The following is a 57,280-nucleotide window of genomic DNA, read 5'->3' on the forward strand; positions in this document are numbered from 1 at the left end:
GGCTCGACCGGCATCGGACACGGAACCCCCGACGCGGTGGTCGCCGGGCTCTCGGGGCTCGCCCCCGAGACCTGCGATCCCGACGCGGTGCGCGGAGCCTGGCGGCGGCTCGACGAGCTCGGCGAGATCCTGCTCGCGGGCGAGCAGCGCCTCCCGATGACGCGCGACGACGTCGCCTTCGAGCCGCGGACGCGGCTGCCCGAGCACCCCAACGCCCTGACCTTCAGCGTCTGGATCGGCGACGACGCCCTGCCGGAGCGCGAGGAGACGTACTACTCCATCGGAGGCGGGTTCATCCGCCGGGCCGGCGAGCGTGCCGATCTCGCGGCGCTGGCGCCGCATCCCTACCCCTTCGTCTCGGCGCTCGACCTGCTCGCGACCTGCGACCGGACCCGCTCGAGCATCGACGAGATCGCGGCGGCGAACGAGCGCGCGCTGCACCCCGACCAGGATGTCGACGCGCGCCTCGACGGGATCTGGGACGCGATGGCGGCCTGCGTCGAGCACGGCCTCGAGACCGAGGGAGTCCTCCCCGGCGGCCTCGAGGTGCGCCGGCGCGCCTCCCTGATGCGCGAGCGGCTCGAGGCCTTCGAGGTCGATCCGCTCGACCGCGCCCGCGCCACCTCGGTCGAGTGGCTGCACGCCTTCGCCCTCGCCGTGAACGAGGAGAACGCCGCGGGCGGGCGCGTCGTGACCGCTCCGACGAACGGCGCGGCGGGGATCATCCCGGCCGTCGCGCACTACTACCTCCGCTTCGTGCCGGGCGCCGACCGCGCAGGGATCCGGCGGTTCCTCCTCACGGCGACGGCGATCGGCTCGCTCTGCAAGACGAACGCGTCGATCTCGGGCGCGGAGGCGGGCTGCCAGGGCGAGGTCGGCTCGGCGTGCGCGATGGCCGCAGGAGCGCTCTGCGCCGTCCTCGGAGGCACCCCTCGGCAGGTCGAGAACGCCGCCGAGATCGCGATGGAGCACCATCTCGGCCTCACCTGCGACCCGGTCGGCGGGCTGGTGCAGATCCCGTGCATCGAGCGCAACGCCATCGCGGCCTCGACGGCCGTCAGCGCCGCCCGTCTCGCGCTGCACGGAGACGGCGTCCACCGGGTCTCGCTCGACACGGTCATCGAGACGATGCGGCAGACCGGCATCGACATGTCCTCGAAGTACAAGGAGACCAGCGAGGGCGGCCTCGCGGTCAACGTCATCGAGTGCTGAAGGTGGATCGCCGCGACTGGTGAGCCTCGGTTCGGCGCTTCTCGCCCACACCGGCGACGCAGAGCGGCAGATCTCGTCGAAGCCGCACGTCCCGTTGGACCCGCACATCGCGTCGAGCCCGAGACGACCTCCTCCGCATGGTCCCCTCCTCGCTGATCGATCAGCCCGCGCAGCGGGCGTATCGAGATCCACCAGCGTCAGAAGGCGAGGGCAGAAGCCTGATCTGCTGACGGACGTGGGTCTCGATACGCCCCTGCGGGGCTACTCGACCAGCAGGGAGGCGGCCGCGTGAAGCAGAGTTACGCGCCCAGGTGCGGGTGTCGGGGGTGCGGCCTAGCGTGACGTCATGACCAGCTCGCCCTACCTCACCCGGCCGATCGTCTCGACGCAGTGGCTCGCCGACCACCTCGGTCGCGAGAACCTGGTCGTGATCGACGCGAGCGTGCTCTTCGTGCCCGGATTCGACGGCCGCTACCGCTACCTCAGCGGAGAGGACCAGTACCTCGTCGAGGGCCACGTGCCCGGAGCCGTCTTCGCCGACCTGATCGAGCACCTCTCCGACGCCGAGGGCGCATATCCGTTCGGCCGGCTCGATCCCGAGCGCTTCGCCGCCGCGGTCGGCGCCCTGGGCATCGGCGACGACTCGGTCGTCGTGGTCTACGACTCCGCGGTGGGGCAGTGGGCCTCCCGTCTCTGGTGGCTGCTGCGCGCGGCGGGTCACGCCGCCGTCGCCGTCCTCGACGGCGGGCTCACCGCCTGGCGGCAGGAGTCGCGCCCGCTCGAGACCGGGCACGTCGCTCCGGTGTCCGGGGCGGGCATCACCGTCCGCGCCGAGCGCCCGCTCTGGATCGACAAGGCGGGGGTCGAGAGCATCCTCCGGGGCGAGGCTCCCGGCACGCTCGTCTGCGCGGCGCCGCCGAAGGAGTTCACCGGCGAGGCGGGCCAGCGTCCCCGACGCGGGCACCTGCCCGGCTCGGTGAGCGTCCCGGCCGCGCGCCTCGTCGACCGCGAGACCCACGTGCTCCTGCCGCAGGCGCGCCTGCGCGAGCTGTTCGCCGACGTCCTCGGTGCCGAACGCCTCGTGCTGTACTGCGGAGGCGGCATCGCTGCCGCCGCCGACGCGCTGGCGCTGACACTGCTCGGGAGGGACGACGTCGTGATCTACGACGGCTCGCTGAACGAGTGGGCGGCCGACCCCGAGGCGCCGCTCGTGGTCACGGCCGCCTGACGACGATCGACGGCAGGGTCGTCGTCGGCAGGGCGCAGACGAACGCCTCGCAGGAGTACGCGGTCGGCCGTCCGTCGCGCGAGACTCGACCCTCGAACAGCTCGAAGCCGGCCTCCGTCCAGTCGCGAGCGGCGTCGTCCGACACAGCGACGGCGATCCCCAGATCGGTCGTCCGCGCGCCCTCGAGCAGCGCGACGGCGCTGTCGGGAGCGACGAGCACCAGCTGGGTGACGGGCCGCGCCAGCCTCGTCGCCAGGGCGAGCACCGCACCGAAGCCCATCGGCTGCGACACCGCACCGGGAGCGACCGCGGCGACTACCGCCTCCGCCGCCTCGCGGTAGCGCAGCTCGCCCGTCAGGAGGTAGAGCTCGTGCGCCGCATCGGCCGTCGCCGACAGGCCCGACGGGTAGGCGCCCTCCGAGGGGTCCGCGGCGAGGAGCAGCCCTCGCGCGGCGAGCGCCGGGTCTCCGCCGCCCGGCAGCGCGAACGGCGGCCACGCCTCCGCCGCGTCGAGCGCCCCGTCGATCAGCGCCCGCGCGACGCGCGCGTAGCGGGGCGAGCCCTCGGCGACGGCGAGGCGCAGGAGTCCACCGGCGAGCATCCCGAGGTCTTCGAGCGCGGGGCGCGCGGCCGAGACCGCGTCGCCCAGGGAGGCCCGGACCACGAGCACGCCGTCGACCAGGTGCCGGTCGATCAGCAGGTCGGCGGCGCGTCGGGCCGCGTCGATCCAGTCCTCGCGGCCGAGCGCCCGGCCGGCCCGGGCGAGGGCCTGGATCGCCAGGCCGTTCCAGCCGGTGACCACCTTCTCGTCGAGCGCCGGGGGCTCGAGGCCGCCGCGGTCCTCCGCGAGGTAGTAGCCGCCCTCGGACCGCCGACCGTCGACGATGCTCTCCGAGTCCTGCGCGCTGGCGAACCCGCCGCTCGGACGCTGGAGCGTGCCGAGCAGGAAGGAGGCGATCCCCTCGGCGACCGCGGTCAGCGCCGCGGTGTCGGTGCCGTCGCGGCCGAGCAGGACGGCGGCGACGTCGAGGAGCAGCGCGTTGTCGTAGAGCATCCGCTCGTAGTGCGGGTCGCTCCAGTCGGCGCGGGTGGCGTAGCGGAAGAAGCCGCCGTCGCGGTCGCGCAGCGGCGAGCGGGCGAGGGTGAGGAGCGTGCGCTCGGCCAGCTCGGCGCCCGACGCCCGGGACGCGAGGAAGCCCAGCACCGGCGCGACCGGGAACTTCGGGGCGCCGCCGAAGCCGCCGTGCTCGCGGTCCTCCTCCTCGGCCAGCCACCGGACGGCGCCGTCGAGGGCCGCGTCATCCGGCAGGCCGGTCGACGTCGGGCGTTCGGCGGTCGCCTCGCGGAGCGCCGTCGCGAGCGAGCCGGCGGTGGCGTGCACCTCGTCGCGGCGCAGGCGCCACGCCTCCGACACGGCGTCGAGCACGTCCGAGAAGGCGGGCGTGCCGCCGACCGCGCGGGGCGGGAAGTAGGTGCCGGCGTAGAACGCCTCGCCGCCCGGGGTGGTGAAGACGGTGAGCGGCCAGCCGAGGTTCCGCGTGAAGGCGCTGGCGGCGGTGAGGTAGGCGGTGTCGACGTCGGGGTGCTCCTCGCGGTCGACCTTCACGGCGACGAAGCCGTCGTCGAGGCGCGCGGCGAGCACCGGATCCGAGAACGACTCCCGGGCCATGACGTGGCACCAGTGGCAGGTCGCGTAGCCGATGGAGACGAGCACGGGCACGTCGCGGCGCGCGGCCTCGGCGAACGCCTCCTCGCCCCAGGGGAACCAGTCGACGGCATTGTCCGCGTGCGAGCGGAGGTAGGGGCTGACACTCGAGCGCAGTCGTTCGGCCATCCCTCCACGCTAGCCCGGGGTGGCCGGGCCGTCAGGGGGTTGTCGGGCGCGCACAACGTCGGCGGAGAGCGCCTCTCGCGCACGATGGCGCGCGACGAGCACTCTCAGCCGACGTTCTGCAGCGACTCCTCGTGCCGGGGCGAGGGAACGAGCGGCAGCGCGACCACGGGCGCGAGGGCGACCACCGCGAAGGCGAGCGGATATCCCACCAGCCCGATCAGCGCCCCGATCGCCGGAGCAGCCACGGCCGCCGTCGCGAACTGCCCGGTGTTCTGCGCGCCGAGCGCCCGGCCCGACCACGAGGGGCCCGCGATCTCGGCGACGGAGGTGAAGGCGAGCCCGTTGTCGGCGACCGAGATCGTGGTGGCAGCGACGAAGAGGACGGCGGCCACCGCGACTCCGGCGTGCAGCGCGCTCGTGCCGGCGAGCAGGAGCAGGGCGACGACTCCGGCGACGGCCACCCAGCGCAGCGGAGCCAGGCGCGAGCCGACCCGGTCGCTGAGCACGCCCACCGCGATGCGACCGAACGCGCCCGCGAACTGGGCGACGGCGATGAGGACGCCCGCCGCGGCCGGATCCCAGCTCTGATCGACGATCAGCCAGACGAGGCCGAAGGTCGAGAGGGTGAACTGCGGCACGACCAGCAGCGCCGAGACGCCGTGGATGCGCCAGAGCGCGGCGTTCTCGCGGTAGGGATTGCGGGCGGGAGCCGCCGCGCTCCGGGGCGCCCGGGGCGGATCGATGATGCCGATCGCGCAGGCGACCGCCAGCACCGCGAGCAGCACGGCCGGCACGGCGAGGGCGGCCGGGATGCCGGCCGCGGCGGCGAGCGGCGGGATGCTCAGCGACGCGGCGGCGACTCCGAGCGGCTGGCTCATCTGCCGGACGCCCATCGCCAGACCCCGGCGGTGGCGCGGGAACCAGCCGATCACCACGCGTCCGCTCGCGGCGTTGACGCTCCCCGAGGCCATCCCGCCGAGGAGGAGGAAGACGGCGAGCGCGATCAGGTCGCCGCCCGTGAGCATCGCCGCGACCGCGCTGAGGGCCGTCGCGCCGACTCCGATCGCGATCACGATCCGCTCGCCGTAGCGGTCGGCGAGAGCGCCCCACGCGACGAGGGTCAGCACGAGTCCGACGTTGGGGGCGGAGGCGAGCAGGCCGGCCTCGGCGAGCGAGTAGCCGTACTCGGTGTGCAGCAGCGGGATCAGGAACGGCGGCACCGACACGAAGACGGTCGTGGCGGCCTGCGCCGCGACGCCGAGCGCGAGCATCAGCCACGGGCGTGGAGTGCGGGACACGATCCTCCTCGGGGAGCGCTCAGGAGCGGGGACTCCGGAACCCTAGCGCCGGTCAGCGCTCGAAGAACCAGCCGCTCGGGCGCTCGGGGCGCGCGACGTCGGTGCCGCCGGAGCCGCGACCGCGCCTGCCGAGCACGAGGTAGGCGATGCTGCCGAGGAACGGCGCGATGACGATGAAGGCGACCCAGCCGACCTTCGCGACCTTCGAGAGGCGGTGGTTCGAGAGCACGCCCTGGATCGCGAAGAGCAGCAGGACGATGTTGAGCACGACGAGCAGCGACTGCGGATTCACTCGGGCCCTCTCTGCTCGACGAGCCCGTCGGATTTCTCGAGGGGACAGGGCATTCTCGCACGCGGCCGTAGGATGGAGGGCTCATGTCAGACGCCCTCAGCATCCGCTACCCGCCCGAACTGCCCGTGTCGGCGCGTCGCGACGACATCGCGGCAGCGATCCGCGACAACCAGGTCGTGATCGTCGCGGGGGCGACGGGATCCGGCAAGACGACGCAGCTGCCGAAGATCCTGCTCGAGCTGGGGCTCGGGAGCATCGCGCACACGCAGCCCCGCCGCATCGCCGCGCGCACGATCGCCGAGCGCATCGCGGAGGAGCTCGACGACGAGGTCGGCGGGATCGTCGGCTACCAGGTCCGCTTCACCGACAAGGCGAGCGCCTCGACGCGGATCAAGCTGATGACCGACGGCATCCTGCTGAACGAGATGAACCACGACCGGATGCTCAGCCGGTACGACGCGATCATCATCGACGAGGCCCACGAGCGCAGCCTCAACATCGACTTCCTGCTCGGCTACCTGCACCGCCTGCTGCCGCAGCGACCGGAGCTGAAGCTCGTCATCACCTCCGCGACGATCGACCCCGCCAGCTTCGCGAAGCACTTCTCCGACGCCGAGGGGAAGCCCGCGCCGGTGATCGAGGTGTCGGGCCGCACCTTTCCCGTCGAGATCCGCTACCGCCCGCTGGTGGCCGAGGAGCCGGAGGAGGACGACGACACCGACACCCCCGACGCGACCGCGGGCAGCCGCGACCTGATGACAGGCATCGCCGACGCGCTCGCCGAGCTCGCCCGCGAGGATCCGGGCGACGTGCTGGTCTTCCTCTCGGGCGAGAACGAGATCCGCGACGCGGAGGACGCGATCCGCGGGCGGAACCTGCCGGGCACCGAGGTCCTCCCCCTCTACGGCCGTCTGTCGGCCGCCGACCAGCACCGCGTCTTCGAGCGCTCCCGCACCCCGGGCGTGCGCCGGCGCGTGATCCTCGCCACCAACGTCGCCGAGACGAGCCTCACCGTGCCCGGCATCCGCTACGTGATCGACGGAGGAACGGCGCGCATCTCGCGCTACAGCGCGCGCTCGAAGGTCCAGCGCCTGCCCATCGAGGCGGTCTCGCAGGCCTCGGCGAACCAGCGCTCCGGGCGCTCGGGCCGCACCAGCGCGGGCATCGCGATCCGGCTGTACTCGGAGGAGGACTACCTCCGCCGCCCCGAGTACACCGACCCCGAGATCCTGCGCACGGGGCTCGCGGCGGTCATCCTGCAGATGATCTCGCTCGGCCTCGGCGACATCGCCTCCTTCCCGTTCCTGACGCCTCCGGACTCGCGCGGCATCAAGGACGGTCTCGACCTGCTCACCGAGCTCGGCGCGATCCGCGCCCAGGGCGAGTCGAGCACACGCGCCACGCCGGCCGCGCCGCAGCTGACGCGCATCGGCCGAGACCTCGCGCGCCTCCCGATCGACCCGCGCTTCGGGCGGATGGTGATCGAGTCGCGCACGCACGGCGTGAGCCGCGAGGTGATGGCGATCGTCGCCGGACTCACCATCCAGGACGTCCGCGAGCGGCCCCTCGAGCGCCGCGCGCAGGCCGACCAGCAGCACGCCCGCTTCGTCGACCCGACCAGCGACTTCCTCACCCTGCTCAACCTCTGGAACTACCTCGAGGAGAAGCAGGCGGAGCTCTCGTCGAGCGCGTTCCGCCGGCTGTGCAAGGCCGAGTACCTCAACTACCTGCGGGTGCGCGAATGGCAGGACGTGTTCCGGCAGCTGCGCCAGCTCGCCCGCCCGCTGAAGCTCGAGATCGGCGACCCCAAGGTCGACCCCGACGGCATCCACCGCTCGCTGCTCGCGGGCCTGCTCTCGCACCTCGGCATCAAGGACACCACCTCGCAGCAGGCTCAGCGCGCGGCCAAGAGCCGCGAGCGCCAGAGCGTGCAGTACGTCGGCGCCCGCAACGCCAAGTTCTCGATCTTCCCGGGCAGCGCGCTCGCCAAGAAGCTCCCCGACGCCGTGATGAGCGCCGAGCTCGTCGAGACGAGCCGGCTCTTCGCGCGCTCGAACGCCGCGATCGATCCGGCCTGGGCGGAGGCGATCGCCGGCGACCTCGTGAAGCGCCAGTACAGCGAGCCGCACTGGGAGAAGGCGCAGGGCGCCGCCGTCGCGTACGAGAAGGTCACGCTCTACGGCGTGCCGATCATCGCCCGGCGCCGAGTGCAGTTCTCGCGCATCGACGCCTCCTACGCCCGCGAGCTGTTCATCCGGCACGCCCTGGTCGAGGGCGAGTGGGAGTCGCGGCACGCGTTCGACCGCAAGAACCGCGCCCTGCGCGCCGAACTCGAGCGGCTCGAGGAGCGCACTCGGCGCCGCGACCTGCTCGTGGACGACGAGGCGGTCTTCGACTTCTACGACCGCCGTCTCCCCCGCGACATCCACTCGGTCCGCTCGTTCGACTCCTGGTGGCGCACGGCGCAGCACGACGAGCCCGACCTGCTGACGATGACGCAGCAGACCCTGCTGCCCGAGGACGCGGAGGAGATCGACGAGACCGCGTTCCCGACCCAGTGGCGCCAGGCCGACCAGCGCTTCCGCCTCTCGTACCGGTTCGAGCCCGGCACGGAGGAGGACGGCGTGACCGTCCACGTGCCCCTGGCACTCCTGCCGCGCGTCTCGCCGCTCGGCTTCGACTGGCTGGTCCCTGGGCTCCGCGACGAGCTCGTCGCCGCGATGATCAAGGCGCTGCCCAAGCACCTGCGGCGCAACGTCGTCCCGGCGAACGACTGGGCCCGCCGGCTCACGTCCGCGCTCCCCCACGACGTGCCGAACCCGCCGACGGAGTCGTTCGCCGCGACCCTCGCGAGCGCCATCCAGCACGAGGCGGGCGTCGTGGTGAAGGCCTCCGACTTCGAGCTGGAGCGGATCCCCACGCATCTGCGGGTGACCTTCGCGATCGCGGATGAGCGCGGCCGCACGATCGCCGCCGGCAAGGAGCTCGCGCCTCTGTCCGAGCGGCTGCGCGGCCGGGTCCGCGACGAGGTCGCCCGCGTCGTCGAAGCGCGCGTGCCCGACGCGCTCGAGCGCCGGGGCCTGAAGACCTGGGACATGCCCGAGCTCCCCCGGGTGACCGACACCCGGCAGGGCGGCAACACCATCCGCGCCTACCCGGCTCTCATCGACGACGGCGACTCCGTGTCGATCCGCCTGCTCGCGACGCCGGAGGACCAGGCCCGCGAGCACCCGCGCGGAGTGCGGCGCCTCCTGCTGCTCGCGACCCCCAGCCCGGTCGCCTACGTGCAGCAGCACCTCACCTCGCACGAGAAGCTCGTGCTCGCGCAGAGCCCGTACCAGAACACGACCGCGCTGTTCACCGACTGCCTGCTCGCCTGCGTCGATGCGGTGCTCTGGCGGATGAAGCCCGACGGGATGCTGTTCCTCCGCGCCGAGTTCGACGCCGTGCGCGACCGGGTCTCGGCGAGCGTCATGGACTCGATGTTCGAGACCGTGAAGACGGTGACCACGATCCTGACCACGGCCCGCGGTGTCGAGAAGGCGCTGAAGACGTCCTCGAGCATGGCCCTGCTGCCGGCGCTGACCGATGCGCGCGAGCAGCTCTCGGGTCTCGTCTACCCGGGATTCGTCTCGGCGACCGGAGTGGAGCGCCTGCGCCACCTGCCCCGCTACCTCGCGGCGATCACCGAGCGCTTCGGCAAGATCGGCGAGAACGTCGGTCGCGACCGCGTGTGGCTGAACGAGGTTCAGGCGGCGCAGGAGCTGTACCGCACGGCAGGAGGGGTGCGGCCCCTCCCGCCGCACGCCCCCGAGAACCTCGCGCGCGCTCGCTGGATGATCGAGGAGCTGCGGGTGAGCTTCTTCGCGCAGGGCCTCGGCACGGCCGAGAGCGTCTCACTGCAGCGCATCCGGAAGGTGCTCGCCGGCTGATCGCCGAGTCGCCTCCGCGGGCCGCTAGTGTCGTCCGGTGGGCAGCTACACCGAACTCCTGAAGACCCCTGGCGTGGGTCGGATCATCGCGGCGCAGCTCACTGCGCGGTTCCCGTTCGGGATGCTCTCGCTGGCCTTCCTCCTGCACGTCGAGCGCGTGCACGACTCCTACGCCGCCGCCGGTCTGGTGCTCGGCTCGATGTCGATCGGCCAGGCGATCGCGGGCCCGCTGACGAGCCGCCTGATGGGCCGCCTCGGCATGCGCCGGGTGCTCACGCTGACCCTGATCGTCTGCGCCGCCGCCATCATCGCGATGGCGCTGCTCGAGCTCGAGATCTGGCAGTTCGTGGTGATCGCGATGATCGCCGGGCTGAGCATGCCTCCCGTGCAGCCGGCCGTGCGCACCATCTACCCCAAGATGGTCACCAGCTCGCAGCTCACTCCGCTGTTCTCGCTCGACGCCTCGGCGCAGGAGATCATCTGGGTGCTCGGCCCGGTGCTGACCACCTTCGTGTCGATCCAGATCTCGACGGTCGCGGGCATCCTCACGGCGGCGGCGTTCCTGATCGGAGGCGGCATCTGGTTCATCGCGTCGCCCGAGGTCGGCCGCGTGCGCATCCCGCGCTCCAAGCGCAAGCTCGGCGTCGTGCTCTCGAAGCCGCCGGTGCTGCTGGCGACCGTCGTGGGCTTCCTGCTGGTCGGCGCGTGCGCCGCGGTCGAGGCGGGGGTCGTCGCCGTGTTCGGCGAGGGCGGTGTCGAGTCGGGTGTGGTCCTCGCGATCTTCGCGGCCGGATCCCTGGTCGGCGGTCTGACGCTCGGGCACATCCCGATCAGCCGCTGGGCGACCGCGCGGCGCATGCTGATCGTGACCGTCGGCATGGGGCTCGCCGCCTTCTCGACCGACTTCTGGTGGCTGTCGGCGACCCTGTTCCTCGCGGGCGTCGGCATCGCTCCGGCTCTCGCCGCCCTGTTCACGATCACGGCCGCGAGCGTGCGCTTCTCGGACACGGCGGAGGCGTACGGCTGGGTCGGCACCGGCCAGCTCATCGGCGCCGCGCTCGGCTCGGCCATCGCCGGCGTGCAGATCGACCAGGCCGGCCCGACGGCCGCGATCGCCGTCGCGGCGGTCTTCGCGTTCGTCGGCTTCGTGGTCCCCGCGCTCGGCCGCCGCTACCACCCCGACCTGCGCGGGCGCGACGCGAGCCCCCTCCCCGACACCGAACCCGTGAACCTGCCCACCTGATCGGCCGCCCCGTTGCCCGGCCCGGGGTGCCGTCCTAGGGTTGGCCCCATGACGGGGGATCCGGAGGTGCGCATGACGGTACTGCGCGCCGAGGCGGAGGATCTCGTGCGGAAGCACCAGCGCGCGGCGGCGGACGCCCAGGTGCTCGAGCCCTGGGCCGACCCGGAGACGCCCGAGTGGTGCGCGGAGCTCGCCGCGGCCCTCTGGGAGGGTTCCTTCCGGCCCAGCCCCGTGTACTACCGGGCGGAGGACCAGTCGCACGCGTGGCGCGGTCCGCACCAGGTCCGGCTCCACCACCTCGGCTTCGGCTGGCAGCTCACGGCGAACCGCGAGACAGCCGGAGGCGGCTCGACGGCGACCACCGTGGTCGTGCTCGAGACGGGATCGCTCTGGTTCGGCGCGGGGCCGGGTCGTCGACCCGGACGCGGGCTCCTCGGTCTCGGCGACCACGGACCGGTCGAGGGACTGCAGCCGGGGCACGACTCCTACTTCGCGGTGCAGAACCTCACGGAGCGCGACGCCGCATCTCGCGCCGAGCGCCGCCTCCTGTTCGGAGTCGCCGGGCTCGCCGCCCTGATCGAGGACTCGGTGGGCGTCGGCCCGCACGGCGAGCTCGACTGGACTCTCTGACGTCGGTGGTGCGTGTCAGCATGGAGGCATGAGCCTCCCGCTGATCCCCCTCAACGACGGCGGCGCGATCCCGCAGATCGGGCTCGGCGTCTACAAGATCGGCGACGACGAGGCCGCCCGCGCGGTCGCGACGGCCCTCGAGGCGGGCTACCGCCACGTCGACACGGCCACCCTCTACGGCAACGAGCGCGGCGTCGGCGAGGGCATCCGCGCGAGCGGCGTCCCGCGCGAGCAGGTCTTCGTGACCACGAAGGTCTGGAACGACGACCACGGCTTCGACGAGACCCTCGCGGCCTTCGACCGCAGCCTCGAGCTGCTCGGCACCGACTACGTCGACCTCTACCTCGTGCACTGGCCGATCCCCTCGCGCGACCGCTACGTCGACACCTACCGCGCCCTCGAGCGCATCCGGCAGGAGGGGCGGGCGCGCTCGATCGGAGTGTCGAACTTCGCCGTCGAGCACCTCGAGCGCCTCCTCGGCGAGACCGAGGTCGTGCCCGCGATCAACCAGGTCGAGCTGCACCCGCGACTGCCGCAGGAGGAGCTGCGAGCCTTCGACGCCGCGCACGGCATCGTCACCGAGGCGTGGTCGCCGCTCGCCCGCGGCCGGCTCCTCGACGAGCCGGTGCTCGACAGGATCGCGGCGAAGCACGGCGTCTCACCCGCGCAGGTCGTCCTGCGCTGGCATCTGCAGCTCGGTGTCGTCGTGATCCCCAAGTCGGTGACGCCCGCGCGGATCGTCGAGAACCTCGACGTGCTCGGCTTCGCCCTCGACGACGACGACCTCGCGACGATCCGCGCCCTCGAGACCGGCGAGCGCACGGGCCGCGACCCGCGGTTCGACTGAGCCGGCCCCGCGATGCGTCTCGGATCCATGCTGGTCGAGTAGCCCCGCAGGGGCGTATCGAGACCCACCAGCGTCAGCAGATGAGGCTTCTGCGCCGGACTTCTGACGGACGTGGATCTCGATACGCCCGCTGCGCGGGCTACTCGATCAGCAGAAGTGGGACCTCACGTAGGAAGTCACTCTACTCAGAGACCCCCGCAAGCCCGCTGGTCGAGTAGCCGCCATAGGCGGCGTATCGAGACCCACCAGCGTCAGCAGATGAGGCTTATGCGCCGGACTTCTGACGGACGTGGATCTCGATACGCCCGCTGCGCGGGCTACTCGATCAGCGAGAGACGGGGCCGCGCACACGACCTCACTTCTCGCCACGAACCCCGAAAGCCCGCTGGTCGAGCAGCCGCCGCAGGCGGCGTACCGAGACCCGCCTCCCTGCGAACACGCACGCTCAGGACCGGCGACGAACTGGCAGGAATCCGCGCCCTCGAGACCGGGCCGCGGCCCGCGGTTCGGCCGAGGCGGCCTAGCGTGGCGGGATGACGAACCGCGACGCTCTCCTCCTGCACGGCCTCGGTGGCGCCTCCGGAACCTGGTGGCGGCTCGCCGCCGACCTGCGCGCCGCGGGATGGACCGTGAGCACCCCGGATCTGCGCGGTCACGGCGCCGGGCCGCGCGGCGGCTCCTCCGGCCACGACGCCTACGCCGACGACGCGCTCGCCGAGCGGCCGGCCCAGGGGGCGTGGGGCCTCGTCGTCGGGCACTCCCTCGGCGGCGCGGTCGCCGTGCGGGCGGCGGCCCGCGACTCCCGCTGGGCCGAGCGCCTCGTGCTGCTCGACCCCGTCCTCCGCCTCGAGCAGACGGTGCGAGCGGAGGTGCGCGAGGGCGAGCTCGCCGACCTCGACGTCACTGCCGAGCAGCTCGCGACGAGCCACCCGCACTGGGACGAGCGCGACCGCGCCGAGAAGCTCGCCGCCGCCCGCGCTGCGGACCCGTCGGCCGTCACGGCGACGATCGACGAGAACGACCCGTGGGACGTGGTCGCCGACGTCGCCGCGCTGCGGGCTCCCGTGCTCGTGCTGGCCGGCGATCCTGAGATCTTCACATTCTTCCCGCCGCGCCTCGCCGCCGAGGTGCTGCGGGAGAACCCGCGCGTGCGCTACGCGGTGGTGTCCGGAGCCGGTCACAGCCCCCATCGCGACCGCCCCGCCGAGACCACGGCCATGCTGCGGGAGTGGGCGGAGAGCGACGCCACGGCCTGATGCGCAAGGCCGCCGGTGTTTCGTGCCCGTGAACTCTGAGAAGAGGGGGTGCGCTCGGCGTCGCCTGTGAATAGCCTCGTGAAAGGCGCCGGCTGCTCCCAGAAGGGGGACAGCCACCGCGCCGGTCGTCCCCGGACGACCCCCTGTCATCGACGAAAGGGACCACCATGGTGAACACCATCCACGGAGCGCAAGGCGCACGGCGCCGACGCTCGCTCCTCGGCACGAGCGCGATGATCGGGGTCGGCGCCGTCGTCGCCGGCTTCGCCTTCGCCCCTGCGGCGAGCGCCGTCGAGCCGGTCGACTTCGCTGAGACCGTCACGGTCGACGGCATCATGAACCACCTGGAGGCGTTCCAGGCGATCGCGGACGCCAATGACGGCAACCGCGCGATCGGCACGGAGGGCTACGAGCTCAGCGGCCAGTACGTCGAGGCCGTGCTGGCCGAGGCCGGCTACACGACCGAGCGCCAGGACTTCTCGACCGCCACCCAGGTCATCGACGCGTTCTCGCTCACGACGACGCCCGCCGTCGTCGGCACCCCGATGGAGTTCACCCCGTCGACGCCCGAGGGCGGAGTGACCGGCGAGCTCATCACTCCGGTCGACCCGCTGGGCTGCACCGCCGACGCCTGGACGGGCCTCGACGCGACCGGCAAGATCGCGCTGGTCAGCCGCGGCACGTGCGCCTTCCTCGAGAAGTCGATCGCCGCCGGCGCAGCGGGCGCCTCGGCGATCCTGATCTACGACAACGCGCCGAGCGACGCTCTGAACGGCACCTACGGTGCCCAGGACGAGGCCGCGATCCCCGGCGCCGGCCTGACCCAGGCCGAGGGCGAGTCGCTCCTCGCCGCGCTGCCCTCGACGGCGACGCTGTCGATCCAGCAGACCACCACCGTCGTGGACACCTTCAACATCATCACCGAGACCGCGGGCGGCGACCACGACAACGTCGTGATGCTCGGCGCGCACCTCGACGGCGTGCCCGAGGGCCCCGGCATCAACGACAACGGCTCCGGATCGGCGACGCTGCTCGAGACCGCCGTCCAGCTCGCCGAGGCGGGCGAGACCACCAACGCGGTGCGCTTCGCCTGGTGGGGCGCTGAAGAGGTCGGCCTCGTCGGCTCCTACAACTACGTCGACTCGCTGACGCAGGAGGACGCGGACAAGATCGCGACCTACATGAACTTCGACATGGTCGCCTCGCCGAACTACGTGATCTCGGTCTACGACGCGAACGAGTCCACCTACGAGGCGCCGGTCGAGGTCCCCGCGGGCTCGATCGCCACCGAGAAGGCGTTCACCGACTACTTCGACTCGATCGACCAGCCGTGGATCGACACCGCGTTCGACGGACGCAGCGACTACGACGGCTTCATCTCGGTCGGCATCCCGTCCTCCGGCGTGTTCACCGGCGCTGACGACATCAAGACCGAGGAGGAGGCGGCTCTGTTCGGCGGTACCGTCGGCATCCCCCACGACCCGAACTACCACTCGGCCGGTGACGACCTGGCGAACATCAACCAGGAGGCGCTCGGCATCACCTCGAAGGCGATCGCCTACGTGACCGCCTCGTTCGCGGAGGACACCTCGGCCATCGACGCCGAGAAGGACCCGACGACGCCGACGCCGACCCCCACGCCCGCTCCTCCCATCACGCTCCCCACTCGGGAGCAGGTGCTCGAGCTGATCGCCGCCGGTCTGTCGCCGCGCGAGATCGCCGCTGAGCTCGGCATCACGCAGGGCAACGCCTCGCAGTACGTCGATGCTGTCCTGGACCAGCTGGGCATCTCCGACCGGGCCGAGGCCGAGCGTCTCGTCCGCGAGTACCTGGCCGACCGGGGCCTGCTCACCGGCGCGACGCTCTGACCGGTCGCACCACCCGGGGAACCCCGGTCCGTCGAGGCAGCCGGCACCCGCTGGCCGCCTCGACGGGCCGGGGTTCCCTCGTGCAAGCATGTGCGACGGGTGCGGTGAGGTGCCCGGTGCGGTGAGCTGCAAGGCGGAGGAGGAAGCGATACCGGCGGTATCGCGCCCGACGACAACGCCGCAGATCGCCGTGCCGGGCACCTCACCGGCGGGCGCGGGCGAAGGCCTCCTCGACGTCCTCCTCGGGGTCGGCGAGGAGGCGGAGGGTCGCGAGGGCGTGGATCCGCCGGGCCTGCTCGCCCGACCGGGCAGCGGTCTCGAGGACGTCGGCGGCGACGTCGCCGAGTATGAGCAGCGCGCGGGTGAGGCTCCGCTGCTCCGGTCGGTCGCCCTCGCCGAGGTGCTCGGCGAGCTGCCGGGCGAGGGCGGGGCGCTCGCTCTCGGGCGCGAGTCGCGCGGCCGTCCGCCAGGCCGCCCGGGCGACCTCGGGATGCTCGTCGTGCAGCAGCGCGGGCGTGATCGCGGGCCACGCGCGCGGATCCCCCACCTTCGACAGCGTGTGCAGCGACTGGCTGCGGGCCTGCGGCGACTCCGACACCAGCTCGGGCAGGAGGAGGTCGACGGTGACAGCGGGATCGTGCCGGGTCAGCGCCCAGGTGAGCATCTCGCGGACCCCGAAGTCGGTCTCGACGGCGCACTGCGCGACGAGCACCGCGGCGTACTCGTCGGCGGGCCGGGTGCCGGCTGTCATCGCGGCCTGGAGCCTGGAGGACGCGTCGGGCGCGCGAAGGGCCGCGCGGAGCCTGTCGGCAGGTCGGGTCTCGTCGCTCATATGCCTCCTATTCGACACCCTCCCGCCGGGAGGACGTCGAGTGCGGGCGGGAGGGGTTCCCGCGGCCACGGCGCACGGTGTTCACTGGGCGCATGCGAGCCATCTGGAAGGGCGCGATCACCTTCGGCCTGGTCAACGTGCCGGTGAAGATCTACAGCGCGACCGAGGACCACGACATCGCCCTGCACCAGGTGCACGACGCCGACGGCGGACGGATCCGGTACCAGCGCAAGTGCGAGATCTGCGGCGAGGTCGTCAGCTTCGACCACATCGACAAGGCCTACGACGACGGGGAGCGCACCGTCGTGCTCTCGAAGGACGAGCTCAAGGCGCTGCCGGAGGAGCGCGACCGCGAGATCGACGTCGTGCAGTTCGTGCCGAGCGACCAGGTCGACCCGATCATGTTCGACCGCGCGTACATCCTCGAGCCCGACTCCTCCTCGCCCAAGGCCTACGTGCTGCTGCGGCGCACCCTCGAAGCGACGGATCGCACCGCGATCGTCGAGTTCGCGCTGCGGCAGAAGACGCGGCTCGCGGCGCTGCGGGTGCGCGGCAAGCTGCTGATGCTGCAGACGCTGCTCTGGGCCGACGAGGTCCGCGAGGTCGAGTTCCCCTCACTCGAGGGTACGACGCGGATCGCGGCGCGCGAGCTCGAGATGTCGTCGCACCTCGTCGACTCCTACTCGGAGGACTTCGACGCGACGAAGTTCACCGACGCCTACCAGGTGCAGCTGCGCACCCTCATCGACGCGAAGATCGAGCAGGGCGACGCGCTCGACACGTCGGCCACCTTCGGCTCGGCGCCCGAGGAGGAGGGCGGCGGCGAGGTGCTCGACCTGATGGAGGCGCTCAAGCGATCGGTGGAGCGCAGCCGCGGGGCGAAGGCGGAGGCGGGGGCGGCTCCGGAGAAGAAGGCTGCTGCGCCGAAGAAGGCCGCATCCGAGAAGAAGGCGCCGAAGAAGCCGACGGCGAAGAAGGCCGCGAAGAAGCCCACCGCGGAGTCGGACGCCGCGGACGAGAAGAAGGCCGCGTCCTGAGCCTCAGTCGAGGTCGTCGAGGTCGACCGCGACCGAGCTGACCAGCGCGAGCAGCGCCTCCGCATAGGCGTTCTCGGCGGCCTCGTCCTCGAAGACGCGCGGCTGCCCGCCGAGCTCGATCTCGACCGCGTACCGCGATGCGGCGGTGCGCCGGAGCGAGCGGAACGTGCCCCGGAGCAGCTCGCGGAGCTGGTCCTCCCGCGGCAGCCACAGCGAGTCGTCGACCGAGACGGAGTCGAGCGCCCACTCCGTCGTGCCGTTGAAGCCCAGGACCGTGCCGCCGGGGTACTCGTGCGCCTCGATGGTCATGTCGCTGACGGTGAAGACGTCGCCGTCGAAGCCCTCGCGCTCGATGCGGAAGCGGTCGCCGGTGACGGGCGCCCAGCGCACGCCCGCGGTCCGCAGGGCCCTGGCCAGCTCGGAGGAGATCATCCCGAGAGTCTGGCGCGCCTTCCCGGGTGTCGGCCGCGAGCCGGGGGCACTCCTCCCCGCCGCGACCGTTCGCGGTCCGGATCGCGCCGGATGTCGGTGGGTGAGTTTACGTTCATGAAACGCCCGGTTCACGAGCCGGGCACCCGCGGTGCTTAGCGTGGCTATTCTGTGCCTCCTTCGAGGTGCGGAGGAGCTGCGGACCACTGCGGCAGAGCACCAGCGCCCGCTCCCCGGAGCGGCGATCGAGAGGACCACCCATGCCAGACGTCCCCGCAACGACCGAGCGCCACCGGAGGCGCGGTCTCGGCCTGGCGCTCCTCGCCGGCCTGTCCCTCGCCGCCGCCCCGCTCGTCGCGGCACCGGCCTCCGCGGCGCCGAGCGGCGACGAGCTGGTGATCAGCGAGATCTTCGCCCGCGGCGGCTCGGCCGGCGCGACCTACGCCAACCGCTTCGTCGAGCTGTTCAACCCGACCGGGTCCGACATCGCGCTCTCGGGGCTGACGCTGCAGTACCGCTCGGCGACGGGCACCGCGAACCCGACCACGACCGTCGCCCTCACCGGCACCGTCCCCGCCGAGGGGCACTTCCTCGTCGCCGGCGCGAGCAACGGAGCGAACGGCGCACCCCTCCCCGCGGCCGATCAGACCGCCGGCAACCTCAACATCGCCGCGGCTGGCGGCACCCTCTTCCTCGTCGAGGGCACCACCACCCTGGTCGCCCCGCCGACCGGCACGGCGGCGCAGCCCGACGCGGTCGTCGACCTCCTCGGCTACGGCACCTCCAACACCTTCGAGACGACCCCGGCGACGGCGCCGACCCTCACGGAGTCGATCGCCCGCGCCGAGACGACCACCGGCGACACCGACGTCAACTCGGCCGACTTCGCGCTCGGCGCCATGACGCCCGAGGCGAGCGGGGGCACGAGCACGCCGGCGCCGACCGCGACGCCCACGCCCACCCCGACGCCGGTCCCGACCGGCTCCCCCGAGCCCGCACCCGTCGTCACGATCGCCGAGATCCAGGGCAGCGGAGCCGCCTCCCCGCTCGTCGGCAGCACCGTCACCACGACCGGCGTGGTCACCGCCCGCTACCCCTCCGGCGGCTACAACGGCTACGTGATCCAGACCCCGGGCACGGGCGCGCAGACCGGCGGGCGCACCGCCTCCGACGCGGTCTTCGTCTACTCCTCGGCCTCCGTCGGCTCGGTCGCGATCGGCGACCACCTCGAGATCACCGGCGCCGTCAGCGAGTTCAACGGACTCACCGAGCTCACGCCGACCTCCGCCGCGACCGTCGTCGAGCTCGACACCCCCGCCGCCGCTCCGGTTCCCGCCGCCGTCGGACTCCCCCGCACGACCGAGGAGCGCGAGACGCTCGAGAGCATGCTGATCGCCCCGCAGGGCGCCTTCACGGTCACCGATACCTACGACCTCAACAGCTACGGCTCGATCGGCCTCGCCGCCGGCGACTCCCCGCTGCTGACGCCGACCGAGGTCGCCCGCCCCGGGACCCCGGAGCTCGCCGCCGTCGTCGCCGACAACGCCGCCCGCGCGATCACGCTCGACGACGGAGCCTCGATCAACTTCCTCGGCTCCGCCGCCAATAAGGCGATCCCGCTGCCCTACCTCACCCCGACCGAGCCGATCCGCGTGGGGGCTCCCACGACCTTCACCCAGCCGGTCGTCCTCGACTTCCGCAACAGCGCCTGGGCCTTCCAGCCGACGACGCAGCTGAGCGTCGACAACGCCGACACGGTGCAGCCTGCGACGTTCGCGAACACCCGCGAGGCGCAGCCCGAGGCCGTCGGCGGCGATCTCTCGATCGCCTCCTTCAACGTCCTCAACTACTTCCCCACGACCGGTGACTCGATCACCGGCTGCACCTTCTACACCGACCGCGACGGCGACCCCGTCACGGTGAACTCCGGCTGCGACGCCCGCGGAGCCGCGAACGCGGACGACCTCGAGCGCCAGCAGGCCAAGATCGTCACCGCGATCAACACCCTGGGCGCCGGCGTCGTCTCGCTCGAGGAGATCGAGAACTCGGCCAAGTTCGGCAAGCCGCGCGACGAGGCCCTCGCCACGCTGACCGCCGCTCTCAACACGGCCGCGGGCTCGGAGGTCTGGGCCTACGTGCCCTCGCCAGCCGCCCTCCCGGCCCTCGCCGAGGAGGACGTCATCCGCACCGGGTTCATCTACAGGAAGGCCGGGATCGAGCCGGTCGGCGAGTCCGAGATCCTGCTCGACTCCACCGCCTTCTCGAACGCGCGGAAGCCCCTCGCCCAGGAGTTCCGCCTGATCGATGATGCCGAGAGCGAGTTCGTCGCGATCGTCAACCACTTCAAGTCCAAGGGCTCCGGAGAGGGCGCCGATGCCGACCAGGGCGACGGCCAGGGCGCATCGAACGCCTCGCGCGTGGCTCAGGCGACCGCGCTCGTCGCCTTCGCCGACCGGCTCGAGACCGAGAAGGCGACCGATCTCGTCTACCTGCTCGGCGACTTCAACGCCTACTCGAAGGAGGACCCGGTGAAGGTCATCACCGACGCCGGCTACATCGACCAGGGCTCGAAGGACGGGAAGTACTCCTACTCCTTCGATGGCGCAGTCGGCTCGCTCGACCACGTCTTCGCCTCCCCGGCCGCCGACGCGACGGTCACCGGAGTCGACACCTGGAACATCAACAGCGGCGAGTCCGTGGCGCTGGAGTACAGCCGCTACGACTACAACGCGACGATCTTCTACGACACGTCCGCCTTCCGCTCCAGTGACCACGACCCGGTCGTCGTCGGCCTCGACCTGCCGGAGACGGTGGTCTCGACCATCGACGTCGCCACGAGCGCGCAGACCAAGCGCCTGGGGCCGCTCCGCTCGCTCACCGTCACCGCGGTCAACAACGGGCCCGAGACGGTCGCCGTCGAGATCTCGACCCCGTACGGCACCCGCACCAAGAGCGCGGTGAAGCCGGGTCAGAAGTTCACCACCACGTTCGTCACGCTGCTGCGCCCGATCAAGGCCGGAGTCGCGACGATCGAGGTCACCGCGAAGGACGGCACCGAGCGGACCTACGAGCAGGCGTACCGGGCCCGGTAGCCTCCGCGCGACCCCTGGTCGGTCCCCGTCGCCGCACCTAGGGTTCGGACATGCCCGAGGGAGACAGCGTCCACCGTCTCGCCGCCCGCCTCAGGCGGGCGGCGGACGGGCGGACGATCGTCTCGGGAGAGCTCCGCTCCGGTGACGCCGCGGGGACCGACCTCGCCGGGGTGCGCGTGCTCGAGCACGACACCCACGGCAAGCACCTCCTCACCCGCCTCGACACCGGCGCGACCCTGCACACCCACCTGCGGATGCAGGGCTCCTGGACCGTGACCGCCCCCGGGCGCGCGGTCCCCCGCCACGTGCAGAAGGACGTGCGGGTGCGCCTCCGCCTCGACGACGGCTCGACCGTGTGGGGGCTGGACCTGCCCGTGGTCGAGCTGCTGCCGACCCGCGACGAGCATCGCGCGATCGGCCACCTCGGCCCCGACCCGCTCCGGGCCGACTGGGACGCCGAGGAGGCGATCCGCCGCCTCTCCCTCTCGCCCGACCGGCCGGTGATCGCCGCGCTGCTCGATCAGCGTCCGCTCGCGGGGCTCGGCAACCTCTGGGCCAACGAGGTGTGCTTCCTCCGCGGCGCCTGGCCCTGGCGGCCGATCGGCTCGCTCGACGTCCGCGCGCTCGTCGCCACCGCCTCCCGCGCCCTCCGCGCCTCCGTCACCGTGCCGGGGATGTTCCAGACCACGACGGGCGACACCCGCCAGGGCGAGCGCCACTGGGTGGTCGGCCGCGCGGGCCGTCCCTGCCGCCGGTGCGGCACGACCGTGCTCGTGCGGGCCGAGGTCCCGGACGACCCGGAGCGCCGGCGCACCTGGTGGTGCCCGCACTGCCAGCCCGAGCCGCGCGACGCCGGGGAGCCTGCGTAGTCTGGGCGCCACGACGAGTGGAGGGGCACGATGCCGGAGAACGAGTGGGGATCCCCGGATCCCGCGGCGCGACGAGACCAGCAGCCGGCGGCGGAGGTCGAACGGGCCGCCGGTGCGGCGTCGACTCCGGCCGCGGCAGAGCGCCTGGAGGACATCGAGCGCGCCCAGGCCGTCAAGGACCTCAAGCACCGACGCGACTTCGCCGGCTCGGTGGGCGGCTGGCTGAGCGTCTCGGCGATCACGACCGCGGTCTGGTTCGCCACCGGGGCCGACGGCTACTTCTGGCCGATCTGGCCGATGATCGGCTTCGGCATCGGAGTCGTCGGCCAGGCGGCCTCGATCTGGGGCCCCGCGAAGAAGGACATCACCGAGGCCGACATCGCCGCGCAGATGCGCCGCCGCGAGGAGCGCGGGCGCTAGCGCTGCACTCCCCTTCCCGGCAGTCTCCCCAGAGCCTGTCCCGAGGCGGCTGCTAGTCTCGCCAGGAGCGCTCCGGCGACCCGACGGCGGCGCTCACGGCACAGCGTGGCGCGCCGGATCCGGGGCGTGCCGCCTCCGGCACCGCCCTCTGACGGTTTGGACACCCTTGGCCGACTCCACCCAGCCCCCCTTCGACTTCGACGAAGCGCCGCCGCCGAAGCGGCCCAGTCGTCGCGCCGTGCTCCTCGGAGCGGTCGGCGCCGGTCTCGGCATCGCGGCCGTCGGCGGCGCCGGCTACGCCGCGTACCGCGTCTTCGGTCCCGAGGAGTCCCCCGGAGTCCCCGGGGACCCCGATGCGCTGGCGCCCGAGCTCGACAAGCTGGCCGGTGTCCCCGACACGCAGGCGTCCTTCGGACCCAACGGCACGCACTGGCCCTCGATCACCCCGTGGGTGACGGGCGACGTCGACGTCGAGGTCGAGGTCGACTGCTCGTGGTCGGCGATCAGCGAGGCGATCACCACGGCGATCGCGGAGGCGGGACCCTCCGACACCATCCGGATCCTGGTGGCCCCGGGCGAGCTCCCGGGCGGCGGCGCGGGCTCGAGCTCGTCGCCGATGATGCAGGACGTCGGGTCGCTCGACCGCGAGAACCGCGTCCTCGTCTACCCCCGCGACGGCTACGGCACCGTGACCACCGCGAACTCGTGGCGCATCCTCCGCGTCTACGGAGTCACGCTCGCCGGCATCGTCACGAACGGCGCGTTCCTCGCCAGCGGCTGCAGCGGCTCGGCCGTCGCCCGGATCAGGACGAACGCTTACAACGTCTACGGCGTCGACAACACCGACTTCACCGAGAACTTCGAACTCGTCGAGGTCGTCGTCCCCGACGCGCAGCTGCGCAACGAGGACGTCTCGAGCATGCGCACGCCGACCGACGGCGCGGGCGGGCTGCGCTACATCTACCGGATCGGCTGCTACACCGCTCCCGCCTACAAGGAGAAGGGCTCCGACGCGCACACGGACACCGTCCAGTTCTCGGGTCAGGGCGGCAACTACTACGGCGACATCACGAGCATCGACTGCATCGACTTCGCCTCGTCGAACACCGCGTTCCAGATCGGCTCGGCCGCCAACGTCGGCTACCAGCACTGCCTGGTCGTCGGCGGCGACGTCGTGAAGCGGGTCTTCCCGCTGCCCGACGGGGCCGACACCGGGGGCGGCTTCGGCGCCTCGAACGGCCCGGGCTCCGACTTCGGCTGCACGGCGGTCGACAGCGTCTTCGTCGGGCCGATGGGCGCCGCGACCTGGGCGTCGGTCATCGACTCCGTCGCCGGCTACGAGACCAGCGGAGCAGCGCCCCAGGAGGGCGAGTGGACGATCGACCCGTCGATCCTCGAGTGGAGCGCCGACGATGTGCACGAGCGCAGCCCGCAGGTCACCGACGAGTACCTGGCGACCATCTGGGCCTGAGCGATCCCTAGGCGTGCCGCCCGCGGCGGGTCGGCCGGGCGAGGGCGACGAGCACCGGCGGCACCGTGAACAGCGGATCGCCGGGGACGCGTGCGAGCAGGCCGCGGATCCCGAGCGACAGGGCGATGATCCCCGCGGTGACGAGCGGCGGGTAGGCCAGCTCGGCGAGCGGGTTCCTCAGCAGCGCGACGAGCCACTCCGCTTCGGGGTTCGCCACCAGCGACCACAGGCCGAGCAGCGGCACCTGCAGGAGGTAGATCGGCAGCGTGCGCCGTCCGATCGCCGACCCCAGTCGAGCGGCCGGCCCCCAGAGGCACAGCAGCGCGGCCGAGACGACGGCGAGCGGGATCGCTGCGGCGCTCGCGACGAAGCCGAGCACCTCGGCGGCGGGGCCGTCGACCAGGTGCCCGCCGAGGACCGCGAGGAGGAAGACGCCGAGCGGAGCAGCGAACGTCACGAGGCCCGGCCGCGAGAAGCGGCGCAGCTGCTCCGCCCCGAGCACGCCGAGGGCGAAGAAGACGAAGTTCTGCAGCAGCGCGTCGCCGAAGAGGATCACGCGGAGGTTCGCACCCACGAACCAGGCGGCGGCTCCGAGCAGCAGGACTCCCCACCACGGCACCCGCAGCGCGCGGAGCCCGACCAGGACGAGCGGGTACAGCCCCAGCGCGAAGATGAACCACAGCGTCGTCGTGGGGAAGACGAATTGCAGCGCGAACTGCGCGAGGGTGTCGATCGAGTGCGGGAAGTCGGGCCGCGCGAGCAGTGCGAAGACGCCGCCGTAGACGACGACCCAGACCACGTAGAGGTAGGCGTTCGACACCAGTCGCAGCCGGGCCGTCCCGACCCGCCAGCCGAGGAGGAGCCCGCGATGGGCGAGCAGCCCCGAGAGGGCGAACAGGATCGGCATCCGGATGCGGCCGAGCGAGCTGCCGACCTGCTCCCACGCCGCCGCGACGGCCGAGGTGCCGTCGACGAGGCCGGAGTAGTTCCAGATGAGGACGTGGAAGACGACGACCGCGAGGACGCCGAGGCCCCGGGTGGTGTCGACCCAGGCGAGCCGCTCGCGCACTGCACCGCCCTGCCCTGCTCCCCCGACCACGGTCCCCAGTATGCGGGCTCCGCCGTCGCGAGCGGATCCTGCTCGGCGGGGCTCGACGCCGCTCAGACCGTGCCGTCCAGACGCCCGACCGAGGTGATGCGGACGACGGCCGCACCGGCCTCGTCCGACTCGGCGAGGTCGACGACGGCCGAGATGCCCCAGTCGTGGTCGCCCGCCGGGTCGTCGAGGATCTGGCGGACGCGCCACTGCGTCGCCTCCTCCGTCACCAGCAGCATCGACGGACCGCGCGCGTCGGAGCCGGTGCCGATGCTGTCGTGCTCGTCGTAGTAGTCGTCGAGAGCCGCACCCCAGGCGTCGGCTCCGAAGCCTGCGTCGAGCTCGCCCAGCGCCTCATGGTCGTCGAGGGCCGCGAGCGTCACGCGGCGGAACAGCTCGTTGCGCACCAGCACCCGGAACGCGCGGTGGTTGGCCGTGAGGCGGCGCGGAGCCGGCGGCACGATCGACTGGTCGGCCGCGTGCAGGGTCGGGTTGATCAGCTCCTCCCACTCGTCGACCAGCGACGAGTCGACCTGGCGCACCAGCTCGCCGAGCCACTCGATCAGGTCGTGCAGCTCCTCGTTCTTGAGCTCGTCGGGGATCGTCTGCCGGGCCGCGCGGAAGGCGTCCGACAGGTAGCGCAGGACGAGGCCCTCCGAGCGGGAGAGCTTGTAGAAGGCGGTGTACTCGCCGAACGACATCGCCCGCTCGTACATGTCGCGGACGACCGACTTGGGCGAGAGCTCGAAGTCGCGCACCCACGGCTGCACGGACGTGTAGGTGGCGAACATCGCCTCGAGCAGCTCGTCGAGGGGCTTGGGATGCGTGACGCCCTCGAGCAGCTCCATCCGCTCCTCGTACTCGATCCCCTCGGCCTTCATCGCCGCGACCGCCTCGCCGCGCGCCTGGAACTGCTGGGCGCCGAGGATCGGCCGCGGGTCGTCCAGGGTCGCCTCGAGCACCGAGATCACGTCGAGCGCGAAGCTCGGCGACTCGGGGTCGAGCACGTCGAAGACGGCGAGCGCGAACGGCGACAGGGGCTGGTTGAGCGCGAAGTTGGGCTGCAGATCGACGGTGAGGCGGATCCGCACCACGCCGTCCTCGCCGACGCTCTGCTCGACCACTCCCGCCTCGCGGAGGGTGCGGTAGATGCCGAGCGCGCGGCGCGCGAGCGTGAGCTGCCTCCGCCACGGCTCGTGGTTGTCGAAGATCAGGGAGTGCACGTTCGCGTAGGCGTCGCCGCCGCGCGCGATCACGTTCAGCAGCATCGCCGAGGTGATCGTCATGTGCGAGGTGAGGGTCTCGGGCTCGGCGTCGACCAGCTTGCGGAAGCTCGGCTCGCCCCAGCTGATGAAGCCCTGCGGCGCGCGCTTCGCGACCCACTTGCGCCGCTTCTTGGGGTCGTCGCCCATCTTGTCGAGAGCCTTCCGGTTCTCGGACTCGTGCTCGGGCGCCTGCACCACCACGGTGCCCGCGGTGTCGTAGCCCGCGCGGCCGGCGCGCCCCGCGATCTGGTGGAACTCGCGGGCCGAGAGCTGGCGCATCCGGGTGCCGTCGTACTTCGTCAGCGCGGTGAGCAGCACGGTGCGGATGGGCACGTTGATGCCGACGCCCAGGGTGTCGGTGCCGCAGATGACCCGCAGCATGCCCTGCTGCGCGAGCTGCTCGACCAGGCGGCGGTACTTGGGCAGCATGCCGGCGTGGTGCACGCCGATGCCCAGCCGCAGCAGCCGCGAGAGCGTCTTGCCGAACGCGGTCGTGAAGCGGAAGCCTCCGATCACCTCCGCGATGCGGTCGCGGTGCTCGCGGCTGGCGATGTTCGCGCTCGTCAGCGCCTGGGCGCGCTCGAGCGCCGCCGCCTGCGAGAAGTGCACGACGTACACCGGCGACTGGTTCGTCGACAGCAGCTCCTCGATCGAGTCGTGGATCGGCGCGATCTCGTAGAAGTAGTGCAGCGGCACGGGTCGCTCGACACCGGTCACGCGGGCCGTCTCGCGCCCGGTGCGCCGGGTGAGGTCGGCGGCGAGCGCCGTCACGTCGCCCAGGGTCGCCGACATCAGCACGAACTGCACGTGCGGGAGGGTCAGCAGCGGTACCTGCCACGCCCAGCCGCGTGACGGGTCGGCGTAGAAGTGGAACTCGTCCATCACGACCTGGTCGACATCGGTCTCGGCGCCGTGCCGCAGCGCGAGGTTCGCCAGGATCTCGGCCGTGCAGCAGATGATCGGCGCATCGGGGTTCACGGAGGAGTCGCCCGTCACCATCCCGACGTTGGACGCCCCGAACACGTCGACCAGCGCGAAGAACTTCTCGGAGACCAGCGCCTTGATCGGCGCCGTGTAGTAGCTGCGCCGGCCGTTCGCGAGCGCCGCCGCGTGCGCCCCGATCGCCACGAGCGACTTGCCGGTGCCGGTCGGCGTCGACAGGATCAGGTTCGCCCCCGACGCGATCTCGATCATCGACTCGTCCTGCGCCGGATACAGCGGCAGCCCGCGCGCCTCGGCCCACTCCGTGAACGCCAGGTACACCGCGTCGTCGTCGACGCGCCCGTCGGCATCGGGCGTCGGCATGCGTTCGAGCAGCGTCGGGGTCATCCCCCCATCCTCGCGCGCTTTCCCCGGAGGGGCGTCCCCGCCGCCCCTCCCGCAGTCGGCTTCTCGGAGCGGCCGGGTCCCCAAGAGCGGGTTGCGTTCGCTGCGTCGAATCGCTTGGCACGCGATTCGACGAATCGCTCGCGGGGGGAGGTCATTGACGCCCGAGGCCCTGAACCTGCTTCTCGAGCGGGGAAGTCGGCGCACGTCGCCACCCATGCTGGTCGAGTAGCCCCGGAGGGGCGTATCGGGACCCACAGCGTCAGCAGATCAGGCTTCTGCCCTGCCCTTCTGACGGACGTGGATCTCGATACGCCGCGTTCCGCGGCTACTCGATCAGCGAAGGCTGGGCGGGAGCGCACGCCGAGGGAGCCGCGGACCGTCGAGGGAGCCCGCCGTCCCGGGCGGCCTCGACGGTTCGGGGTCCCCTGGCGACGGGCGCGACGAACCGGTGAGGTCGCGTCAGGCCAGGGCGCGCTGGAGGTACGGGCGGAGGGCCTCGGCGAGCTGCAGCTCACCCGCCGCGTCGGCGTCGAGGAGCGTCTGCGCGTCGTCGGCGCGGCGCTCGACGAACCAGCGGCGCAGCGGCACGCCGCGGCCGGGGCGCGACAGCACCTCGATGGGGTCGCCCGCCTCGACGGAGCCGCGGTGCAGCACCCGCAGGTAGGCGCCCGTACGACCCTCCTCGGCGAAGCGCTTCACCCACTGCGGCTCGTCGAGGTGCCGCTGGAAGGTGGCGCACGGAGTACGCGGCATCGTCACCTCGACCTCGACGCGCTCGCCGATCCGCCAGCGCTCGCCGATCACGGCGTCCGAGAGGTCGAGTCCCTCGGTGCGCAGGTTCTCGCCGAAGAACCCCGGAGGCGTCGCCCGGCCGAGCCGCTCGCCCCACCACTGGGCGTCCTGCTCCGAGTAGGCGTAGAGCGCCTTCGCCTCACCGCCGTGGTGAGCGCGGTCGGCCTGCACATCCGCGTAGAGACCGAGATCGCGGACGACGACGGGACCCTCGACGGGGCGCTTGTCGATCGCGGTCACCCCCACGCTCCCGGAGTCGGGCAGCAGGCGGTCGACACGGCACACGGCGAGGAGTCGGGGCATCCCCACATCGTGCCACCGCCCGGCCCCCCAGGGCGCGTAGGCTCCCCGGATGCGCGCCGCGATCCCCGCTCCCCGACTCGATCCGCTCGTCCTCGACGACCTCGCCGAGGGGTACGCCGGCGACCTCGGCGCCCGCGAGCACGCGGAGGGGCTGCGCTTCACCGACGTCGACCTCTCGGCGGTCGACCTGACCGCCTCCTCCTTCAGCGAGTGCGTGCTCGACGGCGCGCTGCTCGACCGGGCGCAGCTGCGCGCCGCCTCCGTCGTCGAGTCGCGCCTCGAGCGGCTCGACGTGCCGGGGCTCTCGGCACCGCGGAGTCGCTGGCGCTCGGTCGAGCTGCTCGCCTCCCGCCTCGGCTCGGCCGAGCTCTACGAGAGCACCTTCGAGCAGGTGCGCGTCGCCGACTGCAAGCTCGGCTACGTCAACCTGCGCGGCGCGGCCCTGCGCGACGTGGTCTTCGAGCGCTGCACGATCGACGAGCTCGACCTCGGCGGCGCGAGCGGCTCGCGGGTGGCGTTCGTCGACTGCGACGTCCGCTCGCTCGAGCTGCCGAATGCGCGGATCGACGACCTCGACCTGCGCGGAGCCGAGCTGCACGTGCTGGGCGGGCTCGACGGCCTCCGGGGAGCCGCCCTCACCGAGCTTCAGCTCGGCCTGATGCTGCCGCTGTTCGCGCAGCACTTCGGGGTCCGCGTGCTGGGCTGAGCCTCAGCGCCGACCCACCCGCCGCGTCAGCACGCGGCGCCCGAGCAGGAACGCGGCGAGCACGAGCGTCGTGACGATCACGAAGCTCCACTGCACCCCCTGCCCGGAGGCGATCCGCAGCAGCATGCCGCCGATCACCGTCGTCGCCCAGACCACGAGGCCCGCGGGCACGATCCGGTCGGGCGCCCGCCACGAGCGGGAGAGGAGCCAGCCGGCCAGGAGCCCGACGAGGAACGGCCAGAGGGTCACCACGAACCCGGCGGCCTCCGACCCCTCGTCGTGACTGCGCCGCCCGATCAGGACGAAGACGACGACGAGCGCGACGTCGATCCCGAGGCCGAGCCACGCGCGGCGGCTCACGCCGGCTCCGTCACGAAATCGATCAGCTGCTCCACCCGGCCGAGCAGGGCCGGCTCGAGGTCCTGGAAGGTCCGCACCTGCCCGAGGATCCGCTGCCACGCGCGAGCGATGTCGGCCTGCTCCTCGTGCGGCCAGCCGAGCGCCGCGCAGATGCCGTGCTTCCACTCGACCGAGCGCGGGATCTCGGGCCAGCGCTCGAGCCCGACCCGCGCGGGCTTCACCGCCTGCCAGACGTCGACGTAGGGGTGCCCGACGACGAGGACGTGCGCGCCGTGCGGGCCCGCCGCGACCGCGTCGGCGATGCGCGACTCCTTCGAGCCGCGGACGAGGTGGTCGACGAGCACGCCGATGCGGCGGCCCGGGCCCGGCCGGAACGCGCGCACGAGCTCGTCGAGGTTGTCGACGCCCTCGATGTACTCGACCACGACGCCCTCGATCCGCAGATCGTGTCCCCAGACCTTCTCGACGAGCTCGGCGTCGTGCCGGCCCTCGACGTAGATGCGGCTCGGCAGCGCCACGCGCGCCTTCGCCTCGGCGACGTGGAACGACCCGGAGGCGGAGCGCGCCCGCCCGAGGTTCGCGTCGCGCTTGAGCCCCGGCGCCTTGAGCGACACCGGCTTGCCGTCGATCAGGAATCCCGGGCCGATCGGGAACACGCGGACCTTGCCGAAGCGGTCCTCGAGCTTCACCATCCGCAGCTCCACGCCGACGACGGCGCCCACGAATCCGGAGGCGACCTCCTCGACCACGAGATCGCGCACGGCCTCGACCACCGCGACCTCGACCTTGTTCTTCGCCCGCCAGTCGCCCGCGAGCACGTCACGCCCGTACCTGTCGTCATCCACCTGGCCGAGGGTAGCCCGGGGGTGTGCGCGGGCTCACTCGGACGCGCGGGCGACCCGCCCCGCCCCGGTGCCTCCCCATGCTGGTCGAGTAGCCCCGGAGGGGCGTATCGAGACCCACCTGCGTCAGCAGATGCGCCTTCTGCCCCGGCCTTCTGACGGACATGGATCTCGATACGCCCGCTGCGCGGGCTACTCGATCAGCGAGGGGGGGCAGCACGCAAAAGGTCTTCGTCTCTGAGGTCCACCGACGTCAGCATCGCCTCTCCGCCGCTCCCCCGGCCTCCTCATGACGACGGAATACGGCACTCCCAGCCGCGTTGACTAGGGTGAGAGAGATAGAACGTGCTCCGGGGTCGGTGAGAGTCCGAACCGGCGGTGACAGTCCGCGAGCCGCTGACCACTTCGGTGAGAGGCGGTTGACCTGGTGGAACTCCGGGACCGACGGTGAAAGTCCGGATGGGAGGCAGCACGAGCGTCGCGCGCGAGCGCGGCGCCTGTCGACGGTGCCCGCGCGCCGCCGATCGCACCCCGGAGTTCGGCGACGAACGGAAGACCGGGAATGACGATCGACTTCGAGCACGCGATGCGCAGGGCGCTCGCACTCGCCGAGCACGGGCCCGCCCGCGGGGTGAACCCGCGCGTCGGCTGCGTCATCCTCGCGCCCGACGGCACCGTGCTGGCCGAGGGCTGGCACCACGGCGCCGGCACCGCCCACGCCGAGGTCGACGCCCTCTCGGGCCTCGCTCCCGGCGCCGCCGCCGGAGCCACCGCCGTCGTGTCGCTCGAGCCCTGCAATCACACCGGCCGCACCGGTCCCTGCAGCCGCGCGCTGATCGATGCCGGCGTCACCCGGGTGGTCTACGCCGTCGGCGATCCCGGCGACCGCTCCTCCGGCGGTGCCGAGACCCTGCGCGCGGCGGGCGTCGAGGTGGTCGAGGGCGTCCTCGCCGACGAGGCGGAGGAGTTCCTGCACGTCTGGCTCACCGCGACCCGCCGCCGCCGCCCCTGGGTCACCCTCAAGTGGGCGTCGACGCTCGACGGTCGCACCGCCGCCGCCGACGGCAGCAGCCGCTGGATCACGGGCACCGCGGCCCGGCAGCGGGTGCACGAGCAGCGCGGGGCGGCCGACGCGATCCTCGTCGGCACCGGCACCGTGCTCGCCGACGATCCGAGCCTCACCGCGCGGGGCGACGCGGGCGAGCTGCTGCCCGACCAGCCGGTCCCGGTGGTCGTCGGCCGACGCGCCGTCCCCGCCGACGCCCGCGTGCTCGCCCATCCGCACCCGCCGATCCTCGAGCGCACCCACGACCTCGCCGCCGTGCTCGACCGCCTCTACGAGGCCGAGGTGCGCCACGTCTACGTCGAGGGCGGGCCGACCCTCGCCTCCGCGCTCGTGACCGACGGCCTCGTCGACGAGTTCCTCGTCTACCTCGCTCCGGCGCTGCTGGGCGGCCCCCGCCTCGCCCTCGACGACCTGGGTGTCCACAGCATCACCGGGGCCCACCGCCTCGAGCTCCGCTCCGTCGAGATCCTCGGAGACGACCTCCTGGTCGCCGCCCGCCCCTCACCCGTCCTGCAGAAGGAGACCTGATGTTCACCGGAATCATCGAGGAGATCGGCGTCGTCACGGCGATCGATGCGGGAGCCGAAGCGATCCGGCTGACGGTGCGCGGCCCGCTCGCGGTCGAGGGGGCGCGCCACGGCGACTCCATCGCGGTCTCGGGCGTCTGCCTCACCGTCGTCGACCAGTCGGCCGACGGCTTCACCGCCGACGTGATGGCGCAGACCCTCCGGATGTCGACCCTCGACGGCGTGGCCGTGGGCGACTCCGTGAACCTCGAGCGGGCGGCCCTCGTCGGCGACCGCCTCGGCGGCCACATCGTGCAGGGCCACATCGACGGCACGGCGACGCTGCTGTCGATCACTCCCGGAGACGCGTGGCGGGTCCTCCGCTTCTCGCTCCCTCCCGAGGCCGCTCCGCTCGTCACCGACAAGGGCTCGATCGCGGTCGACGGAGTCTCGCTGACCGTCTCGGCGATCAGCCCGGCGACCGAGGCCGACCAGTGGTTCGAGGTCTCGCTCATCCCCGAGACCCTCGCGGCCACCACCCTCGGCGCGCGCGCGATCGGCGAGCGGGTCAACATCGAGACCGACATCCTGGCGCGCCACGTCGAGCGGATGCTCGCGCTGCACGCCGTCACCCTTCCCGGAGGTGGGAAATGACTCTCTCCAGCATCCCCGAGGCCGTCGAGGCGCTGCGCGCCGGCCGGCCGATCATCGTCGCCGACGACGAGGGTCGCGAGAACGAGGGCGACGTCATCGTCTCGGCGCAGCTCGCCAGCCAGGAGACGATCGCCTGGATGGTGCGCAACTCCTCCGGATTCATCTGCGCCCCGATGACGAACGAGATCGCCGACCGCCTCGAGCTGCCGCTGATGGTCGTGGACAACGAGGATCCGCGCGGCACCGCCTACACGCTCTCGGTCGACGCCGCCGACCGCCTCTCGACCGGCATCAGCGCCTCCGACCGCGCGCACACCCTCCGGGTCCTCGCCGATCCGGAGGCGACACCCTCGCGACTGCACCGCCCCGGCCACATCCTGCCGCTGCGCGCCGTCGAGGGCGGGGTCCGCGAGCGCGACGGCCACACCGAGGCCGCCGTCGACCTGATGAAGCTCGCCGGCCTCTACCCCGTCGCCGCCATCTCCGAGATCGTGGCCGAGGACGGCGAGATGATGCGCCTCCCGGGTCTGATCGCCCTCGGCGAGCGCGAGGACGTCCCCGTGACCACCGTCGCCGCGCTGATCGCGTACCTGCAGGAGTTCCACTGCGACGCCGAGGTCCCCCTCGCCGTGCCGGTGCCCGAGAGCGCCCGGGTGAGCTTCGAGGTCGAGACGGTCGTGCCGACCACCCACGGGCCGTTCCGGATGCGCGCCTACCGCGACCGCCAGACGGGCGCCGACCACGTCGCGATCGTCGCGGGGACCGTGGGCGCCGGGCGTCCCACGCTGGTGCGGGTCCACTCCGAGTGCCTCACCGGCGAGGCGTTCGGCTCGCTCAGGTGCGAGTGCGGCCCGCAGCTCGACGCGGCTCTCGACACGGTGCAGCGCGACGGCGGAGTCGTCGTGTACCTCCGCGGGCACGAGGGCCGGGGCATCGGGCTGATCAACAAGCTGCGCGCCTACCGCCTGCAGGACGACGGCCTCGACACGCTCGACGCGAACCTGGCGCTCGGCCTCCCCGCCGACGCGCGCGACTACGGAGCCGCCGCCGGGATCCTCGAGGACCTCGGGATCTCGGACGTCCGCCTGCTCACCAACAACCCCGAGAAGGTGCGCCAGCTCACCGACCGCGGCATCACCGTCTCCGAGCGCGTCCCGCTCGTGGTCGGCGTCGGCGCGTTCAACGAGGGCTACCTCGCGACCAAGCGCGACCGGATGGGCCACGACTTCACCCTCGACCACCTCGACCACCTCGACGCCGGGATCGCCGGCGCCGCCCGTACGAAGGAGTAGCACCATGGCCGGTAGCGGCGCACCCACCACCTCCGCGATCGACGGCTCAGGCCTGCGCATCGTCGTCATCGCCGGAACCTGGCACGAGCAGATCAGCGACGGCCTGATCGCGGGCGCGAGCCGCGCGCTCGACGAGACGGGCGCCTCCTGGTCGCTCGTGCGCGTGCCCGGCTCGTTCGAGCTTCCGGTCGCCTCGAAGGTCGCGCTCGAGGCGGGCGCCGACGCGGTGGTCGCCCTCGGCGTCATCATCCGCGGCGGCACCCCGCACTTCGAGTACGTCTCCGACGCGGCGACCTCGGGCCTGACGAACGTCTCGATCCAGACCGGCAAGCCCGTCGGCTTCGGCGTGCTGACCCTCGACACCGAGCAGCAGGGCCTCGACCGGGCGGGCCTCCCCGGCTCGAAGGAGGACAAGGGCCGCGAGGCGGCGGAGGCGGCGGTCGCCACCGCGATCCTCCTCCGCTCGCTGCGCGGCTGATCGGCGGCGTCGGCGGCCCCCTTCGTAGGGCCGCCGACGCCCCAAGCTGGGAGAACACGGAGTAATGTGGTCGGGTCGTCACGAGCGGCTCTACTCTTCCTCCCCTCGCGGCCCGCGGCGCCTGATCGACGCCCGCCCGCCGCTCCGGGATCCTCGTCTATCGGAGCTCCCTGCCTTCCATGTCCTCTTCCCCTGCCACCGCCGACGCTCCCTCCGCCCCGCAGAACTCCCGCGGGCGCGTGATCCTCGCGAGCCTCATCGGCACGTCGATCGAGTTCTACGACTTCTACGCCTACGCGACCGCCGCGGTCCTGGTCTTCCCGACCCTCTTCTTCGTCAACGAGGACCCGGCCGTCGCCCTCCTCGCCTCCTTCGCGGTCTTCGGAGTCGCGTTCATCGCGCGCCCGATCGGGTCGATCATCTTCGGCCACTTCGGCGACCGGGTCGGCCGCAAGGGCACGCTCGTCGCCTCCCTGCTCACCATGGGCGTCGCGACCTTCCTGATCGGCTGCCTGCCGACCGCGCTCACGCCCGGCTGGGAGTTCCTCGCCCCGCTCCTGCTCGTCGTCATGCGCTTCTGCCAGGGCCTCGGGCTCGGCGGCGAGTGGTCGGGGGCAGCGCTGCTCGCGACCGAGAACGCGCCTGCCGGGAAGCGCGCGATCTACGGCACCTTCCCGCAGCTCGGCGCCCCGATCGGCTTCATCGTCGCCAACGTGCTCTTCCTCGTGCTCGCCAGCACGATGAGCGACGAGACGTTCATGGCGTGGGGCTGGCGCGTGCCGTTCCTCGCGAGCGCCGTGCTCGTGATCATCGGCCTCTACGTGCGCTTCAAGCTCGTCGAGACCCCCGCGTTCCAGAAGGTCGTCGACAGCGGAGAGGTGGCCAAGCTGCCCCTCGCGCGCGTCTTCAAGACCAGCTGGCGCCCGCTCATCCTGGGCACGTTCATCATGCTCGCGACCTACGTGCTCTTCTACCTGATGACCACGTTCACGCTGACCTACGGCACGACTCCGACGGACGGCCCCACCCCGGGCCTGGGCTACACCCGCAACGACTTCCTGATCATGCTGATCGTCGGAGTCGTGTTCTTCGGCGTCTTCACGCTGGTCTCGGGTCCGCTCGCCGAGAAGTACGGCCGCCGCAGGACGCTCCTCACGGTCACCGCCGCGATCATCGTCTTCGGCCTCCTGTTCGTCCCGCTCTTCGGCGGCGGCTTCGTCGGCGTGATGGCCGTGCTGATCCTCGGCTTCACCCTGATGGGCCTGACCTTCGGACCGATGGGCGCCGTGCTGCCCGAGCTGTTCCCGACCAACGTCCGCTACACCGGCTCGGCGATGGCCTACAACCTGGCGTCGATCCTCGGAGCGGCACTCGCCCCGATCATCGCGGTCGCGCTCTGGCAGTCGGCCGGCGGCAGCCCCGTCCTGGTCGGCCTCTACCTCAGCGGCGCCGGCGTGCTGACGCTGATCGCGCTGCTGCTCTCGAAGGAGACGCAGCACATGGCCTACCACGACAACGTGTCGTAGGAGGCTGCTCCCGTTCGTCCGGCCCGTCGGTGCACCCGGCGGGCCGGACGCGTCTCCGGGGGCTCGCGAGTCCGAGCCCCAGGACGACCCCACCCCGCCGTCTCGCAGCGACCAGCAGGCAGAATGGACGACGGCACGATGAGCGAGGACGGACGAGCGATGAGCAGCACCACCCCCCGGCGGCCCGGCCGCGCGAAGAAGGACGACGGACCGCGCGCCTCCTTCTCGCAGCTCGTCCCCTACCTGCTCGAGCACCGCGGCATCCTGTCGGTCGTCGTCGTCCTCAGCCTGATCGGCGCCGCGGCGAGCCTCGCGCAGCCGCTCCTCGTCGGCCAGGTCATCACCCGTGTCCAGGACGGCCTCGACCTCGGCCCGCTCGTCTGGGGGCTCGCCGGTCTGGTGATCGTCTCGGGCCTCATCTCGGGCTTCGCGCACTACCTCCTCCAGCGCACCGGCGAGGGCATCGTGCTCTCGAGCCGCCGGCGCATCGTGGCGCGGCTGCTGCGCCTGCCCATCCGCGAGTTCGACGCCCGCCGCACCGGAGACCTCGTCTCGCGGGTCGGCTCCGACTCCACCCTGCTGCGCGCCGTGCTGACCCAGGGGCTCGTCGACTCCATCGCGGGCTCGCTCGTCTTCGTCGGCGCCATCATCGCCATGGCGATCATCGACTGGGTCCTGCTGCTCATCATCGTCGCGGTGGTCGCCGCGGCCCTCACCCTCGCGCTCACGCTCGGCCGGGGCATCCGCACGGCGAGCCGCAAGGCCCAGGAGAAGGTCGGCGACCTCGCCGCCTCCGTCGAGCGCGCCATCAGCGCGGTGCGCACGATCCGCGCGGCCGGCGCCACCGATCGCGAGATCGCCGTGGTCGACTCGCACGCGACGGAGGCGTACCGACTCGGCCTGCGCGTCGCGCACGTCTCCGCCCTCGTCGTCCCGGTCGCCGGGATCGCCCTGCAGGTCGCGTTCCTCGCGGTCCTCGGAGTCGGCGGCTACCGCGTCGCGTCCGGCGCGATCGACATCGCCCAGCTGGTCTCGTTCATCCTCTTCCTCTTCATGATGGTGATGCCGCTGGGCAACTTCATCGGCGCGATCACCTCGGTCAACTCCGCCCTCGGTGCGCTCGGGCGCATCCAGGAGATCATCGACCTCCCGATCGAGGGCGACGGCGACACCTCGGCCGGCGGACTCGGCGCCGGAGTGTCCGCCGACGCCCTTTCCTTCGACGACGTGGTCTTCTCGTACGATCCCCGCGCGCTGACGGACGAGGCGGCCGACGACGGCGACCGCACGGTGCTGCGCGGCGTCTCCTTCACCGTCCCGCGCGGCAAGCGCACGGCCCTCGTCGGCCCCTCGGGCGCCGGCAAGAGCACGATCCTGGCGCTCATCGAGCGCTTCTACGACCCGGAGGCGGGCGTCGTGCGCCTGGGCGGAGTCGACATCACCGCGATCGACCGCGACGCCCTCCGCGCGCAGATCGGCTACGTCGAGCAGGACGCGCCCGTGCTCGCCGGCACCATCCGCGAGAACCTCGTCCTCGGCCGCCCCGACGCCGACGACGCCGACTGCCTGCGCGTGCTCGAGGCCGTCAACCTCACCGACGTGCTCGAACGCAACCCGCTCGGTCTCGGCGCTCCCGTCGGCGAGAGCGGCGTGATGCTCTCCGGAGGCGAGCGCCAGCGCCTCGCGATCGGCCGCGCGCTCCTGGCCGCGCCGCCGATCCTGCTGCTCGACGAGTCGACCTCGAGCCTCGACGGGCTGAACGAGCAGCGCCTCCGCCTCGCGATCGACGCGGTCGCCGAGAACCGGACCCTGCTCGTCATCGCCCACCGGCTCTCGACCGTCGTCGACTCCGATCGGATCGTCGTGCTGAACAAGGGCGAGGTCGTCGGAGTCGGCACCCACTCCGAGCTCGTCGAGTCGACTCCGCTCTACCGCGACCTGGCGAAGCACCAGCTGCTGGTCTGATCGGGCTCAGCGCGGCGGCAGCCTCAGCGCTCCGTCGAGGCGCACGACCTCGCCGTTGAGCATCGGGTTCTCGATCACGTGGCGCACGAGCGCGGCGAACTCCGCGGGGCGACCGAGGCGGGCGGGATGCGGCGTCGCGGATCCGAGGGCGGTGCGCGCCCGCTCCGGCAGGCCTGCGAGCAGGGGGGTGTCGAAGGTGCCCGGCGCGATCGAGACGACGCGGATGAGCGTCTCGGCCAGCTCCCGCGCGAGCGGCAGCGTGAGCGCGGCGACAGCCCCCTTCGACGCCGCGTAGGCCGCCTGGCCGATCTGCCCCTCGAAGGCCGCGATCGACGAGGTGGTGACGAGCACCCCTCGCTCGCCGTCGATCGGCTCCCGCTCGGCGATCGCCGCCGCCGCGAGCCGCAGCACGTTCAGCGTGCCCACCGTGTTGACCCGGAGCACGCGCTCGAACGCCTCGAGGGCGAGCGGGCCGTCGCGGCCGAGGAGCCGGCCCGGCGTCGCGATCCCCGCGCAGACCACCGCGATCCGCAGCTCCCCCGACGCCTCGATCGCCCGCGCGACGGCGTCGGAGTCGAGCACGTCTCCGGCGATCAGCGTCACGGAGTCGGGGAGCCGGGCCGCCGCGACGGCGTCGGGGAGGTCGAGGACGCTCACCCGGGCCCCGGCGTCGAGCAGGGCCGTCGCAGTGGCGGCACCCAGGCCGGAGGCGCCGCCGGCGACCAGCGCGGACATCCCCTCCGGCCGCATGATCAGGAGGAGGGGGTCGCGCTCGGACGGTTCGTCCCGAGCGCCTCGGCCGAGCAGTCGGTGAGGGTCGCGTCGTACGTGTCGATCTGCTGCTGCACCGCCATCTGCTCCTCCGAGCTCGCCGACTCGTCCGGCGGGGACGGCCGCTCGCCGAGTCCGTACCGGGCGAGGCAGAGCGTGATCCGCTGCGTCAGCTCGTCGCCGCCGGCCCCGAGTCCGCCGGTCGGTGCGATCGTGACCGCCGGCGCGGAGGTGCCGGGGCTCATCACCGCGTCGTCGGGCACCTCGGCGGGAGGCGCGGTGCAGGCCGTGAGCGCGAGGAGCACCGCGACGAGGGGCGGCAGCGCGCGACTCGCGCGGCGCCTGGCCGAGCGACGGGCCTCGGTGCGCTCGCGCGCGCTTCGATCGGGCATGGGGGACCTCGCTCGATTCGGCGCCGACAGGATGGCTGCGAGCGTAGCGCAGCGCTCCCTCCGGCGAGGTGCCGCGGCGCGATCCGGTCACCCTCCTAGGAGGGTGCCGCCAGCGCCCACATCGCCACGGCGCTGGCCGCCGCGACGTTGAGCGAGTCGATGCCGTGCCGCATCGGGATCTGCACGGCGACGTCGGCCGCGGCGAGCGCCTCGGCGGTGAGTCCGGCTCCCTCCGTGCCGAGGACCAGGGCGACCCGCTCGGGAGCCGTCGCCGCGAAGTCGCGCAATGGCACCGCCTCCGGGGTGAGCGCCATGGCCGCGATCGTGAAGCCGGCGGAGTGCAGGAGCGCCGCCGTCTCGTCCCAGCCGCCGACCCGCGTCCACGGGACCTGCAGCACCGTGCCCATGCTGACGCGGATGGCGCGACGGTAGAACGGGTCGGAGCAGCGCGGCGTGACGAGGACGGCGTCGGCGCCGATTGCGCCGACCGACCGGAAGATCGCGCCGACATTGGTCGGATCGACGACGTCCTCGAGCACCACCACTCGGCGCGCCCCCGCCACCAGCGCCGCAGGATCGGGGAGCGGCGGCCGCTCCATCGCCGCGACCAGCCCGCGGTGCAGGGTGTAGCCGGTCAGCTCCGCGAGCAGCTGGGCGGGGCCGGTGAACACGGGGGCGTCGGACCCCTCGACGAGGCGAGCGGCCTCGTCCGCCGATCCGCCGAGCGCGAGGACCGAGCGGGGCCGGTGGCCGGCCGCGAGGGCGCGCTCGAGCACGAGCGCCGACTCCGCGATGTAGATCCCGTGCGGACCGCGCGCGTTCTTCAGCGCGACGTCGGTCGCGTGAGCGTAGTCGCGCAGTCGCGGGTCGTCGAGCGAGCGGACCTCCGTCGGCGGCATCGCGGGATCAGGCGAACGGGTCGGGGGTGAGCGTGTACTTCGTGCTGAGGTACTCGTGGATGCCCTCGAGTCCGCCCTCGCGGCCGAGACCCGACTGCTTCACGCCGCCGAAGGGCGCGGCGGCGTTCGAGACGACGCCGATGTTCAGGCCCATCATGCCGGTGGCGAGGCGCTCGATCATCCGCTGGCCGCGCGCCAGGTCCCTGGTGAAGACGTACGAGACGAGGCCGAACTCGGTGTCGTTGGCGAGGGCGACCGCGTGGTCCTCGTCGCGGAACGGCACGATCGCCACGACCGGGCCGAAGATCTCGGTGCGCAGGATCTCGCTGCCGCCGTCGACGTCCGACAGCACCGTGGGCTCGTAGAAGTGACCGCTGCGCTCGATGCCGTGCCCGCCGATCCTGACCCGGGCGCCCCGGCCGACCGCGTCCTCCACGAGGGACTCCGCCTTCGCGACCGCGCGGTCGTCGATGAGCGGGCCGATGGTGACTCCGTCCTCGGTGCCGCGGCCCACGCGCAGAGCGGCGACCCGCTCCGTCAGGCGCGCGGCGAACTCCTCGGCGATCGACTCGTGCACGAAGAAGCGGTTCGCCGCTGTGCAGGCCTGGCCGATGTTGCGGAACTTGGCGAGCATCGCCCCGTCGACGGCCTTGCCGAGGTCGGCGTCCTCGAAGACGACGAACGGCGCGTTGCCGCCGAGCTCCATCGAGGTCCGCAGGACGTTCGCGGAGGCCTGCTTCAGCAGCGTCTGCCCGACCGGGGTCGACCCCGTGAACGAGACCTTCCGCAGCCGCGGATCGCTCATGATCGGCTCCGACAGCGCGGCTGCCGACGAGGTGGTCACGACGTTGACGACTCCGTCGGGAACGCCGGCCTCGGCGAGCAGCGCCGCCAGGGCGAGGGTGGTGAGCGGGGTGAGCTCGGCCGGCTTGACGACGACCGTGCAGCCGGCGGCGAGCGCCGGGGCGATCTTGCGGGTGGCCATGGCGAGCGGGAAGTTCCACGGCGTGATGAGGTAGCAGGGTCCGACGGGGTGCTGCGAGACGATCATCCGCCCGGTGCCCTCTGGGCTGACGCCGTAGCGTCCCGAGATCCGCACGGCCTCCTCGCTGAACCAGCGGAGGAACTCGCCTCCGTAGGCCACCTCGCCGAGCGCCTCCGCGAACGGCTTGCCCATCTCGAGGGTCATCAGCAGCGCGAACTCGTCCTTGCGCTCCTGCAGCAGGTCGAAGGCGCGGCGGAGGATCTCACCGCGCCTGCGGGGCGCCGTCGCCGCCCACGACTCCCCCGCGGCCACCGCGGCGTCGAGAGCGCGCAGGCCGTCCTCGGGAGTCGCGTCGGCGATGGTGCGGATCGTCGCCCCGGTCGCCGGGTCCTCGACGTCGATCGTCCGGCCGCCGCTCGCATCGACCCAGGCTCCGCCGATGAACAGCTGCGCGGGGACGCGGGCGAGGAGGGCGGCCTCTGAGGCCTCGACGGAAGCGGACACGGCACGGCTCTCTCTCTGAACAGGGGCTCGGGAGACGGGATGCGCGGACCGCGCAGGAGGGGAGCCCAGTCTACGGCGGTGGCCGTCAGGCCGACGGCTCGACGACGACCCCCGCGTCGGCGAGCTCGCGCAGGGCGGCGGCGCTCGCCTCCGACGAGACCCCCTCGACCAGGTCGTCGAGCACGTGCACCTCGAGCCCCGCGCTCCGGGCGTCGAGAGCCGAGGCGCGCACGCAGTAGTCGGTGGCGAGACCCACCACATCGAGCCGAGTCACGCCGAGACGGCCGAGCAGGTCCGGTACGGCCTCTCCGTCGGTCGTCGTCCCCTCGAAAGCCGAGTACGACGGGCGGCCCTGACCCTTGCGGATGTGCACGTCGATCAGGTCGAGGTCGAGGCTCGGGTGGTACTCGGCGCCGGGGGTGCCCGCGACGCAGTGCACCGGCCAGGTGTCGACGAAGTCGGGAGTCTCGGCGAAGTGCCCGCCGTTGTCCGAGCCGCCGTCGTGCCAGTCGCGCGAGGCGAGCACGGTGTCGTAGCGGTCGCCGTGGGCGATGAGGTGCGCACTCACCCCGGACGCCACGCGGGTGCCGCCGGCGACAGCGAGCGCGCCCTCCTCGGTGAAGTCGTTCTGCACGTCGACGATCAGCAGTGCCGTGGTCATCGGGGTCCTCTCGTTCGAAGTCGGGGGGTCAGGAGTCGGAGAGCGAGCCGCCGCAGCGGTAGAACCCGGTGACCAGCGTGTCGATCGCGGTCTTCGCCGAGTCGGAGACCTCGCCGAGCGCATAGACGGCGAAGGTCAGCACGGTGCCGTCCTGCGCGGTGACGACGCCGGCGAGGGTGTAGCCGGTGTCGATCCAGCCGGTCTTGGCCAGCACCGCACCGTCGGCGACGGCGTTGTCGCCTGCGAAGCGGTCGGCGTACGCGAGCGAGCCGGTGCGCCCCGAGACCGGGAGTCCGTCGAGGACGATGCCGAGCTCGCCCTCCCTGGCCTTGACCTTGCGCAGCAGCGAGGTGAAGTAGGCGGGGGCGACCGCGTTGTCGTCGCTCAGGCCCGAGCCGTCGGCGATCGTGATGCCGGCCGTGTCCACTCCGTAGCCGGCCAGACCCTGCAGGACGCCGGCCTGCTCGGCGCCGAAGTCGTTGCCGGCCCCGGTGCGGATCGCGACGAGTCGCGCGAGCATCTCGGCGATCGCGTTGTCCGACACGAGCAGCATCTGCTGCACGAGGTCGCGCACCGGTGCCGACTCGACCGTGCCGAGCACCGCCGCACCCGCCGGGGCCGTTCCGGTCGAGATCGCGGGATCGCCCGAGAGCTCGGCGGCGAACGCCGTGCCGGCGCGCCCGACGGGATCGGTGCCGCGCGTCGAGGTCGAGGCCGTCGGATCCGCGCGGTCGCCGTCGACCTGCAGCGCCGTGATCTCGGGCATGTAGCCGTCGGTCTGCTCCTTGCGGTTCCAGCTCGGCTGCCAGGTGTCGCCCGAGTAGAGGGAGGCGTCGAGGACGACCGACGTGATCGACGTGCCGGCCGTCGACGGGTCGGCGTCCCACGCGCGCTCGACCTGCGCGGCGAGATCGTCGAGGTGCGCGGCTCCGGTGTAGAACGACTCCTGCCCGCTCGGCAGGCGGCTGAGCGTCAGGTCTCCCCCGCCGACGAGCACGATGCTCCCCGGTTCGGCGCCGCGGACGACGGTCGTGGCGATCCGGGTGTCGGGGCCGAGCACCGCGAGCGCCGAGGCCGCGGTCAGGATCTTGAGCGCCGAGGCCGTCCGCGAGGCCGTCCCACCCCCGCGATCGAAGAGCACCTCGCCCGTCGCCGCATCGACCACGCGGGCCTGCATCGACCCCAGGCGCGGATCGGCGGCCGACTCCACGACGGAGCAGGTGCGCAGCGCCTCGGCCGTCGCGGCTCCGGTCGGTCGCGCCGTCGGGGTCGGAGTGGGAGTGGGCGTGCTCGAGATCGTCGGGGCCGAGGCGGTCGGCGCGATCGTCGACGAGGCGTTCCGCCCGAGCGCCGTCCCCGCGCCGAAAGCACCCGCAGCCAGGAGGGCGAGAGCCAGCACCGCCGCGGCCACGAGGAGCCACGGCCTGCGTCGGGGAGGCGTGTCGGTCATCCGTCCCAGGGTAGCCGCGCCTCCCGGGCGAGCCCTGGGCCTCACCGCGGCGCGGGGAGGACGGGCCCGCGATCAGGGCTGTGGAGGATCGACCGCGGAGGAGGCCCCGCTGCAAGGAGGGGAACTGCTGCGAGGAGGGGAGACGGAGCCGCCTGTCGGAATCGAACCGACGACCTTCTCATTACGAGTGAGACGCTCTACCGACTGAGCTAAGGCGGCGTGCACGCGAGGCAGGCCCCGGACACGATTACACAGCATAGCCTGCTCGCGGACGGACGTGCGCACCGGTGGCGGCGCCGTGACGAAGGCCTCAGGACAGAGCGGCGCGCAGCTCGTCGAAGGAGCGGGCCGCGAGCCCCGGGAGGGCGTCGCGACCGTCGTGGTCGACCCAGCCCGCCCAGGCGTGCCGCATGGCGGCCAGACCCAGGAGGGTCAGCATCCGCGCGCGGTTCACGACACGCTCCGGGTCCGACTCGTCCCGCCGGATCCGCTCGGCGACCAGCCCTTCGACCGCGACCTCGAACTCGCGCATCCCGGCGATCTTGAGGCCGACGAGGTGCGGGTGGTCGCGGAAGAGCGCGCGGCGGAGCAGGTGCAGCTCGCGGTCCTCCTCCAGCGGCTCCTCCATCGCGGCGACGAACACCGGCTGGAGGTCGTCGAGGATCGGCCCGGTGCCCTCGAGGAACGTCGCCGCCGTCTCGTCGGTGATCGCCGGGAGCCCGCCCACCAGGGCGTCCTCCTTCGAGGTGAAGTAGTTGAAGAAGGTGCGGGTCGAGACGTCGGCGAGCCGGGAGACGTCCTCGATGGTGACCCGGTCGGGGCCGCGCTCGCTCGCAAGCCGGAGCACCGCGATCTCGATGCTGCGACGCGTGGCGATCCGCTTGCGCTCCCGGAGCCCCGGCTGCTCGCGCGCCGCGCTCTCTATCGGGGTCCGCGCGGCTCGACGGCCCTGTTCGCTCAGCATCGGGGATCCTCCTCGGGAACGACGCCCTCGAGCAGATACGCGTCGACCGCGTCGTTCACGCACGAGTTCGACTTGTTGTAGGCGGTGTGGCCCTCGCCCGTGTAGGTGACGAGGTGGCCGTCGGCGAGCTGGCCGGCGAGGGCCTGCGCCCAGACGTAGGGGGTCGCGGGGTCGTTGGTCGTGCCGACGACCAGGATCGGCGCGGCACCGTCGGCCGCGATGGGCTCGCGCGAGCCCTCGAAGGCCACCGGCCACTCGCTGCAGAGGATGTCGCCGTAGGCCATGTAGCGTCCGATCGTGGGCGCCGCCTCCTCGAGGGCGGCCGCGTCGGCGCGCATCGCCGCGGTGTCTCCGTCGTACGCGTAGTCGACGCAGTTGATCGCGAGGAACGCCTCGGTCGCGTTGTCGGTGTAGCGCCCGTCGGCGCCTCGGCCGTTGTACGCATCGGCGTACTGGAAGGCGATCTCGGCCCCGCCCTGCTCGACGTCGGTCAGCATCTCGCTGAGCGCACTCCAGCCCGCGGCGTCGTAGAGCGGGTAGACGATCGCGGTCAGCAGCGTGCTCGATCCGAGCTGCCGCCCATCGGCCGCGCGGATCGGCGAGGCGTCGACGGTGTCGAGCAGCTCGCGCACCTCGGCCAGGCCGTCGTCGACCGATCCGGTGAAGGGGCAGTCGTCCGAGCCGAGGCAGTCGGTGACGTAGGCGCGCAGGGCGCTCTCGAACCCCTTCGCCTGCTCGCGGACCACGTCGAGCGAGGAGGCGGCCGGGTCGATCGCGCCGTCGAGCACGAGGCGGCCGACGCGGTCGGGGAAGAGCCCCGCGTAGGTCGCGCCGAGGAAGGTGCCGTAGGAGTAGCCGAGGTAGTTCAGCGTCTCGTCGCCGAGCGCGGCGCGGAGCACGTCGAGATCGCGCGCCGCGTTCGGCGTGCCCACCTCGCCGAGCAGAGCGCCGGTGCGCTCCTGGCAGGCGGCGGCGAACTCCGCGGAGCCGGCACGCTGGGCGGCGATCCACTCGTCTCCGCCGCGCTCGCCCGGCACGATGTCGTAGAGGTAGGAGTCGAGCCCGGCGTCGTCGAGGCACGACACGGCGCTCGAGGCGCCGACTCCGCGCGGGTCGAAGCCGACGATGTCGTAGTCGGCCGCGAGCTCCTCGTCGACCGCGTAGTCGGCGCTGTCGCGGATGAAGTCGACCCCCGAGCCGCCCGGTCCGCCCGGGTTGACGAGGAGGGAGCCGAGGGCGGTGCCGCTGGTCGCCGGCCGGCGCACCAGGGCGATCGTCGCGGTCTCGCCGGCGGGGTCGCTCCAGTCGAGCGGTACGGTCGCGTCGGTGCACTGGGCGCCCTCGCCGCAGTCGTCCCACACGAGGACCTGGCCGTAGTAGGGCTCGAGATCGGCGGCGACGGCCTGCGGGGCGGGTGTCGACGTGCGCTCGGCCGAGGGTCCTCCGGGCGCGAAGCAGGCGGTGAGCAGAGCCGAGACCGCGACGACCACGGCGACCGCCGCACCCCGCCGGGCGCGCCTCACGCGGCCACCGGGCGGCGGGCGGCCACGACGAGCATCGCCTCGAGGGCGAGCACCGGCGAGACGTTGGCGTCGATGCGCTCGCGCGCCTCCTGGACGGCGTCGAGCACCGCGAGCGTGCGCTCGGGAGAGGTCGACTCGGCGATCGCGGTCATCTCGGCGCGGACCTCCTCGTTGATGACCCCGCCCGGCGCACCGAGCTGGAGGCGGACGATGTCGCGGTAGAGCGACAGCAGATCGACGAGGATGCGGTCGAGACCGTCGCGGAGGCTGCGCGTCGCGCGCCGCTTCTGGTCCTCCTCGAGCGCCCGGAGCTGCGACCGCAGCTGGGCGGGGACCGTGCCGCCCGCCTCGACGCCGAGGGAGCGCAGCGCCTGCTGCCGCTCGACCTCGTCACGCTCGAGCGTGATCGCCTTCGCGTCGTCGGTGGCGACCTCGATGAGCCGGGCGGCGCCGAGGACGGCGTCCGACACTCCGCGCAGACCGAGGGCGATCCGGAGGGTCTCGTCGCGTCGCTCCTGTGCATTGGCGTTCGTGGCGAGGCGGTGCGCCATGCCGATGTGGCTCTGCGCCTGGCGGGCGGCGCGCTCGGCGGTCGCGGCATCGACTCCGTCGCGGCGCTCGAGCAGCCCGGCGACATCGTCGACGCTCGGGACCCGGAGGCGCACGGAGCGCACCCGCGAGCGGATCGTCGGCAGCAGATCGGCCTCGCTCGGGGCGCAGAGGATCCAGACGGTGCGCTCCGGCGGCTCCTCGAGCGCCTTCAGGAGGACGTTGGAGGTGCGCTCGGCCATGCGGTCGGCGTCCTCGATGACCATCACGCGGTAGCGCGACACCGAGGGCGAGTACTGCGAGCTCGCGACCAGGCGCCGCACCTCGTCGATCGAGATGATCACGCGCTCGGTGCTGAGGTCGGAGAGGTCGGGGTGCGACCGCGCCGCCACCTGCCGGCAGTCGGGGCACTCGCCGCAGCCGCCGCGACGGCACAGCAGAGCGGAGGCGAAGGCGTAGGCGAGGTTGGAGCGCCCTGATCCGGGCGGGCCGGTGATCAGCCACGAGTGCGTCATCGCGGACGACTCGCGACCGCGCTCGTCGCGGGGGGTCGAGGCGTCCTGCAGGGCGCCGATGGCGTGCTCCTGCCCGACGAGCTGGCTCCAGACGGTCACGGGATCAGGCTAGCCGCGAGCACTGACAGCGGGCCGATCGTCGAGCAGCCCGGCGACGCGCTCGCGGACCGACTCGGCGATCTGCTCGATCGCCAGACTCGCGTCGACGACCAGGAACCGCGCGGGATCGGCTTCGGCGATCGCGAGGAAGGCGCGGCGCACCCGCTCGTGGAACTCCTCCTTCTCGGCCTCGAGCCGATCGAAGCGGGTGCGGGCGGCGTCGAGCCTCGTCCGGGCCGCCGCGGGGTCGAGGTCGAGGAGCACCGTCAGATCGGGACGCAGATCGTGGGTCGCCCACTCCGACAGCGTGCGGACCTCGCCCGCGTCGAGCACGCGTCCGGCGCCCTGGTAGGCGACGGAGGAGTCGATGTAGCGGTCCTGGATCACCACGTCGCCGCGCTCGAGTGCCGGGCGGACCAGGGTTCCGATGTGCTGTGCGCGGTCGGCGGCGTAGAGCAGGGCCTCGGCGCGCGGATCGATCTCGCCGCGGTGGTGCAGGACGATCTCGCGGATCTGCACGCCCACCTCGGTGCCGCCGGGCTCCCGGGTGCGCACGACGGCGCGACCCCGCGAGCCCAGCCACTCCTCGAGCAGCCGGGCCTGCGTGGTCTTGCCCGCTCCGTCCCCGCCCTCGAGGGTGACGAACAGCCCGGTCACGACTCCGTCGCGCCCGTCGTCTCCGCCGGCTTCTTCGCTGCCGGCTTCCTGGCGGTCGTGCGCGCGGCGGGGGCCTTGGCGGTTGTGGTCTTCGCCGCGGTGGTCTTGGCCGCCGTCGTCTTGGCCGCGGTGGTCTTCGCCGCTGTCGTCTTGGCCGCCGTCGTCTTGGCCGCAGTCGTCTTCGCGGCAGGAGCCTTCGCCGCGGTGGTCTTCGCGGCGGGCTTCTTCGCGGGAGCCCGCTTGACCGGGGCCTTCTTCGCCGGTCCCTTCGCGCGCTTGTCGGCGAGCATCTGGACCGCCTGCTCGAAGTCGATCTCCTCGATCGTCTGCGTCTTGGGGATCGTGACGTTCGTCTCGCCGTCGGTCACGTAGGCGCCGAACCGGCCGTCGCGGATACGGATCGGCTTGCCGCTGACCGGATCCGCGTCGAACTCCTTGAGCGCGCTCGACGCCTTGCGGGCGCCGTACTTGGGCTCCGCGAACACCTCGAGGGCGGTCGCGAGGTCGACCTCGAAGATCTGGTCCTCGCTGGTGAGCGACCGGCTGTCGGTCCCCTTCTTGAGGTAGGGACCGTAGCGCCCGTTCTGCGCCGTGATCGGCTCGCCCGACTCCGGGTCCTCACCGACCGTGCGGGGCAGGTCGAGCAGGCGGAGAGCCGTCGCGAGGTCGATCGACGCGACGTCCATCGACTTGAACAGGGAGGAGGTGCGCGGCTTGACGACCGCCGGCTTCTTCGCGCCGCGCTTCGCGGGGGCGGGCTCGACGACCTCGCCCGTCGCGGGATCGGCGGCCGTGTCGGGCTCGGGGTCGGTCTCGGTCACGTACGGACCGAAGCGGCCGTCCTTCACCACGACGGTCTTGCCGGTGTCGGGGTTGCTGCCGAGGACGCGGTCGGTCTGGACCGGCGCGTCGATCAGCTCCTGCGCCTTGGCGGGAGTGAGCTCGTCGGGGGCGAGCTCGAGCGGGAGGTTCACGCGGCGGGGCGTCTCCTGCCCCTCCTCCTCGGCGACCTCGAGGTAGGGGCCGTACTTGCCGATCCGCAGGGTGATGTCGTCGGTGATCCTGATGGAGTTGATGCTCTTCGCATCGATCTCGCCCAGGTTGTCGACGACGTGGCGGAGGCCGGGGTGCGTGCCGCCGCCGAAGTAGAAGCGGTTGAGCCAGCCGACCCGGTCCTCCTCGCCGCCGGCGATCTTGTCGAGGTCGCCCTCCATCTCGGCGGTGAAGTCGTACTCGACGAGGTCCGAGAAGAAGTCCTCGAGCAGGCGGACCACCGAGAAGGCGATCCAGTTCGGGACGAGCGCGGTCCCGCGCGGGGTGACGTAGCCGCGGTCGACGATGGTCGAGATGATCGATGCGTAGGTCGAGGGGCGCCCGATCCCCAGCTCTTCGAGCGACTTGACGAGGCTCGCCTCGGTGTAGCGCGGGGGCGGCGAGGTCTCGTGGCCCTTCGCCTCGACGTCGGTGACGACCAGGCTCTGGCCGACCTCGAGCACGGGGAGCTTCGCGTCCTTGTCGTCGCGGGCGCCGTGGCGCTCCTCGTCGCGACCCTCCTCGTAGGCGAGGAGGAAACCGCGGAAGGTGATGACCGTTCCGGAGGCGGTGAACTCGGCGACGGTGGCGGTGTCCCCGGCCGGGTGCGCCTCGAGGGTCACCGTCGCGGTGGAGCCCTTGGCATCGGCCATCTGCGAGGCGACGGTGCGCTTCCAGATGAGCTCGTAGAGGCGCAGGTCGTTGCCGCGCAGCGTTCCCGACAGCTGGTCGGGCGTGCGGAACGTCTCGCCGGCGGGGCGGATAGCCTCGTGCGCCTCCTGGGCGCTCTTGTTCTTGCCCGAGTACATCCGCGGCTTGTCGGGCACCGTCTCGGCGCCGTAGAGCGCGGTCGCCTGCGAGCGGGCGGCGTTGAGCGCCTGCTGCGAGAGGTTCGGCGAGTCCGTCCTCATGTAGGTGATGAAGCCGTTCTCGTAGAGCGACTGCGCGACGCTCATCGTCTGCCGGGCCGAGAAGCGGAGCTTGCGCGCCGCCTCCTGCTGGAGCGTCGACGTGGTGAACGGGGCCGCGGGACGACGGGAGTAGGGCTTGGACTCGAGGTTCGAGACGCGCACCGTGGTGGCGGAGTCGCGCAGTGCGTCGGCGAGGGAGGCGGCGGACGCCTCGTCGAGGACGGTCACGTCGCCCTTGAGCTGTCCGCGGTCGTCGAAGTCGCGGCCGCTTCCGACGCGCTTGCCGTCCAGGCGCGCCAGGCGGGCGTCGAACGCCGCCGAGGCGTCGGACTCGGGGGCGAGCACGGTGGCCAGATCCCAGTAGCTCGCCGACACGAAGGCGAGGCGCTCGCGCTCGCGGTCGACGACGAGCCGGGTCGCAGCGGACTGCACGCGGCCGGCCGAGAGGCCCGGGCCCACCTTGCGCCACAGCACCGGCGAGATCTCGTACCCGTAGAGGCGGTCGAGGATCCGGCGGGTCTCCTGGGCGTCGACGAGGGAGGTGTCGATGTCGCGGGTGTTCTCGCGCGCCTTCTGGATGGCGTCCTTGGTGATCTCGTGGAAGACCATGCGGTGCACGGGGACCTTGGGCTTGAGCTCGTCGAGGAGGTGCCACGCGATGGCCTCGCCCTCGCGGTCCTCATCTGTGGCGAGGTAGAGCTCGTCGGCGTTCTTGAGCGCGCGCTTGAGGTCGGCGACCGTCTTCTTCTTCTGGTCCGAGACGACGTAGTAGGGCTCGAAGCCGTTGTCGACGTCGACCGAGAACTTGCCCAGCGGGCCCTTCTTGAGCTCCGGCGGCAGGTTCTTGGGCTCGATGAGGTCGCGGATGTGGCCGACTGAGGCGAGCACCTCGTACCCGTCGCCCAGGTACTGGGCGATGGTCTTGGCCTTCGCCGGAGACTCGACGATCACCAGCTTCTTCGTGCCGGACACAGTTCTCCTCGATTGATGCTGTCGGTCGGACTGACAGGTGAGTCCGACGGGTCCCCTGCTTCGGGGAGGCGGTGCGCGGCGACCGCTGAGACGACCGTGCAGCCGGTCGCCGTCCGCTGGGACGGTGCCGACTCCGGGTTCACTGTCGGCTTCGGGCGCCCGACAGCCACACCATACACACTGACTCCGGGCGTCACTCCCCGCCGGCGTCTGCCCGGAGGCTGGGAGCGGGCATCGAGCAGCGTGAACGTCGACCGTGCCGGATGCACGCCGCTGGTGACGGCGAGCACCGATCGGCGCATGATGAGGGGCATGGCAATGACGCACACGACCTCGTCCCCTTCCACCGCCGCCTACACCGCGAAGCTCGTCGACGGACCGCTCGAGGGCAAGACCCTCCGGCGCAGCTACGACGGCGCGTCGACCCCCGCCGCGAGACTCGCGATCCCGGGGCCCCGAGCCGGATCCCACTACGTGTACCTCTACTCCGGTGCGCTGGAGCACGACGAGGGGTCGGGCTCCCTCCCGACCGCCGCCGCCTACCGGTACCAGCGGCTCAGCTCCGACTGATCCCCGCGGGTCACGGCGGTGGTCCCGCACGCGACCGCGCCGGGAGCGTCAGTGGCCCTACGGTGATCGCGACCTCGACGGTCGCCACGCCTGCGTCGAGCGCGCACCCCGTGACCTCGGCACCACCCGCTGCCGCGACCAGTGCGGCCGCGGCGCACGGCTCCCCCGCGACCAGGCCGGAGGCGGTGTCGGCCGCCGCGAGCGCCGCCCCGTCGGCCGCGGCCACGGCGCGCTGGTGCGCGACCACCGCACCGCAGCCGCCCAGGACGGCCGCCGTGACGAGCACCGTCGCCGCCACCACCGAGATCGCGACGACCGCAGCGGACCCCTCCTCTCCCGGCCCGGCGACGACGGCCGTCACTGTCCGCCCCCGAGGGCGCACGAGCGGACCGCGACCGGCACGGTGACCGCGGGCAGCGGCCGGAGACTCGCCGCCACGCTCACGCAGACGAGCCCGCCCTCCTCCGCGACCGCGACGGACGCTCCGGCGTCGATGCGCCCCACGGGGACGGCGGCGTCGTCGCCCCGCGCGGCCGATCGCGCGCCGTCCGCCGCGGCGTCGACCAGCCGGACGTACTGGGCCGACGCCGCCACCGACCCCAGGCACAGCGCGAGCACGACCACCACGGCGGGGAGGACGACCGCGAACTCCGCGGTCGCCGATCCCTCCGCCGCGGCCAGGCGACGCAGGACACCGCGCGCGGCTCTCATCCGCCCGAGGTGAGCGCCCGCGTCACCAGGTCGGTGAGGATCCCGCGCACCTCGTCGCCCTTGAGGATCACCACGAGGAGACCGGCGAATCCCACCGCGGCCATGGTCGCGATCGCGTACTCGGCGGTGGCCGACCCCTCCTCGTCGGCGAGGTGGGCGAGGAGCCCACCGCTTCCTCGTCCGCCCGACGGCGTACACGGGCCCTGCCACCGTCGTGCGACCGCACTGCCCGCCCGATCGCCGCCTCCCTCTCTACCCGCCCCGTTCCTTCCGACCTGCTCCACCCGAGTTCCGTCCATCAGAGTCCGCTCCATCTCCGCCCCGTTCGCCCCGTCCCTCGAGGATCGCCGAGTCCGCGCACCCCCGGGTCGGAGGACAGCGGAACGGTGCAGAACCTCGACGCGAGGTTCCTGTGGAGGGCGGCGACGCCACCCTCACGCCTCGACCGCGAACGTCGACAGCAGCACCGAGATCACGAGCGGCGCCACCCCGAGCAGGAGGAACGCCGGCAGCACGCACACCCCGAGCGGGAGCATCAGGGTCACGCCGAGTCTCGCCGCGCGCTCCCTCGCCCGCCCCGCCGCGCGCACCCGCGTCAGTGCCGCCTCGCTCCGCAGCAGACGACCGGCGGGCACTCCCGCGGCCGACGACAGGGCCAGCACCGGATCGGCGCCCTCGAGCGCCCGCGGACCGGCACCGAGCCCGCACTCGGCGAGCGCCGACACGACGTGCTCGCGGGCGCGGTCGACCGCTCCGCCGCCCGCCAGAGCGACCGCGAGCAGATCGAGTGCCAGCCCGGGCGCCGGGTCGCCGGGATCCGCACCCCGGACGAGGCGCCTGGTCCACAGCTGAGCGGCGAGCATCAGCACGCCGCCGCCACCGAGGCAGACGAGACCCGGGGCCGTGCCGACCAGCACTCCTGCGACGTCGAAGCCGAGCAGGCTGCCGAAGCCGAGGGCCACCAGAGGCAGGGCGCTCACGACGCGTCCGGTCGCGGCGGGCCCGGCGAGCGCGACGTCGATGTCGCGCCGCGCCCTGGCGAGCTCGCGCAGCGACTCCGCCAGCTCGCCGAGGGCCGCGGCGATCGGCGCTCCCGAATCGGTCGCCACGCGCCAGGCCGCGGCGAGCGCCGCCCACCCCGCCTCCTCTTCCCCGTCCCGCCTCCGACGTCGCTGGCGGCGCCCTCGCGAGGCCGGCGGGCCGCGGAGGATCGCCGCGGTCACGTCCTCCCCGCGCGCCGCATCGAGCGCGACGGCACGCAGGAGTCGGCGTCGCCCCGCGGCTCCGGGCGCGGTCGACATCGCCGACGACGCCAGATGCTCGAACGCCGACCCGGGCGCCACTCCCGACGAGAGCAGGACGGCGAGGCGGTGGACGACGGCGGCGACCTCGTCGAGCCCGTCCTGCCGCCTCACGCCGCCGACCTCGAGCGGCGCGGCAGAGCGCCCTCCTCGATCCGCAGCCGGCCGCCCGGGTCGAGAGCGAACCGGCCCCACGACGCCAGGCGCCGCCTCCCGTCGCTCCGCTCGAGGTGCAGCACAAGATCGATCGCACTCACCGTCTGGCGGGCGATCGCCTCCTGCCCCATCCCCGCGAGGGCGCCGAGCGCCTCGAGCCGGGCGGGCACGTCGGCGAGGGAGTTCGCATGGAGCGTGCCCGCCCCGCCGTCGTGCCCGGTGTTCAGCGCCGAGAGCAGCTCCCGCAGCTCGACCCCGCGGCACTCGCCGAGGACGAGACGATCGGGACGCATCCGCAGCGCCTCGCGGACGAGGCGGTCGAGACCGATCGCGCCGGCTCCCTCCAGGTTCGGCTGCCTCGACTCGAGGGCGACGAAGTGCGGGTGCGCGGGACGCAGCTCGCCGACGTCCTCGATCGCGATGATGCGCTCGTGCGGCGGCGCGAAGCCGAGGAGCGCGCCGAGGAGGGTGGTCTTGCCCGACCCGCCCGCCCCCGAGATCAACAGGTTCCAGCGCGCGTCGACCGCGCCGCGGAGGAGCTGCCTGCCCGGCTCGTCGAGCATCCCCGAGGCGTGCAGCTCGTCGAGGGTCCAGGCGTCGGCGCGGGGCACCCGGACCGAGATGAGGGTCCCGCCGGTGGCGATCGGCGGGAGCACGACGTGCACGCGGACGCCGTGCCGGAGGCGGACATCGACGCAGGGACTCGCCTCGTCGACGTGCCGCCCGCCCGCCGCGACCAGCGAGACAGCCAGGCGCCGCGTCCCTGCGGCGTCGAGAGTCCAGGCCGGATCGCGGACCGCACCCCTCCCCCGATCGATCCAGAGCCCGGAGCCGCCGTTGACGAACAGATCGGTGACGGCCGGATCGGCCGCGTACGGTGCGAGGAGGCCGAGCGCCGCGGCTCCCGGCCGGACCGGCCGCTGGAACGCATCGCTCCCACCGCCCGGAGACGGGTCGTCCCGGCGGTAGGCGGCGGGCACACGGGGCACGAAGTCAGCGGTCATGCCGGAACGCTAGGGGCGCACGGGAAGCCGCGGCACGCTCCCCCGTCGATCGGTGGACGGACGCGACGAGGACGCCCTGTGGAGGCGTCCGGCTCGTGCCGCGAGCGCCGGTGCTCGAGCGACAGTCCGTCGGAGGAAGAAGGGGGCGGCACCCATTGGGGGGAACAGGTGCCGCCTCGGCGGCGCGGGATTGGGGGGAATCACTTGCGCCGCTGAGACCGAACTTTCATTCGGCCGTATGAAAGAGTACGTGACCCCGCCCGTTTCGCCAAGCCCGATCGGCGTTCCCGGCGAACTCTTATCCGAAACCGGCCCCACTGCCAGGTTCGGGGGCCGCGCTCGCGGCGTCGGACCCTGGCGCTACGGTGGTCGAGGTCGACCGCGCGGTCGGCGAACGGTGCACTCGCGAAGGAGCGAATCGCAGATGTCCTCTCCACTCGACGACACTCGGGGCCCCGACGACGCGGAGGGCCTCGACGACGTCGGAGCCGCCGCATCGCAGGCCATCGACAACCTCCTGCACGAGGCGCGCCGCTTCCCGCCGCCCGCCGGGTTCGCCGCCGACGCCGTCGCCACCGAGGCGCTGTACGAGCGGGCCGCAGCCGATCGGCTCGGCTTCTGGGCCGAGCAGAGCCGCGAGCTGCTGCACTGGCACCGCCCCTTCACCCGCACCCTCGACTGGAGCGACCCTCCGTTCGCGAAGTGGTTCGACGACGGCGAGCTGAACGTCGCCTACAACTGCCTCGACCGCCACGTCCTCGCCGGCCACGGCGACCGCGTCGCGATCCACTGGGAGGGCGAGCCCGGCGACAGCCGCTCGCTCACCTACTCCGAGCTCACCGCCGAGGTGAAGCGCGCCGCCAATCTCCTCACCAGCCTCGGCGTCCGCGCCGGCGATCGGGTCGCGATCTACCTCCCGATGATCCCGGAGGCGGTCATCGCGATGCTCGCCGTGGCCCGACTGGGTGCGATCCACTCCGTCGTCTTCGGCGGCTTCAGCGCCGAGAGCCTGCGCGCCCGCATCGACGACGCGGAGGCGAAGCTCGTCATCACCGCCGACGGCGGCTGGCGCAAGGGCTCGGTCTTCCCGCTCAAGCCCGCCGTCGACGCCGCCCTCGCCCTGGAGGGCGGCGGATCGAGTGTCGAGCACGTCCTCGTCGTCCGCCGCGGCGGCAACTCCGTCGCGTGGAGCGAGGGCCGCGACCTCTGGTGGCACGAGGAGATGCCGACCGTCGACGCCGACCACGTGGCACGCGCGTTCCCGGCCGAGCAGCCCCTCTTCATCCTCTACACGAGCGGGACCACGGGGAAGCCGAAGGGGATCCTGCACACGAGCGGCGGCTACCTCACCCAGGTCGCGTACACGCACCGCGCGGTCTTCGACCTGCGGCCCGAGAGCGACGTCTACTGGTCCACCGCCGACGTCGGCTGGATCACCGGGCACAGCTACGTCGTCTACGGCCCGCTCAGCAACGGCGCCACCCAGGTCATGTACGAGGGCACCCCCGACACCCCGCACACCGGGCGCTGGTGGGAGATCATCGAGAAGCACGGCGTCAGCATCCTCTACGCCGCCCCCACCGCGATCCGCTCCTTCATGAAGCTCGGCCGGCAGATCCCGCAGCGCTTCGACCTCTCGAGCCTCCGGCTGCTCGGCTCGGTCGGCGAGCCCATCAACCCGGAGGCGTGGGTCTGGTACCGCGACGTCATCGGCGGCGGCCGCACCCCCATCGTCGACACCTGGTGGCAGACCGAGACCGGCGCGATCATGGTCTCGCCGCTCCCCGGGGTCACCACGCTCAAGCCGGGCTCCGCCCAGGTGCCCGTCCCCGGGATCTCGATCGACGTCGTCGACGAGAAGGGGCGGCCGGTCGGCGCCGACTCGGGCGGACTCCTCGTCATCACGGAGCCGTGGCCGTCGATGCTCCGCGGCATCTGGGGCGACCCGGAGCGCTACGTCGAGACCTACTGGTCGAAGTTCCCCGGCCGGTACTTCGCCGGAGACGGCGCCCGCCGCGATCGCGACGGCGACCTGTGGCTGCTCGGCCGCGTCGACGACGTGATGAACATCTCGGGGCACCGCCTCTCGACCGCCGAGATCGAGTCGGCGCTCGTCTCGCACCCCGTCGTCGCCGAGGCGGCGGTCGTGGGCGCGGCGGACGAGACGACCGGCCAGGCCGTGGTGGCCTTCGTGATCGCGAAAGCCAGTCAGGCCGAGGCCCTCGCCGCCGGCCACGACGAGCTCGAGGCGACGCTGAAGGCGCACGTCGCCGAGCACATCGGCGCGATCGCGAGGCCCAAGCGGATCTTCATCGTGCAGGAGCTGCCGAAGACGCGCTCGGGCAAGATCATGCGCCGGCTGCTGCGCGACGTCGCGGAGGGTCGGGCCGTCGGCGACACCACGACGCTCGCCGACACGCAGGTCATGTCGGTGATCGCCTCGGCCGTCACGGCCGACTGACGGCCCGCGTCCTGGATCCGTTCGACGCTCCCCGCCCCCTCCGGCGAACCGGAGGGGGCGGGAGCTGCCGAACGGGGCGGACGGTCGTCAGGCGAAGGCGACGATCAGCTCGACCTCGACGGGAGCGCCGAGCGGCAGCTCAGCGACGCCGACGGCCGAGCGCGCGTGCTTGCCCGCCTCGCCGAAGATCTCGCCGAGCACCTCCGAGGCCCCGTTGATCACG

The 57,280-nt window shown here is 72.7% G+C and carries 49 protein-coding genes, 1 tRNA gene and 1 riboswitch (2 of these 51 only partly in view); of the genes, 22 read left to right on the forward strand and 28 right to left on the reverse strand.

The genetic code is table 11. The features are described 5' to 3' along the window. Positions 1–1,212 carry the 3' portion of an L-serine ammonia-lyase gene (locus tag GRS92_RS14160; protein WP_159857474.1) on the forward strand. It extends 168 nt beyond the left edge of the window, so 1,212 of the gene's 1,380 nt are visible here — the last part of the coding sequence; its start codon lies off the left edge, out of view; its stop codon occupies positions 1,210–1,212. A gap of 346 nt (positions 1,213–1,558) precedes the next feature. Beyond that, positions 1,559–2,440: a sulfurtransferase gene (locus tag GRS92_RS14165; protein ID WP_159857476.1), complete on the forward strand. Its 882-nt coding sequence runs from the start codon at positions 1,559–1,561 to the stop codon at positions 2,438–2,440. On the opposite strand, the gene GRS92_RS14170 is transcribed toward GRS92_RS14165, so the two are convergent. The 3 genes from GRS92_RS14170 to GRS92_RS14180 form a co-directional block, all read right to left on the reverse strand. Further along, complete coding sequence (locus GRS92_RS14170) at positions 2,427–4,274, reverse strand: thioredoxin domain-containing protein (protein WP_159857478.1); 1,848 nt, start codon at positions 4,272–4,274, stop codon at positions 2,427–2,429. The genes GRS92_RS14165 and GRS92_RS14170 overlap by 14 nt on opposite strands. 104 nt (positions 4,275–4,378) lie before the next feature. Next, positions 4,379–5,545: an MFS transporter gene (locus GRS92_RS14175; RefSeq protein WP_442966240.1), complete on the reverse strand. Its 1,167-nt coding sequence runs from the start codon at positions 5,543–5,545 to the stop codon at positions 4,379–4,381. 79 nt (positions 5,546–5,624) lie between these two features. After that, entirely contained in the window at positions 5,625–5,864 is a 240-nt protein-coding gene (locus GRS92_RS14180) for a PLDc N-terminal domain-containing protein (protein WP_159857480.1), read from the reverse strand. Between the two features lie 83 nt (positions 5,865–5,947). On the opposite strand from GRS92_RS14180, the gene hrpA reads away from it, so the two are divergent. The 6 genes from hrpA (at position 5,948) to GRS92_RS14210 (ending at position 15,640) form a co-directional block, all read left to right on the forward strand. Beyond that, entirely contained in the window at positions 5,948–9,796 is a 3,849-nt protein-coding gene (gene hrpA, locus GRS92_RS14185; protein WP_159857482.1) for an ATP-dependent RNA helicase HrpA, read from the forward strand. A gap of 37 nt (positions 9,797–9,833) precedes the next feature. Beyond that, entirely contained in the window at positions 9,834–11,039 is a 1,206-nt protein-coding gene (locus GRS92_RS14190) for an MFS transporter (protein WP_159857484.1), read from the forward strand. A 48-nt stretch (positions 11,040–11,087) separates the two neighbouring features. Then, positions 11,088–11,669 carry a hypothetical protein gene (locus GRS92_RS14195; RefSeq protein WP_159857486.1) on the forward strand — a complete coding sequence of 194 codons (582 nt, stop codon included), beginning with the start codon at positions 11,088–11,090 and terminating at the stop codon, positions 11,667–11,669. Between the two features lie 28 nt (positions 11,670–11,697). Continuing rightward, entirely contained in the window at positions 11,698–12,516 is an 819-nt protein-coding gene (locus GRS92_RS14200) for an aldo/keto reductase (protein ID WP_159857488.1), read from the forward strand. A gap of 533 nt (positions 12,517–13,049) precedes the next feature. After that, positions 13,050–13,772, forward strand: a complete 723-nt coding sequence (locus GRS92_RS14205; RefSeq protein ID WP_159857490.1) for an alpha/beta fold hydrolase — start codon at positions 13,050–13,052, stop codon at positions 13,770–13,772. Between the two features lie 167 nt (positions 13,773–13,939). After that, complete coding sequence (locus GRS92_RS14210) at positions 13,940–15,640, forward strand: M20/M25/M40 family metallo-hydrolase (protein ID WP_159857492.1); 1,701 nt, start codon at positions 13,940–13,942, stop codon at positions 15,638–15,640. 202 nt (positions 15,641–15,842) lie between these two features. On the opposite strand, the gene GRS92_RS14215 is transcribed toward GRS92_RS14210, so the two are convergent. Further along, on the reverse strand, positions 15,843–16,391 hold the full coding sequence (locus GRS92_RS14215) for a HEAT repeat domain-containing protein (protein WP_235022042.1): 549 nt from the start codon (positions 16,389–16,391) through the stop codon (positions 15,843–15,845). 173 nt (positions 16,392–16,564) lie between these two features. Between GRS92_RS14215 and ku the strand changes: the two genes are divergently transcribed. Then, positions 16,565–17,509 carry a non-homologous end joining protein Ku gene (ku, locus tag GRS92_RS14220; RefSeq protein WP_159857496.1) on the forward strand — a complete coding sequence of 315 codons (945 nt, stop codon included), beginning with the start codon at positions 16,565–16,567 and terminating at the stop codon, positions 17,507–17,509. Positions 17,510–17,512: 3 nt separating this feature from the next. Here the strand turns inward: ku and GRS92_RS14225 are convergent, their stop codons facing one another. Beyond that, positions 17,513–17,941, reverse strand: coding sequence for a pilus assembly protein CpaE (locus tag GRS92_RS14225; protein ID WP_159857498.1), 429 nt, complete (start codon positions 17,939–17,941; stop codon positions 17,513–17,515). Positions 17,942–18,198: 257 nt separating this feature from the next. Here GRS92_RS14225 and GRS92_RS14230 point away from each other — a divergent pair, with 257 nt between their 5' ends. The 4 genes from GRS92_RS14230 (at position 18,199) to GRS92_RS14245 (ending at position 23,790) form a co-directional block, all read left to right on the forward strand. After that, complete coding sequence (locus GRS92_RS14230) at positions 18,199–21,030, forward strand: ExeM/NucH family extracellular endonuclease (RefSeq protein ID WP_159857501.1); 2,832 nt, start codon at positions 18,199–18,201, stop codon at positions 21,028–21,030. 50 nt (positions 21,031–21,080) lie between these two features. Beyond that, positions 21,081–21,899: a DNA-formamidopyrimidine glycosylase family protein gene (locus GRS92_RS14235; protein ID WP_159857503.1), complete on the forward strand. Its 819-nt coding sequence runs from the start codon at positions 21,081–21,083 to the stop codon at positions 21,897–21,899. A gap of 30 nt (positions 21,900–21,929) precedes the next feature. Next, positions 21,930–22,319, forward strand: a complete 390-nt coding sequence (locus GRS92_RS14240; RefSeq protein ID WP_159857505.1) for a 2TM domain-containing protein — start codon at positions 21,930–21,932, stop codon at positions 22,317–22,319. A gap of 166 nt (positions 22,320–22,485) precedes the next feature. Continuing rightward, on the forward strand, positions 22,486–23,790 hold the full coding sequence (locus GRS92_RS14245; protein ID WP_159857507.1) for a hypothetical protein: 1,305 nt from the start codon (positions 22,486–22,488) through the stop codon (positions 23,788–23,790). Positions 23,791–23,797: 7 nt separating this feature from the next. Here the strand turns inward: GRS92_RS14245 and GRS92_RS14250 are convergent, their stop codons facing one another. The 3 genes from GRS92_RS14250 to GRS92_RS14260 form a co-directional block, all read right to left on the reverse strand. After that, positions 23,798–24,889 carry an acyltransferase family protein gene (locus GRS92_RS14250; protein WP_159857509.1) on the reverse strand — a complete coding sequence of 364 codons (1,092 nt, stop codon included), beginning with the start codon at positions 24,887–24,889 and terminating at the stop codon, positions 23,798–23,800. A gap of 62 nt (positions 24,890–24,951) precedes the next feature. Beyond that, positions 24,952–27,480 carry a DEAD/DEAH box helicase gene (locus GRS92_RS14255; protein ID WP_159857511.1) on the reverse strand — a complete coding sequence of 843 codons (2,529 nt, stop codon included), beginning with the start codon at positions 27,478–27,480 and terminating at the stop codon, positions 24,952–24,954. Between the two features lie 459 nt (positions 27,481–27,939). Then, positions 27,940–28,575, reverse strand: coding sequence for an MOSC domain-containing protein (locus GRS92_RS14260; RefSeq protein WP_159857513.1), 636 nt, complete (start codon positions 28,573–28,575; stop codon positions 27,940–27,942). Between the two features lie 49 nt (positions 28,576–28,624). On the opposite strand from GRS92_RS14260, the gene GRS92_RS14265 reads away from it, so the two are divergent. Further along, the gene (locus tag GRS92_RS14265) at positions 28,625–29,281 is read left to right on the forward strand and encodes a pentapeptide repeat-containing protein (RefSeq protein ID WP_159857515.1); all 657 of its coding nucleotides are present in this window, start codon (positions 28,625–28,627) and stop codon (positions 29,279–29,281) included. A gap of 3 nt (positions 29,282–29,284) precedes the next feature. On the opposite strand, the gene GRS92_RS14270 is transcribed toward GRS92_RS14265, so the two are convergent. Together GRS92_RS14270 and GRS92_RS14275 are read right to left on the reverse strand one after the other, a co-directional pair. Further along, positions 29,285–29,641 carry a DUF3054 domain-containing protein gene (locus GRS92_RS14270; RefSeq protein ID WP_159857517.1) on the reverse strand — a complete coding sequence of 119 codons (357 nt, stop codon included), beginning with the start codon at positions 29,639–29,641 and terminating at the stop codon, positions 29,285–29,287. Continuing rightward, positions 29,638–30,486 (reverse strand): DUF3097 domain-containing protein, encoded by an 849-nt coding sequence (locus GRS92_RS14275; protein ID WP_204162406.1) that lies wholly within the window; start codon positions 30,484–30,486, stop codon positions 29,638–29,640. The genes GRS92_RS14270 and GRS92_RS14275 overlap by 4 nt, the downstream gene beginning before the upstream one ends. Before the next feature lie 339 nt (positions 30,487–30,825). Continuing rightward, positions 30,826–30,959: riboswitch (FMN riboswitch) on the forward strand. An 86-nt stretch (positions 30,960–31,045) separates the two neighbouring features. Between GRS92_RS14275 and ribD the strand changes: the two genes are divergently transcribed. From ribD to GRS92_RS14305, 6 genes are all read left to right on the forward strand, one after another. Next, positions 31,046–32,077: a bifunctional diaminohydroxyphosphoribosylaminopyrimidine deaminase/5-amino-6-(5-phosphoribosylamino)uracil reductase RibD gene (gene ribD / locus GRS92_RS14280; RefSeq protein WP_235022043.1), complete on the forward strand. Its 1,032-nt coding sequence runs from the start codon at positions 31,046–31,048 to the stop codon at positions 32,075–32,077. Next, entirely contained in the window at positions 32,077–32,709 is a 633-nt protein-coding gene (locus GRS92_RS14285) for a riboflavin synthase (protein WP_159857519.1), read from the forward strand. The genes ribD and GRS92_RS14285 overlap by 1 nt, the downstream gene beginning before the upstream one ends. Beyond that, a complete protein-coding gene (gene ribA / locus GRS92_RS14290; RefSeq protein WP_159857521.1) occupies positions 32,706–34,001 on the forward strand; it encodes a GTP cyclohydrolase II in 1,296 nt (431 codons plus the stop codon). Before GRS92_RS14285 ends, ribA begins: the two co-directional genes overlap by 4 nt. A gap of 4 nt (positions 34,002–34,005) precedes the next feature. Continuing rightward, a complete protein-coding gene (ribH, locus tag GRS92_RS14295) occupies positions 34,006–34,479 on the forward strand; it encodes a 6,7-dimethyl-8-ribityllumazine synthase (RefSeq protein WP_159857523.1) in 474 nt (157 codons plus the stop codon). Between the two features lie 179 nt (positions 34,480–34,658). Next, on the forward strand, positions 34,659–36,005 hold the full coding sequence (locus GRS92_RS14300) for an MFS transporter (RefSeq protein WP_159857525.1): 1,347 nt from the start codon (positions 34,659–34,661) through the stop codon (positions 36,003–36,005). Positions 36,006–36,164: 159 nt separating this feature from the next. Continuing rightward, positions 36,165–37,970, forward strand: coding sequence for an ABC transporter ATP-binding protein (locus tag GRS92_RS14305; protein ID WP_159857527.1), 1,806 nt, complete (start codon positions 36,165–36,167; stop codon positions 37,968–37,970). Between the two features lie 6 nt (positions 37,971–37,976). Here the strand turns inward: GRS92_RS14305 and GRS92_RS14310 are convergent, their stop codons facing one another. The 12 genes from GRS92_RS14310 to topA form a co-directional block, all read right to left on the reverse strand. Next, positions 37,977–38,705: an SDR family NAD(P)-dependent oxidoreductase gene (locus GRS92_RS14310; RefSeq protein ID WP_442966239.1), complete on the reverse strand. Its 729-nt coding sequence runs from the start codon at positions 38,703–38,705 to the stop codon at positions 37,977–37,979. Positions 38,706–38,722: 17 nt separating this feature from the next. Continuing rightward, positions 38,723–39,133 carry a hypothetical protein gene (locus tag GRS92_RS14315; RefSeq protein WP_159857531.1) on the reverse strand — a complete coding sequence of 137 codons (411 nt, stop codon included), beginning with the start codon at positions 39,131–39,133 and terminating at the stop codon, positions 38,723–38,725. Between the two features lie 95 nt (positions 39,134–39,228). Beyond that, positions 39,229–40,032: a TrmH family RNA methyltransferase gene (locus GRS92_RS14320; protein WP_159857533.1), complete on the reverse strand. Its 804-nt coding sequence runs from the start codon at positions 40,030–40,032 to the stop codon at positions 39,229–39,231. 7 nt (positions 40,033–40,039) lie between these two features. Next, the gene (locus GRS92_RS14325; protein WP_159857535.1) at positions 40,040–41,521 is read right to left on the reverse strand and encodes an NAD-dependent succinate-semialdehyde dehydrogenase; all 1,482 of its coding nucleotides are present in this window, start codon (positions 41,519–41,521) and stop codon (positions 40,040–40,042) included. 85 nt (positions 41,522–41,606) lie between these two features. Continuing rightward, positions 41,607–42,182 (reverse strand): isochorismatase family protein, encoded by a 576-nt coding sequence (locus tag GRS92_RS14330; RefSeq protein WP_159857537.1) that lies wholly within the window; start codon positions 42,180–42,182, stop codon positions 41,607–41,609. Between the two features lie 28 nt (positions 42,183–42,210). Then, positions 42,211–43,632, reverse strand: a complete 1,422-nt coding sequence (dacB, locus tag GRS92_RS14335; RefSeq protein WP_159857539.1) for a D-alanyl-D-alanine carboxypeptidase/D-alanyl-D-alanine endopeptidase — start codon at positions 43,630–43,632, stop codon at positions 42,211–42,213. A gap of 146 nt (positions 43,633–43,778) precedes the next feature. Beyond that, positions 43,779–43,851 (reverse strand) — tRNA-Thr (locus GRS92_RS14340). 91 nt (positions 43,852–43,942) lie between these two features. Further along, a complete protein-coding gene (locus GRS92_RS14345; protein ID WP_159857541.1) occupies positions 43,943–44,596 on the reverse strand; it encodes a TetR/AcrR family transcriptional regulator in 654 nt (217 codons plus the stop codon). Further along, complete coding sequence (locus GRS92_RS14350) at positions 44,590–46,119, reverse strand: alpha/beta hydrolase (protein WP_159857546.1); 1,530 nt, start codon at positions 46,117–46,119, stop codon at positions 44,590–44,592. The genes GRS92_RS14345 and GRS92_RS14350 overlap by 7 nt, the downstream gene beginning before the upstream one ends. After that, complete coding sequence (locus GRS92_RS14355; protein ID WP_159857548.1) at positions 46,116–47,282, reverse strand: DNA polymerase III subunit delta'; 1,167 nt, start codon at positions 47,280–47,282, stop codon at positions 46,116–46,118. Before GRS92_RS14355 ends, GRS92_RS14350 begins: the two co-directional genes overlap by 4 nt. Before the next feature lie 9 nt (positions 47,283–47,291). Continuing rightward, positions 47,292–47,939 (reverse strand): dTMP kinase, encoded by a 648-nt coding sequence (gene tmk, locus GRS92_RS14360; protein ID WP_159857550.1) that lies wholly within the window; start codon positions 47,937–47,939, stop codon positions 47,292–47,294. Then, positions 47,936–50,854 carry a type I DNA topoisomerase gene (topA, locus tag GRS92_RS14365; protein WP_159857552.1) on the reverse strand — a complete coding sequence of 973 codons (2,919 nt, stop codon included), beginning with the start codon at positions 50,852–50,854 and terminating at the stop codon, positions 47,936–47,938. The genes tmk and topA overlap by 4 nt, the downstream gene beginning before the upstream one ends. 318 nt (positions 50,855–51,172) lie before the next feature. Here topA and GRS92_RS14370 point away from each other — a divergent pair, with 318 nt between their 5' ends. Continuing rightward, positions 51,173–51,424: a hypothetical protein gene (locus tag GRS92_RS14370; protein WP_159857630.1), complete on the forward strand. Its 252-nt coding sequence runs from the start codon at positions 51,173–51,175 to the stop codon at positions 51,422–51,424. A gap of 10 nt (positions 51,425–51,434) precedes the next feature. Here the strand turns inward: GRS92_RS14370 and GRS92_RS14375 are convergent, their stop codons facing one another. The 5 genes from GRS92_RS14375 to GRS92_RS14395 all read right to left on the reverse strand — a co-directional run bounded on the left by GRS92_RS14375 (position 51,435) and on the right by GRS92_RS14395 (position 54,596). After that, a complete protein-coding gene (locus GRS92_RS14375) occupies positions 51,435–51,785 on the reverse strand; it encodes an Rv3654c family TadE-like protein (RefSeq protein WP_159857554.1) in 351 nt (116 codons plus the stop codon). Further along, positions 51,782–52,135: a TadE family type IV pilus minor pilin gene (locus GRS92_RS14380; protein ID WP_159857556.1), complete on the reverse strand. Its 354-nt coding sequence runs from the start codon at positions 52,133–52,135 to the stop codon at positions 51,782–51,784. Before GRS92_RS14380 ends, GRS92_RS14375 begins: the two co-directional genes overlap by 4 nt. Next, positions 52,132–52,434 carry a DUF4244 domain-containing protein gene (locus GRS92_RS14385; protein ID WP_159857558.1) on the reverse strand — a complete coding sequence of 101 codons (303 nt, stop codon included), beginning with the start codon at positions 52,432–52,434 and terminating at the stop codon, positions 52,132–52,134. Before GRS92_RS14385 ends, GRS92_RS14380 begins: the two co-directional genes overlap by 4 nt. Before the next feature lie 135 nt (positions 52,435–52,569). Continuing rightward, entirely contained in the window at positions 52,570–53,550 is a 981-nt protein-coding gene (locus GRS92_RS14390; protein ID WP_159857560.1) for a type II secretion system F family protein, read from the reverse strand. Then, positions 53,547–54,596 (reverse strand): TadA family conjugal transfer-associated ATPase, encoded by a 1,050-nt coding sequence (locus GRS92_RS14395; RefSeq protein WP_159857562.1) that lies wholly within the window; start codon positions 54,594–54,596, stop codon positions 53,547–53,549. Before GRS92_RS14395 ends, GRS92_RS14390 begins: the two co-directional genes overlap by 4 nt. Before the next feature lie 424 nt (positions 54,597–55,020). On the opposite strand from GRS92_RS14395, the gene acs reads away from it, so the two are divergent. Further along, positions 55,021–57,057 carry an acetate--CoA ligase gene (acs, locus tag GRS92_RS14400; RefSeq protein ID WP_159857564.1) on the forward strand — a complete coding sequence of 679 codons (2,037 nt, stop codon included), beginning with the start codon at positions 55,021–55,023 and terminating at the stop codon, positions 57,055–57,057. Between the two features lie 87 nt (positions 57,058–57,144). Here acs and GRS92_RS14405 read toward each other — a convergent pair whose 3' ends face one another. Next, positions 57,145–57,280 carry the 3' portion of a RidA family protein gene (locus GRS92_RS14405; protein ID WP_204162057.1) on the reverse strand. Its footprint extends 320 nt past the window's final position, so 136 of the gene's 456 nt are visible here — the last part of the coding sequence; its start codon lies beyond the right edge, outside the window; the stop codon is at positions 57,145–57,147.

Source organism: Rathayibacter sp. VKM Ac-2754 (assembly GCF_009807095.1).
GTDB lineage: Bacteria > Actinomycetota > Actinomycetes > Actinomycetales > Microbacteriaceae > Rathayibacter.

Bases quoted from the DNA above. Each gene is read 5' to 3' on its own strand.
- GRS92_RS14200 (WP_159857488.1), top strand. From the start codon at position 11,698: ATGAGCCTCCCGCTGATCCCCCTCAACGACGGCGGCGCGATCCCGCAG.
- ku (WP_159857496.1), top strand. From the start codon at position 16,565: ATGCGAGCCATCTGGAAGGGCGCGATCACCTTCGGCCTGGTCAACGTG.
- GRS92_RS14320 (WP_159857533.1), bottom strand. From the start codon at position 40,032: ATGCCGCCGACGGAGGTCCGCTCGCTCGACGACCCGCGACTGCGCGAC.
- GRS92_RS14380 (WP_159857556.1), bottom strand. From the start codon at position 52,135: ATGAGAGCCGCGCGCGGTGTCCTGCGTCGCCTGGCCGCGGCGGAGGGA.
- GRS92_RS14175 (WP_442966240.1), bottom strand. From the start codon at position 5,545: ATGCTCGCGCTCGGCGTCGCGGCGCAGGCCGCCACGACCGTCTTCGTG.
- GRS92_RS14300 (WP_159857525.1), top strand. From the start codon at position 34,659: ATGTCCTCTTCCCCTGCCACCGCCGACGCTCCCTCCGCCCCGCAGAAC.
- GRS92_RS14345 (WP_159857541.1), bottom strand. From the start codon at position 44,596: ATGCTGAGCGAACAGGGCCGTCGAGCCGCGCGGACCCCGATAGAGAGC.
- GRS92_RS14255 (WP_159857511.1), bottom strand. From the start codon at position 27,480: ATGACCCCGACGCTGCTCGAACGCATGCCGACGCCCGATGCCGACGGG.
- GRS92_RS14395 (WP_159857562.1), bottom strand. From the start codon at position 54,596: ATGACCGCTGACTTCGTGCCCCGTGTGCCCGCCGCCTACCGCCGGGAC.
- ribH (WP_159857523.1), top strand. From the start codon at position 34,006: ATGGCCGGTAGCGGCGCACCCACCACCTCCGCGATCGACGGCTCAGGC.
- dacB (WP_159857539.1), bottom strand. From the start codon at position 43,632: ATGACCGACACGCCTCCCCGACGCAGGCCGTGGCTCCTCGTGGCCGCG.
- hrpA (WP_159857482.1), top strand. From the start codon at position 5,948: ATGTCAGACGCCCTCAGCATCCGCTACCCGCCCGAACTGCCCGTGTCG.
- GRS92_RS14310 (WP_442966239.1), bottom strand. From the start codon at position 38,705: ATGTCCGCGCTGGTCGCCGGCGGCGCCTCCGGCCTGGGTGCCGCCACT.
- GRS92_RS14370 (WP_159857630.1), top strand. From the start codon at position 51,173: ATGACGCACACGACCTCGTCCCCTTCCACCGCCGCCTACACCGCGAAG.
- ribD (WP_235022043.1), top strand. From the start codon at position 31,046: ATGACGATCGACTTCGAGCACGCGATGCGCAGGGCGCTCGCACTCGCC.
- GRS92_RS14240 (WP_159857505.1), top strand. From the start codon at position 21,930: ATGCCGGAGAACGAGTGGGGATCCCCGGATCCCGCGGCGCGACGAGAC.
- ribA (WP_159857521.1), top strand. From the start codon at position 32,706: ATGACTCTCTCCAGCATCCCCGAGGCCGTCGAGGCGCTGCGCGCCGGC.
- GRS92_RS14215 (WP_235022042.1), bottom strand. From the start codon at position 16,391: ATGACAGCCGGCACCCGGCCCGCCGACGAGTACGCCGCGGTGCTCGTC.
- GRS92_RS14385 (WP_159857558.1), bottom strand. From the start codon at position 52,434: ATGGACGGAACTCGGGTGGAGCAGGTCGGAAGGAACGGGGCGGGTAGA.
- GRS92_RS14285 (WP_159857519.1), top strand. From the start codon at position 32,077: ATGTTCACCGGAATCATCGAGGAGATCGGCGTCGTCACGGCGATCGAT.
- GRS92_RS14195 (WP_159857486.1), top strand. From the start codon at position 11,088: ATGACGGGGGATCCGGAGGTGCGCATGACGGTACTGCGCGCCGAGGCG.
- GRS92_RS14305 (WP_159857527.1), top strand. From the start codon at position 36,165: ATGAGCAGCACCACCCCCCGGCGGCCCGGCCGCGCGAAGAAGGACGAC.
- GRS92_RS14165 (WP_159857476.1), top strand. From the start codon at position 1,559: ATGACCAGCTCGCCCTACCTCACCCGGCCGATCGTCTCGACGCAGTGG.
- GRS92_RS14235 (WP_159857503.1), top strand. From the start codon at position 21,081: ATGCCCGAGGGAGACAGCGTCCACCGTCTCGCCGCCCGCCTCAGGCGG.
- GRS92_RS14265 (WP_159857515.1), top strand. From the start codon at position 28,625: ATGCGCGCCGCGATCCCCGCTCCCCGACTCGATCCGCTCGTCCTCGAC.
- GRS92_RS14210 (WP_159857492.1), top strand. From the start codon at position 13,940: ATGGTGAACACCATCCACGGAGCGCAAGGCGCACGGCGCCGACGCTCG.
- GRS92_RS14205 (WP_159857490.1), top strand. From the start codon at position 13,050: ATGACGAACCGCGACGCTCTCCTCCTGCACGGCCTCGGTGGCGCCTCC.
- acs (WP_159857564.1), top strand. From the start codon at position 55,021: ATGTCCTCTCCACTCGACGACACTCGGGGCCCCGACGACGCGGAGGGC.
- GRS92_RS14330 (WP_159857537.1), bottom strand. From the start codon at position 42,182: ATGACCACGGCACTGCTGATCGTCGACGTGCAGAACGACTTCACCGAG.
- GRS92_RS14170 (WP_159857478.1), bottom strand. From the start codon at position 4,274: ATGGCCGAACGACTGCGCTCGAGTGTCAGCCCCTACCTCCGCTCGCAC.
- GRS92_RS14230 (WP_159857501.1), top strand. From the start codon at position 18,199: ATGCCAGACGTCCCCGCAACGACCGAGCGCCACCGGAGGCGCGGTCTC.
- GRS92_RS14315 (WP_159857531.1), bottom strand. From the start codon at position 39,133: ATGCCCGATCGAAGCGCGCGCGAGCGCACCGAGGCCCGTCGCTCGGCC.
- GRS92_RS14260 (WP_159857513.1), bottom strand. From the start codon at position 28,575: ATGCCCCGACTCCTCGCCGTGTGCCGTGTCGACCGCCTGCTGCCCGAC.
- GRS92_RS14225 (WP_159857498.1), bottom strand. From the start codon at position 17,941: ATGATCTCCTCCGAGCTGGCCAGGGCCCTGCGGACCGCGGGCGTGCGC.